Raw genomic sequence first — 56321 nt, 5'->3', positions numbered from 1 at the left:
CAGCGCAATCAGCGGGCAAAAAAAAACGGCAACGAAGTCACCTTCGTTGCCGTTTTTTAACATCGTCAGGAGCGGCTCGACCGCCGCCGCTCCTTTTCTCCGAAGCGAACGCGTTTCGCTTAATGCACGACGCGTTCGAACACCAGCCTGCCTTCTTCCAGTTCGACCGGAATCACGTCCTTCGGACCGAACTTGCCGGCCAGAATCAGCTTGGCGACCGGGTTCTCGATCTCCTGCTGGATCGCGCGCTTCAACGGCCGCGCGCCGAACAGCGGATCGTAGCCGACCTTGCCGACATGCTCAAGCGCCGAATCCGACACCACCAGTTGCATATCGAGCTTGGCCAGCCGCTCGTGCAGACGCTGCAACTGGATCCGCGCGATCGACTGGATATTCGAGCGGTCGAGCGCATGGAACACGACGACGTCGTCGATCCGGTTCAGGAACTCGGGCCTGAAGTGCAGCTTCACTTCTTCCCAGACCGCGTCCTTCACCGCGTCCTGCGGCTCGCCGACCATCGACTGGATCACTTGCGAACCGAGGTTCGACGTCATCACGATCACCGTGTTCTTGAAGTCCACGGTGCGGCCCTGTCCGTCGGTCATGCGGCCGTCGTCGAGCACTTGCAGCAGCACGTTGAACACGTCCGGGTGCGCCTTCTCGATTTCGTCGAGCAGGATCACGCTATACGGCTTGCGGCGCACGGCTTCGGTCAGATAACCGCCTTCTTCGTAGCCCACGTATCCCGGCGGCGCACCAATCAGACGCGCGACGCTGTGCTTCTCCATGAACTCGCTCATGTCGATACGGATCAGATGATCTTCCGAATCGAACAGGAACGACGCCAGGGCCTTGCACAACTCGGTCTTGCCCACCCCGGTCGGGCCGAGGAACAGGAACGAACCATACGGCCGGTTCGGATCCGACAGACCCGCACGCGAACGGCGGATCGCATCGGCGACCGCGCTGATCGCCTCGTCCTGACCGACCACGCGCGCATGCAGTTTCTCTTCGATCTGCAGCAGCTTTTCGCGCTCGCCCTGCATCATGCGCGACACCGGAATGCCGGTGGAACGCGACACGACTTCAGCGATTTCCTCCGCCCCGACCTGCGTGCGCAAGAGGCGCGGACGGGTCGGATTGTTCTGCTCGCTCGCCTCGGCCTTGGTCACTTCCTTCAACTGCGCTTCGAGCCCCGGCAGCTTGCCGTACTGCAACTCGGCAACCTTCTCAAGCTTGCCTTCGCGTTGCAGGCGCGTGATTTCCGCACGCGTCTTTTCGATCTCTTCCTTCAGTTGCGCGCTGCCCTGCACCGCAGCTTTTTCCGCAGTCCAGATTTCTTCGAGGTCCGAATATTCGCGATTCAGCCGCTCGATTTCTTCCTCGATCAGTTGCAGACGCTTTTGCGACGCTTCGTCTTTTTCCTTCTTGACGGCTTCGCGCTCGATCTTCAACTGGATCAAACGACGGTCGAGCCGATCCATCTCTTCCGGCTTCGAGTCGATTTCCATCTTGATCTTCGAAGCGGCTTCGTCGATCAGGTCGATCGCCTTGTCCGGCAGGAAACGATCCGTGATGTAGCGATGCGACAGTTCCGCCGCGGCCACGATGGCGGGGTCGGTGATATCGACGCCATGATGCAGCTCATACTTTTCCTGCAGACCGCGCAGGATCGCGATGGTCGCTTCGACCGACGGTTCGTCGACCAGTACCTTCTGGAAGCGGCGTTCGAGCGCGGCATCCTTTTCGATGTACTTGCGATATTCGTCCAGCGTGGTCGCGCCGACGCAATGCAGTTCGCCGCGCGAGAGCGCCGGCTTGAGCATGTTGCCCGCGTCCATCGCGCCTTCGGCCTTGCCCGCGCCGACCATGGTGTGAATTTCGTCGATGAAGACGATGGTCTGCCCTTCGTCTTTGGCGATGTCGCTCAGCACGGCTTTCAGGCGTTCTTCGAACTCGCCGCGATACTTGGCGCCGGCCAGCAAGGCCGCCATATCGAGCGACAGCACGCGCTTGCCCTTGAGCGTTTCCGGCACTTCGCCGTTGACGATACGCTGCGCCAGACCTTCGACGATCGCGGTCTTGCCCACGCCCGGTTCGCCGATCAGCACCGGGTTGTTCTTGGTGCGGCGTTGCAGGATCTGGATCGAACGACGGATCTCGTCGTCACGGCCAATCACCGGATCGAGCTTGCCGGCCCGCGCGCGCTCGGTGAGATCGATGGTGTATTTCTTCAGCGCTTCACGCTGGCTTTCGGCGTCCTGGCTATGCACCTGCGAGCCGCCGCGCACCGCGACGATCGCACTTTCCAGCGACTTGCGCGACAAGCCGTGCTGACGCGCGAGACGCCCGGCCTCGCCTTTGTCGTCCGCGACCGCGAGCAGGAACATCTCGCTCGCGATGAACGTGTCGTTGAGCTTCTGGGCTTCCTTGTCGGCTTGATTCAGCAGACCGGTCAACTCGCGGCCGATCTGCACGTTGCCGTCCGTGCCCTGCACTTGCGGCAGACGCGTCATGGCGTCGCCGAGCGCCGTTTGCAGCGCCTGCACGTGCACGCCGGCACGCGAGAGCAGCGAGCGCGCCGAACCATCCTGCTGGGCGACGAGAGCCGACAGGACGTGAACCGGTTCGATGTATTGATTGTCGTGGCCGACGGCCAGACTCTGGGCATCCGCCAGGGCTTCCTGGAATTTAGTGGTGAGCTTGTCGATTCTCATCAAGAGACCTCCAATTTTCGATTACCACCAAAATGAGGCGTTTTATCCAGGTTTCAAGCGTTTTTTTGCCCCAAGCGACAACTATTTAACATTTGACGCGCGAGAAATGCCTGGCGCATTCATGCCGCCGACGCCGCGTCGCCGTTGGCCGGCGAGACCGGCGTGATCGGAATCACGTTGCTCAAGCCGAGCAGCGCGGCCAGCGGGCCGTGCGGCTGCGCCATCTCGCCAATGGTATGGCGATCGAGCTCGGCGAGGAAGGCATTGCGCGCCGCCTCGAGCGCGCCGCGCAAACGGCATTGCGCCGTAATGACGCAGCCTCGGCTCTCGCCGCGCTGGTCCGGAAAGCAACCGACCAGCGCAAAGTCGCTCTCCGTCGCGCGCACGATTTCGCCGACCGTCAGCGCATTGGTCTGCTCCGCGAGCCGCAGGCCGCCGTTGCGGCCGCGCACGGTCTCGACCCAGCCGAGTTCGCCGAGCTGCTGCACGACCTTCATCAAATGGTTCTTGGAAATGCCGTACGCGTCGGAAATGTCCTGGATGGTCGACAACCCTTCGCCACGAACGGCGAGGTACAGCAGGACACGTAGTGAGTAATCCGTATAGTCGGTCAGTCTCATGGGTGCAGGTAGTGCAATGAGCGCAAGCCGCGATCCGGGGGATAACCGCGTCGATGCAAGGGTTGCCGTGGGCCGTCGCTTCGCCCTAAGATGCAGGCGCCACGCATATTTTCCAGTTCTGCGCAGACAGGCGGAGTGCGTGAATCGGCATTAATGGTAACGTTTCCTGCCTGGGGCATTCTTACGAAAAGCGGGGTATTCGCATCCTACTTCCGCACGTTCGGGCTCCATTTGAGGCTATTTCCGACGCTGTGTGGCGCCATGTGGCGATATGCAGTGAATCGCTGCATTTTTTGGAATCTGCATGAACCCGTCTTTCCCTGCGGCGCTCGAGGTCGAGCGCGCCGCCGAGCCCACCGAGGCGAATATCCGCGATCTCGTCTACGGCTTCTACGACCGCGTGCGAGCCGACACGCTGCTCGGCCCGGTATTCGACGCGAAGCTGGCGGGCCGCTGGGACGACCATCTGCCCAAGATGTGCACCTTCTGGGGCAGCCTCGTGCTGGGCGCGAAGCAATACCGCGGCAACGTGCAGCAGGCGCATCAGCCGCTCGAGGGAGTCGAGCCGCAGCACTTCAGCCGCTGGCTGTATCTGTTTCTGGATACGGTCGAATCGCGTTATCAGCCCGCTGCGGCGGTGCGCTTCATGGAACCGGCGCTGCGTATCGCGCAGAGTCTGCAACTGAGCCGTTTCGGCTGGGACTACAAGATTCCGGAGGAACAACAGGCGTTGCTGGACCGCATCGCGCCAAAACGGCATCCGCGCGATGGCGAGGATGGCCACGCGGCGCGGCCGCCCGGCGAGCCGTTTCCGACACGAATCGTCGGCCGGACGCGGGACGAGTGAGCCAGCCCGGTTCAGGTTGATAGGCTGCTTTGAAACGGTACGGCGGCACGGAATAACCGTGGCGAGCGTCGTCCCAGACTTAGGAGCGCTTCAGATCGGCGTGAGATGCGCCGGGACGCTTTCTGACTCGCCAGCTCCCATGCTCAAACCCGCGCCCTATTCCGCCGTTCGATTGTCCGATTCGATGCCCCAGCGCGCGAGCGCCGCGTCGTCAGTGACACGGGCGTCGACCCAGCGCTCGCCGGCTTCGGTCTTCTCCTTTTTCCAGAACGGTGCTTGGGTCTTCAGATAATCCATCACGAATTCGCACGATGCGAAGGCTTCCCCCCGATGCATCGCCGTGGTCGCCACCAGCACGATCTGGTCGAGCGGAGACAGCTTGCCGACCCGATGCACGATCGACACCTCGATGCCCGGCCAGCGCTCGCGCGCGCTCACGACGATCGCTTCCAGCGACTTCTCCGTCATGCCGGGATAGTGTTCGAGCTCCATCGTTTCGACGGTGTTGCCGTCGTTCAGATCGCGCACGGTGCCGACGAAGCAGGCCACCGCGCCGATCTTCGGATTGCGCGCGCGCAATGCGGCGACCTCGGCGGTGAGGTCGAAGTCTTCCGTCTGGACGCGAACGGGCATCTAAGGCTCCTATGCGGTTTAGTGGCGTTGTGGCGTTGTGGCGTTTTTTGGTTCAGCCGCCGGTGACAGGCGGAAAAAACGCAACTTCGCAGCCTTCGGTAACGCGCGTCCCGGCGCCGGTCATCACGTGGTTGCAGGCCATGCGCAGCGCGCGGCCTTCCGCCAGCGTGTCGGCCCAGATGCCGCCGCGCACGCGCAGCCACGCGCGCACATCGCCGACGGTCGCGATGCCGTCGGGCAGATCGACGGTTTCGTCGGCCAGGTCGAGCGCTTCACGCACGCTCGCAAAATATCGGAGTTGAATCTTCATCGGGATGCCGCCGGCGGTGGCCGGCCTCGCTCAGTTCAGCAATTCGGAAAAAGGGATGAAGCGCACGGTCTCGCCGGCGCTGATCGCATGATTCGCCGGATTGTCGATCAGGCCGTCGCCCCACACTGTCGACGTCAGCACGGCCGAACTCTGGTTCGGAAACAGATCGAGGCCGCCGGCCGGGTTGATGCGCGCGCGCAGGAATTCGTTGCGGCGGTCGGCCTTGCTCTGCGTGAAATCCGCCCGCAGCGACAGCGCGCGCGGCGCGACCGTCTGCACGCCGGCCAGGCTCAGAATGAACGGCCGCACGAACAGCAGGAAGGTGGCGAAGCTGGACACGGGATTGCCCGGCAGACCGATAAAGAAGGTTTCAGCCGAAACCGAGGACTCCGACGCAGCCTCGCCACGCTGCGCCGCACGGCGCACCGCGCCGAACGCGAGCGGCTTGCCCGGCTTCATCGCGATCTGCCACATCGCGAGCCGCCCTTCCGCTTCCACCGCCGGCTTCACGTGATCCTCCTCGCCCACCGACACGCCGCCGCAGGTCAGGATCAGGTCGTGCGCCTCGGCGGCTTCGCGCAGTGTCGCGCGCGTTGCGTCGAGCTTGTCCGCGACGATGCCGTAGTCCGTGACTTCGCAGCCGAGCTTTTCCAGCAGGCCGCGCAATGTGAAACGGTTCGAGTTGTAGATCGCGCCCGGCTTCAGCGGCTCGCCAGGCATGGTCAGTTCGTCGCCCGTGAAGAACACGGCAACCTTGACGCGCCGCCGCACCGCAAGTTCGGCGCAGCCGACGGAGGCCGCGAGTCCCAGCGCCTGCGGCGTGAGCCGCGTGCCCGCCGGAAGAATCACCGAGCCGCTGCGGATATCCGCGCCCTGCGCCGTGATCCATTCGCCCGGTTGCGGACTGTGCAGGACGGTGACGTCCGCGCCGGAGGCTTCGGTCTGCTCCTGCATCACGATCGCGTCGGCGCCGGGCGGCACCGTGGCGCCGGTGAAGATGCGCGCGGCCGTGCCGGGCTTCAGCGGCTCCGGTGCGTGACCGGCGGGGATCCGCTGCGAGACCGGCAAACGGCTGTTGCCCTGCGCCGTCAGATCCGCCGTGCGGATCGCGTAGCCGTCCATCGAACTGGTGTTCATGGGCGGGACGTCGAGCGGCGACGTGACGTCGGCCGCGAGCACGCGGTTCAGCGCTTCCAGCGTGGGGATCGACTCGGTGCCGGCAATCGGGCTCGCTGCGCTGAGGAGAGTCGCCAGGGCTTCGGCGGTGGCGAGCATCGGCGCGCGGGGCGTGGGTGTGGACATCTCTGATCTCAGGGCCGCTGACTAAAAGAATATTGTAGCGGTCGAAGCCGATAGCCTGGGCAACCCGGCGTTATGGGAGGATTTTTTGGAGTTTGAGTGCTTGCCACGAGGGTTCGCGGCAAGCGTCGTTTAGCGTCGAGCGCGTGCCGCGTGCCGGACAGTCCGCATGAGCCGTGGACAACACACTCACGCTTCCTGTCGAACGCGACGCCGACTTAATGAGCGCCCGCGTTCGCCGCCACGAAGTCCTTCACGCGCTGCACGTCCGCCGGCAGCACTTCGAAACGCTGCGGCAACGACTCGAGGCCCGAGAACGCCGCCGGCCGCTCCGGCTCGCGCAACAGCGCCTCACGGATCGTCTCGCCGAACTTGATGGGTTGCGCCGTCTCCAGCACGATCATCGGAATGCCCGGCTGCAGATGTTCGCGCGCCACCTTCAGGCCGTCGGCCGTGTGCGTGTCGATCATCGTGTCGTAACGCTCGAACACATCGCGGATCGTGTCCACGCGGCTGTCATGGCTGCTGCTGCCGGACACGAAACCGAACTCCCGCACGCGCGCGAAATCGCCGCTTGCCGCAAGGTCGAAGCCACCCTTCTCTTCGACATCGCGGAACAGTTGCAGCACGCGCGCCGGATCGCGGCCGAGCAGATCGAACACGAAACGCTCGAAGTTCGACGCCTTCGAAATATCCATGCTCGGGCTGCTGGTGTGATACGTCTCGGCCGCCTTGCGCACGCGGTAAATGCCGGTGCGGAAGAACTCGTCGAGCACGTCGTTTTCGTTCGTCGCGACGACGAGTTTCTCGATCGGCAGGCCCATCATGCGCGCGATGTGACCCGCGCACACGTTGCCGAAGTTGCCCGACGGCACCGTGAACGACACGCGCTCGTCGTTCGACTTCGTGGCCGCGAAGTAGCCCTTGAAGTAGTACACGACCTGCGCCACGACGCGCGCCCAGTTGATCGAGTTGACCGTGCCGATCTTGTACTTCGCCTTGAACGCGTGATCGTTCGAGACGGCCTTGACGATGTCCTGCGCGTCGTCGAACACGCCTTCCACGGCGATGTTGAAGATGTTCGGGTCTTGCAGGCTGTACATCTGCGCGGTCTGGAACGCGCTCATTTTCTTGTGCGGCGACAGCATAAACACGCTGATGCCCTTCTTGCCGCGCATTGCGTATTCCGCGGCGCTGCCGGTGTCGCCCGAAGTCGCGCCGAGAATGTTCAGCGTTTCGCCGTTTTTGGCGAGTGCGTATTCGAACAGGTTGCCGATCAGCTGCATCGCCATGTCCTTGAACGCGAGCGTCGGACCGTTCGACAGTGCCAGCAGCGACAGCGGCGCGCCGTTTTCGACGCCGAGCGTCTTCAACGGCGTGATCTGCGCGGCGCTTTCGTCGTCGCGCACGTTGCAGTACGTGGCCGCTGTGTAGGTCTTGCGCGTGAGCGCGCGCAGGTCTTCGGCGGGAATGTCGTCGCTGAATTTCGACAAGATCTCGAAGGCGAGGTCCGCATACGGCAGCGTGCGCCAGCGCGTCAGTTCGTCGGCCGTGACGCGCGGATAGTCGGCGGGCAGGTAAAGGCCGCCGTCTTTCGCGAGACCGCCCAGCAGGATGTCGGAAAAGGTGTGGCGCTCGCCGGCTCCGGCGCCGCGCGTGGAGAGGTAGTTCATAGTTCGGCCTAGTTCAGCGCTTCCATGCGCAGCTTCGTGACTTGCGAGACAACGGTCTTCAACGCCTCGATCGTTTTGATCGCGGCGTTGACGTTCTTCTCAACCGTTTCGTGCGTAATCAGGATGATGTCGGTTTCGCCCTTGCCGTTCGCGTCGACCTGCTCCGATTCCTTCTGCAGCAGCGCGTCGATCGAAATGCCGGTGTCGGCCAGAATGCGCGTGATGTCGGCCAGCACGCCCGTCACGTCCGCCACTCGCAAACGCAGGTAGTAGCCGCTCGTGACTTCGTCGATCGGCAGGATCGGGGTGCTCGACAGGCTGTCCGGCTGGAACGCCAGATGCGGCACGCGATGCTCCGGATCCGCCGTGTGCAGACGCGTCACGTCGACCAGATCGGCCACTACGGCGGAAGCCGTCGGCTCAGCGCCCGCGCCCTTGCCGTAGTAAAGCGTGGTGCCGACCGCGTCGCCGTGCACGACGACCGCGTTCATCGCGCCTTCCACGTTCGCCAGCAGGCGCTTTTCCGGAATCAGCGTGGGATGCACGCGCAATTCGATGCCTTTATCCGTGCGGCGAGTGATGCCGAGCAGCTTGATACGGTAACCGAGTTCCTCGGCGTATTTGATGTCGATCGCCGCCAGCTTGCTGATGCCTTCGACGTAAGCCTTGTCGAACTGCACCGGCACGCCGAACGCGATCGCGCTCATGATGGTCGCCTTGTGCGCGGCGTCCACGCCTTCGATGTCGAAGGTGGGGTCGGCTTCGGCGTAACCCAGTTCTTGTGCGGCTTTCAGCGCGGTCGCGAAATCGAGCCCACGGTCGCGCATTTCCGAAAGGATGTAGTTGGTGGTGCCGTTGATGATGCCCGCGATGTACTGGATGCGATTGGCCGTCAGCCCTTCGCGCAGCGCCTTGATGATCGGAATGCCACCCGCCACCGCCGCCTCGAACGACACCATCACGCCGTTGGCGCGCGCCGCTTCGAAAATCTCCGTGCCGTGCACCGCGAGCAGCGCCTTGTTGGCCGTGACCACGTGCTTGCGGTTCTTGATCGCGCGCAGAACGAGCTCGCGCGCCACACCCGTGCCGCCGATCATTTCGGCCACGATATCGATCGACGGGTCGTCGACCACCGCGTTGAAGTCATCGGTCAGCGCCACGGTGCTGGCTTCGCTGCCGAGCGCCGCGGTCGCCTTGGCGGGATTGCGCACGGCAATGCGCGCAATCTCAATGCCGCGGCCCGCGCGGCGTTTGATTTCTTCCTGATTGCGGCGCAGTACCGTGAAGGTGCCGCTGCCTACCGTGCCGAAGCCCAGCAGTCCAACTTTGATCGGTTCCATGCAGCGTGTGTTTTCGAGTAGATGATTAAAAGGGAAACGGGTGGCGCCCGGCGGACGGCGCGACGCGGTGGGAGCCGCGTCGTACGCTCTATTGTGCGCTAGGCAGAGTGACGCTTGCGGTAACCGTCGAGGAAGCGCGCAATGCGGTTGATCGAATCCGCGAGATCGTCCACGTTCGGCAGGAACACGACGCGGAAGTGATCCGGCGTCGGCCAGTTGAAGCCGGTGCCCTGCACGAGCAGCACACGCTCTTCCAGCAGAAGGTCGAGGATGAACTGCTGGTCGTTCTGGATCGGATAAATCTTCGGGTCCAGACGCGGGAACATGTACAGCGCCGCCTCGGGCTTCACGCAGCTCACGCCGGGGATCGCCGTCAACATGTCATACGCGAGTTCGCGCTGTTTGTACAGGCGCCCGCTCGGCACGATCAGGTCGTTGATGCTCTGATAGCCGCCGAGCGCGGTCTGGATCGCGTACTGGCCGGGCACGTTCGGGCACAGGCGCATGGACGCCAGAATGCCGAGCCCTTCGAAGTAGTCTTTGGCGTGACGGCGATTCTCGCCGGCGGTCAGGCCGGAGATGAACATCCAGCCGGCGCGGTAGCCGCACGAACGGTAGCTTTTCGACAAGCTGTTGAAGGTGACCGTGAGCACGTCTTCGGAGAGCGCCGCCATCGACGTGTGCTTCTTGCCGTCGTAGACGATCTTGTCGTAGACCTCGTCGGCGAAGATCACGAGGCCGTGCTGGCGCGCAATTTCGATCAGGCCGAGCAGCAGTTCGTCCGAATACAGCGCGCCGGTCGGGTTGTTCGGGTTGATGACCACGAGCGCGCGCGTGTTCGGCGTGATTTTCGCGCGAATGTCGTCGAGGTCGGGCATCCAGCTATTCGACTCGTCGCAGATATAGTGCACCGGCGTGCCGCCCGACAGACTCACGCCGGCGGTCCACAGCGGGTAATCGGGCGCGGGCAACAGCACTTCGTCGCCGTCGTTGAGCAGACCTTGCAGCGCCATCACGATCAGCTCGGAGGCGCCGTTGCCGATATAGATGTCGTCCAGTTCGACGCCGTGCACGCCCTTTTGCTGCGTGTAATGCATGATCGCCTTGCGCGCGGCGAACACACCTTTGGAATCGGAGTAACCCGACGAACCCGGCAGGTTCAGGATCATGTCCTGAATGATTTCGTCCGGCGCGTCGAAGCCGAACGGCGCGAGATTGCCGATGTTCAGCTTGATGATGCGATGGCCCTCTTCTTCGAGCCGCTTCGCGTGTTCGAGGACGGGCCCGCGAATGTCGTAGCAGACATTCAACAACTTGTTGGATTTGAGAATCGGTTTCACGGCGGGCACTTCATCCTGGTTGATGGCGGGGGCGAACAGGCGTGCGTTCCTCAGGCGCACCGGCGCTCAATGGCACCGGAGCGGCGGCGAGAAGAACCACACAGACAATTGCAGACGAAAGCGGCCGAAAGCGGGCAAAACCAGGCGGGTAGCCGGTGGGCCGCACCCGTGGACTCCGCGCGGCTTGTGGCGGCACATGAACGAGGGGCGCCGCAAGGCGGCTAAAAAGTTATAATTTAGCGGATTTTGGCCGACTTCCGCAATGCACCAACCGCAACGGCAAGCCTTTTCGGCCGCTTCTGTCCCGCTAGTACGCCATGCGCGTGTCCCACTCGCGTCGAATCGCCTGCCCCCGCTGCATCGGTCAGGCCGGCCACACGCATGATGTCTCACGACGACTTCGGAAAACCAATTTGAAACTACATCAGGATTCGAGCGGCGCCCTCAATACCGTGACCGGCTACGGCGCCGACTATGTCGAAATCAATCTGGTGCGCCACTCGGGCAGCATTCTCGTGCTGCCGGACGCGCCGGTCATTGCTTGGCCCGTCTCCTCTTTCGAGCAGCTGAGCGCAGAGCACTTCGCCATGCTGGTCGACTCCGCGCCCGAAGTGGTCGTGTTCGGAAGCGGCGAACGGCTGCGCTTTCCGCACCCGCGCCTGACCGCCGCGCTCACCGCGAAGCGCATCGGCGTGGAGACGATGGACTTCAAAGCCGCCTGCCGCACCTACAACATTCTGATGGCCGAGGGCCGCAAGGTCGCGGCCGCGCTGCTGATCGAGGCCTAGAGCCAAGGCGGCGCCGGCCTCGCGCGCGTGGTTTGCGATGCGAGTGCGAGGCCGCTGCGCGTTCGTATCGGAAGCATCCGCGCCGCCGGGCCGAACCGCGCGCCCTGGCCGAGTCACGGCCGATCACGTACACTGCGCGCCATTGATTGCTGGAACGGCAGCCTTGGCACGCCCGCCCGAGCCGAGAAGGATCTGTCGACGGAAGGTGCCGCAGCGCCACCGTCGAAGCTGACGGCGCGTGGCAAGGCAACCAGAACGCGGCGCGGACAGTCTCATACTCGCGCGCCCCGGGAAGTGGCCGTCTGGCAAAGCGCCGGCCGCCCCGTTAGCAGCCGCGCCCGACCGGCCGCCATTTCCGAACAACACCGCTTCGCCGCCTGCGCGGCGTCGCCACAAAGGTTGAAATCCATGAACGATACGCCGACGAGGCTACCGCTCAACCGCACTACGATTCTGCTGCTGGTGCTGGCCCTTGCCGTGATCTGGTTCGTGCCGCTCGGCTGGCGCCATCTGCTGCCTAGCGACGAAGGCCGCTACGCCGAAATGGCGCGCGAAATGTTCGTCACCGGCGACTGGATCACGCCGCGCTACAACGGCTACAAGTATTTCGAGAAACCGCCGCTGCAAACCTGGGCGAACGCGCTCACGTTCGCGTGGTTCGGCGTCGGCGAATGGCAGGCGCGGCTCTATACGGCGCTGACGGGCTTTGCGGGCGTGCTGCTGGTCGGCTTTACCGGCGCGCGCGTGTTCAACGCGGCGACTGGCGTGTTCGCGGCGATCGTGCTGGCCACGTCGCCGTACTGGAACCTGATGGGCCACTTCAACACGCTCGACATGGGCCTGTCGTTCTGGATGGAGCTGACGCTATGCGCGCTGCTGCTCGCGCAGCGCCCCAACCTGCCGACCGGCAGCGTGCGCGGCTGGATGTGGGTGTGCTGGGGTTCGATGGCGCTGGCCGTGCTGTCCAAAGGCCTTGTCGGCGTGATCCTGCCGGGCGCGGTGCTCGTGCTGTACACGGTGATCGCGCGCGACTGGGCCGTATGGAAGCGCCTGCATCTGATCGGCGGCCTGATCGTGTTCTTCGCGATCGTCACGCCGTGGTTCGTGCTGGTGCAGCAGCGCAATCCGGAATTCCTGAACTTCTTCTTCATCGTTCAGCAGTTCAAGCGCTATCTGACGCCTGAGCAGAACCGTCCGGGGCCGTTCTACTACTTCGTGCCGGTGCTGATCGTGGGCTTTTTGCCGTGGCTTTCGGTGACGCTGCAAAGCGTGCGCCACGCGTGGCGTCTGCCGCGCCAGCCGAATGGCTTCGCACCGGTCACGCTGATGCTGACGTGGACCGTCTTCATCTTCCTGTTCTTCAGCGCGTCGCACTCCAAGCTGCTCTCCTACACACTGCCGATCGCGCCGCCGATCGCGCTCCTGATCGGCATGTATCTGCCGCTCGTTACGCGTGAGCAGTTGCGCCGCCACCTCGCCGGCTATGCACTTTTTCTCGTAGTCGCCGCATTCGCCGCGTTGTTCATGGCGCGCTTTGGCAGCGCCCGCAATCCGGCCGAGCTGTACGCCGAGTACCGCACGTGGGTGCTGGCGGCGCTGGCCGTCGCCTTCGTGATGACGCTGGCCGCGTTGTGGCTGAACCGCCGCGGCCGGGCCGGCAGCCTCGGCGCCGTCGCCACCTTCGGCGCGGCGTGGCTGCTGCTCGGCACCATCGCCGGCACGGGTCACGACGTGTTCGGGCGCCTGAGCTCCGGCGCGCCGCTCGCGCCGGCCATCAAGACCGAGATCGCGAAGCTGCCGGCGGATACGCCCTTCTACTCGGTCGGCGTACTCGACCACACCATGCCGTTCTATGTCGACCACACCATGATCATGGTCGAGCACCCTGACGAACTCGCGTTCGGCGTGTCCGTCGAGCCGCAGAAATGGATTCCTTCCATCGATGCCTGGGTCGAGCGCTGGAAGGCCGACCGCTATGCGCTTGCCCTGATCCCGCCGGGCACCTACGACCGTCTCCTCAAGGAAGGCCTGCCGATGCGGGTGATCGCCCGCGACTCGCGCCGCGTGGTGGTGGAAAAGCCGCCGGCCACGCCCACGGCGGCCGGCGCGACCGACGCCGAAGCGCCTGCGTCGACGCCAGTAGAAAAAGCACAACAATGACCCCATATCAGGATCTAACCGTTCGATGAACCCGATTTCCCTCTTTTGCATTCTTGCAGGCGTCACGTTGAACGCCGGTGCGCAGTTGCTGCTCAAAGCCGGTACGAATGCCGTTGGACACTTCGAATTCACCCGTGCGAACATCCTGCCCATCGCCTTTCGCCTGGCAACCCAGCCGCCGATCATCGGCGGCCTGGCCTGTTATGTGATCAGCGTGGCAGTGTGGGTCATCGGGTTGTCGCGGGTGGACGTGTCGATCGCCTATCCGATGCTCTCGCTCGGCTACATCGTCAATGCGTTCGCGGCGTGGTACCTGTTCGGCGAAGTGCTGTCGGTACAGAAGCTGATCGGCATCGGCATCATCCTGGTCGGCGTCGTGGTGCTGGCGCGCAGCTAGGCGCTGCGGTCCGGGCAAGGTATGCAGGACACAATTTATTACTGTTCATCGCCGGCGCCGGCTGGGAAGATCCAGACGGCAAAAGATTCCGTAAGCGGACAGCCCGGCCGTCTAAGGAATCCGTAAGGTTGACCACGGTATGCTGCGCGGTTGCGCCCTTTTTTGCCGCGGCCCCGGGTTTTGCGCGTAGTGTGTGGTGTCCTGCGCGCCCTGCGGGTTGCGCCTCTTTCAATCGAGCGAAGCATTCATGACCCAGTCAACAGTCCCGTTTTTGCCCTTTGTCAAACCCGAGATCGATGAGGAAACGATTCAGGGCGTCGCCGACGTGCTGCGCTCCGGCTGGATCACCACCGGTCCCCAGAACCAGAAGTTCGAAGCGGCGCTTTCCGAGTTCTGCGGCGGACGTCCGGTGCGCACGTTCAATTCCGGCACGGCAACGCTGGAAATCGGCCTGCGTATCGCCGGCGTGGGCGAAGGCGACGAGGTCATCACCACACCGGCCTCGTGGGTGTCGACCAGCAACGTGATCTATGAAGTCGGCGCGACGCCGGTGTTCGCCGACATCGACCCGGTCACGCGCAACATCGACCTCGACCTGCTGGAAAAAGCCATCACACCGCGCACCAAGGCGCTGATTCCGGTGTACCTGTCGGGCCTGCCGGTCGACATGGACCGTCTTTACGCAATCGCCCGCGCGCACAAACTGCGCGTGATCGAAGACGCCGCGCAAGCGTTCGGCTCGACATGGAACGGCGAGCGCATCGGCAAGCTGGGCGACATGGTTTCGTTCAGCTTTCATGCGAACAAGAACCTCACCTCGATCGAGGGTGGCGCGCTGGTGCTGAACAACGAGGAAGAAGCGATCCTCGCCCAGAAGTACCGGCTGCAAGGCATCACGCGCACCGGCTTCGACGGCATGGACTGCGACGTGCTGGGCGGCAAGTACAACCTGACGGACGTCGCCGCGCGCGTCGGCCTCGGCCAGCTGCCGCATCTGGAGCGCTTCCTCGCGCAGCGCAGGAAGCTCGTGCGCGCGTATTTCGCGGGTCTGGAAGGCGGCGCGGCGCTCAAACTGGGAGTCGGCCTGCCGTTTGCTGACTATAAAAACAGCAACTGGCACATGTTCCAGATCACGCTGCCGCTCGACAGACTGTCGATCGACCGCGCCGGTTTCATGGGTCAATTGAAGGAACGTGGCATCGGTTCGGGCGTGCACTACCCGGCGATCCACCTGTTCTCGCTGTATCGCGCGCGCGGCTTCAAGGAAGGCATGTTCCCGCATGCGGAGAAGTTCGGCGCGACCAACGTCACGCTACCGCTCTTTACGTTGATGAACGAAGGCGACGTGGAGCGCGTGTGCCGCGCGGTCAATGAAATTTGCGAACAATACGGAAAATAAGCGGAAATGATTTATTCGGAACATCGCGCTGCAGCGTCGGATACGCCGGAAGTGTCGGTCATCATCCCGGTGTACAACGAGGAAGCCGGCCTGGCCGCGCTGTTCGCGCGCCTGTATCCGGCGCTCGACGCGCTCGGCGCCGGTTATGAAGTGATCTTCATCAACGACGGCAGCCGCGACAAATCCGCCGCCCTGCTCGCCGAACAGTTCCGCGCGCGTCCCGACACGACTCGCGTGATCCTGCTGAACGGCAACTACGGCCAGCACATGGCGATTCTGGCGGGCTTCGAGCAATCGCGCGGCGAGATCGTCATCACGCTCGACGCCGACCTGCAGAATCCGCCGGAAGAAATCGGCAAGCTGGTCAACAAGATGCGCGAAGGCTACGACTACGTCGGCACGATTCGCCTGCAGCGCCAGGACAGCCTGTGGCGCCGCAAGGCCTCGCGCGTGATGAACCGGCTGCGCGAGCGCATCACCCGCATCAAGATGACCGACCAGGGCTGCATGCTGCGCGCGTACAGCCGGCACATTGTCGACACGATCAATCGCTGCGGCGAAATCAACACGTTCATTCCGGCGCTCGCGTACACCTTCGCGCAGAATCCCGTCGAAATCGAGGTCGCGCACGAAGAGCGTTTTGCCGGCGAATCCAAGTACTCGCTGTATTCGCTGATCCGCCTGAACTTCGACCTCGTGACCGGCTTTTCGGTCGTGCCGCTGCAATGGCTGTCGTTCATCGGCGTGATCCTGTCGCTCGGCTCCGCGGCGCTGTTCGTGCTGCTGCTGATTCGGCGCTTCATTATCGGCGCGGAAGTGCAAGGTGTGTTCACGCTGTTCGCCATCACCTTCTTCCTGCTCGGCGTGATCATCTTCGCGCTCGGCCTGCTCGGCGAATATATCGGCCGGATCTATCAGCAGGTGCGCGCGCGTCCGCGCTATCTCGTGCAGACCATTCTCGAACAGCGCGACGGCACGACCGTGACCGAAGCGCCGCGCCAGACCGTCGTGCAGGCGGTGCAGGCCGCGCCGCTCCTCGATCAGGGCCCGACTCCATGAAGCCACGCGCCGTCGTATTCGCCTATCACAACGTCGGCGTGCGCTGTCTGCAAGTGCTGCTCGCGCGCGGCGTGGACGTGGCGCTCGTCGTCACGCACGAAGACAGCCCGAGCGAAAACATCTGGTTCGACAGCGTCGCCTCGGTCGCGGCCGAGCACGGCATTCCGGTCGTCACGCCGAACGATCCGAAGAGTGCCGAGCTGCGCGCCGCGGTAAGCGCCGCGCGCCCGGACTTCATCTTCTCGTTCTACTACCGCCACATGCTGCCGGTGGACGTGCTGGCGCTCGCCGCACGGGGCGCTTACAACATGCACGGCTCGCTGCTGCCGAAATACCGCGGCCGCGTGCCGACCAACTGGGCGGTGATTCACGGCGAAACGGAAACCGGCGCGACGCTGCACGAAATGGCCGCCAAGCCGGACGCGGGCGCGATCCTCGCGCAAACGCCGGTGCCGATCCTGCCCGACGACACCGCCGCGCAAGTGTTCGACAAGGTCACAGTGGCCGCCGAACAAACGCTGTGGCGCGTGCTGCCGTCCCTGCTGGCGGGCGAGGCGCCGCGTCTGCCGAACGACCTCGCGCACGGCAGCTACTACGGCGGCCGCAAGCCGGAAGACGGCCGCATCGACTGGACGCAAACGGCGCAGCAGGTCTACAACCTGATCCGCGCGGTCGCGCCGCCCTACCCGGGCGCTTTCACGGACCTCGGCGGGCGGCGTTTCGTCGTCGCGCGCGCGCGCCTCGCCGCGCCCGGCGCGCTTCGTTCGGATTTGCCCCCGGGCCTGCACGTAAGCGATAATGCCGTTTTCGCGATATGCGGCGACGGCCGCGCGATCGCCATCCACGAATTGCGGCACCAGCACGACGGCAGCGAGGCTGTCGTCACTCCGGCCGAATTTGCCCAGCTCATCCAAACTCCCCGTCATCAATGAAAAAAGTCCTGATTCTGGGTGTGAACGGCTTCATTGGCCATCACCTGTCCAAGCGCATTCTCGAAACGACCGATTGGGAAGTGTTCGGGATGGACATGCAGACCGAACGTCTGGGCGACCTCATCAATCATGAACGGATGCACTTCTTCGAAGGCGACATCACGATCAACAAGGAGTGGGTCGAATATCACGTCAAGAAGTGCGACGTGATCCTGCCGCTGGTCGCGATCGCCACGCCCGCCACGTACGTGAAGCAGCCGTTGCGCGTGTTCGAACTGGATTTCGAGGCGAACCTGCCGATCGTGCGTTCGGCCGTCAAATACGGCAAGCATCTCGTGTTTCCGTCCACGTCCGAGGTCTACGGCATGTGCACGGACGAGCAGTTCGATCCGGAAGAATCGCAACTGTCGTACGGCCCGATCAACAAGCCACGCTGGATCTACGCCTGCTCCAAGCAGTTGATGGACCGCGTGATCTGGGGTTACGGCATGGAAGGCCTGAACTTCACGCTGTTCCGTCCGTTCAACTGGATCGGCCCGGGCCTCGATTCGATCTACACGCCGAAGGAAGGCAGCTCGCGCGTGGTCACGCAGTTCCTCGGCCATATCGTGCGCGGCGAGAACATCAGCCTGGTGGACGGCGGCGCGCAAAAGCGTGCGTTCACGGATATCGACGACGGCATCGGCGCACTGATGAAGATCATCGAGAATAAAGACGGTGTCGCCACGGGCAAGATCTACAACATCGGCAACCCGACCAACAATTTCTCGGTGCGTGAACTCGCGCACAAGATGCTGACGCTCGCCGCCGAATTCCCGGAATACGCGGACACGGCCAAGCAGGTGCAACTGGTCGAGACCTCGTCGGGCGCGTACTACGGCGCGGGCTACCAGGACGTGCAGAACCGCGTGCCGAAGATCGACAACACCATGCAGGAACTCGACTGGGCGCCGAAGTCGACCTTCGACGAAGCGCTGCGCAAGATTTTCGAAGCGTATCGCGGCCACGTCGGCGAAGCGCGCGCGCTCGTCGAACAGCAATAAGGGCTGATCCTTGGCTCGCATCGTCCTGAAGATCGACGTCGACACGCTGCGCGGCACCCGCGAAGGCGTGCCGAACCTCGCGCGCATTTTCGACCGCTTCAAGGCGCGCGCCACTTTCCTCTTCAGCCTCGGGCCCGACCACACCGGTTGGGCAATGCGCCGCGTATTGCGACCAGGCTTTCTGAAGAAGGTGTCGCGCACTTCGGTGGTCGAGCACTACGGCGTCAAGCAGTTGATGTACGGCGTGCTGCTGCCCGGCCCGGACATCGGCGCCAAGGCGTCGGCGGAGATGCGCGCGATCCACGAAGCCGGCTTCGAATGCGGCATTCATACGTGGGACCACGTGTATTGGCAGGACAACGTGCGCTCGAAAGACCGCGCATGGACTACGGCGCAAATGCAGCAAAGCCACGACCGTTTCGTCGAGGTGTTCTGCGCGCCGCCGGTCACGCACGGTGCGGCAGGCTGGCAAATGAACGGCCATGCGTTCGAACAGATCGACGCCTGGGGCATGCGCTACGCGTCCGACGGACGCGGCCACTCGCCGTATCTGCCGGTGGTCGGCGGCCGCACGCTCTCGCACGTGCAGATGCCCACCACGCTGCCCACGCTCGACGAAGTGCTCGGTGTGGACGGTGTCGAAACACACAACGTCGCGGCGTGGATGTTGAAGCACACGGAAAACAATCCGCACGACCAGGTGTTCACGCTGCACGCGGAACTCGAAGGGCAAAAGCTCGCGCCGATCTTCGAGCAGCTTCTGGAGGGCTGGCGCGCGCAGGGCCATACCTTTGCGACGATGGGTGATTACTACGCGACGCTAGACCGCAGTACGCTGCCATCGTACCCTGTTACATGGGGCGAAATTCCAGGGCGCTCCGGCGAGTTGATTGTCCAGCCCTGACTGGCCGATCCGCAGCCGGCCCTGACAGACCTGCCGCCGCGCGAGAGCATGCCGCGCGCCGGCCGCCCCTCCCCCAAAGTCTCGATGCCAGGCCGACGCCGCCGCAGTCATCCGGCGCAGGCCATCACAACCGGAGAACCTCGTGCCCATTGCAGTCGACCAACCCATCCCCGACTTCACCGCCCCCGCTACCGGCGGCGAGATCACGCTGTCCAAGCTGCGGGGCAAGAAGGTGGTGCTGTATTTTTATCCGAAGGACAACACGCCGGGCTGCACGACCGAAGGTCTGCAGTTCCGCGATCTGTATCCGAAGTTCAAGAAGGCCGGCGCGGAAATCCTCGGCGTGTCGCGCGACAGCCTGCGCTCGCATGACAACTTCAAGGCAAAGCTCGAATTGCCCTTCCCGCTGATCTCGGACCCTGAAGAATCGCTGTGCGCGCTCTTCAACGTCATCAAAATGAAGAAAATGTATGGCAAAGAGGTACGGGGAATTGAACGCTCCACGTTCCTCATCGACGCTGAAGGCGTGCTGCGCCAGGAGTGGCGCGGCGTGAAAGTGCCGGGCCACGTCGACGATATTCTGGAGGCTGTACAAGCGCTTTGAGGCGCGCTATATTGGGTTGCAATGAGTGCCTGTACACACCCAATTTTTGCCGCTGCGCCAGACTTGACGGCCGCTTCCCGTTTCCTGGGTTCCGTCGGAGTCGCGAGGTGCAACGCGAGCACTGTAGGCGAGCCGCTTGCCCCGTACGCCGGGGCGGCGGCTTTTTTAATTGCGCGCAGCCGTTCTTTCACTCGGCCACGCGCATCCGTTAAGGAGCCGATCGAAGACCAGGCGAACCGGCATCTCTAGACCGAATGCGCGCCTCCGGGCGCAATCTGCGTGCGCACTCACTGGCACCGGCAGAATGCGACAGGCGGCGCACGATATGTGACCCGATTAATTCGAGGGAAACCATGCCTTTGCCTACCCCCCCCAGCAAGCTCGGCAATCTCCTGCCGCCTGACGAATACAAGGCCAAAGCCGCCAGCCCGGCGCGCTCGGTCGCGAAGAAACAGGCGGTCGTTGGGGAATCCGCAGAGTCGGCCGACTACGGCCGCGCGAACGTCGCCACGCCGATGGCACACGCCGCCAATGCCGCGACCACTTTGCGGCCGGTGCCGGCATCGTCGGCGGCCGCTGTTGCGTCCGCATCCGCTGAACAGGCTGCTCCGGCGCGTGGTCGCAAAACGAAGCAGACCGCCGCACTGCTGCAACCGGTTCCCGCGAGTCGTCCGCAAGCCGAGCCGGCCGCGCAGCCGGTCGTGGCCCGCGCGCCGAGCGCGAAGCAGGCTGAAGCGAGCACGCCCACGGCTGCCGCGCCGGCTACGCGCGGCACCACCAAGAAACGCGGTGCGGGCACCGAGCCGGTTGAAATGCAGAAGCTCTTCGTGCTCGACACGAACGTGCTGATGCATGATCCGAGCTGCCTGTTCCGTTTCGAGGAACACGACGTCTATCTGCCGATGATGACGTTGGAGGAACTCGACAACCACAAGAAAGGCATGTCGGAAGTCGCGCGCAACGCTCGCCAGGTGAGCCGCACGCTCGACGCGCTGGTGGCGAACGCCGGCAACATATCCGACGGGATTTCGCTCGCGCGGCTGGGCAGCCGCGAGGCGTCCGGGCGTCTGTACTTCCAGACCAAGCTCAACGCCATCGAGCCGGTGGAAGGTTTGCCGGAAGGCAAGGCCGACAACCAGATCCTCGGCGTGGTGCGCGCGCTGCAGCGCGACCGGATGGATCGCCAGGTCGTGCTGGTGTCGAAAGACATCAACATGCGCATCAAGGCGCATGCGCTCGGCCTGCCCGCTGAAGACTACTTCAACGACCAGGTGCTCGAAGACAGCGATCTGCTGTATTCCGGCATCCGCGCGCTGCCGCAGGATTTCTGGACCAAGCACGCGAAGGGCATGGAGAGCTGGCAGGACACCAAGACCGGTACGACGTACTACCGTGTCACGGGTCCGCTGTGCGCGTCGATGCTGGTCAACGAGTTTGTCTATCTGGAGCCGCAGAACGGCGAGCCGGCGTTTCACGCGCTGGTGCGCGAACTGAACGGCAAGACGGCGCTGCTGCAAACCTTGCGCGACTACGGCCACCACAAGAACAACGTGTGGGGCATCACGGCGCGCAATCGCGAGCAGAACTTCGCGCTGAACCTGTTGATGAATCCGGAGATCGACTTCGTCACGCTGTTGGGTCAGGCCGGCACCGGCAAGACGCTGGTCGCGCTCGCCGCCGGTCTCGCGCAGGTGCTGGACGACAAGCGCTACAACGAGATCATCGTGACGCGCGCGACAGTGCCGGTCGGCGAAGACATCGGCTTCCTGCCGGGTACGGAAGAGGAAAAAATGCAGCCGTGGATGGGTGCATTCGACGACAACCTCGAAGTCCTGCAGAAAACCGACGACGCAGCCGGTGAGTGGGGCCGTGCCGCGACTCAGGAGCTGATCCGTTCGCGCCTGAAGGTCAAGAGCATGAACTTCATGCGTGGCCGCACGTTCGTGGACAAGTATCTGATCATCGATGAGGCGCAAAACCTGACGCCGAAGCAGATGAAGACGCTGGTCACGCGCGCGGGTCCGGGCACGAAGATCATTTGTCTCGGCAACATCGCGCAGATCGATACGCCTTATCTGACGGAAGGCAGTTCGGGTTTGACGTACGTGGTCGATCGCTTCAAGGGCTGGGCGCACAGCGGGCATGTGACACTGGCGCGCGGCGAGCGTTCGCGCCTTGCGGATTACGCGTCGGAAATTCTTTAAGTTTCAATTAGTTAGATTCAACCAGAAGCCGCGTCCGGAGTAATCCGGACGCGGCTTTTTTCTTGACTGTACGTTCTCGCCGGGCAACACTTAGCGCACGAACTTCAAGTAATTTGTCAAGATTCTTGCCGGAGCGAGGTTCCAAGGGCTACCATCCCGACATCGTTCGCCGTTAAACGGGCGTTTACCGCTCTCCTCGTCTTCATGCGCCGACTCGCCTTTTCGCTGCTGACCGTTCTGCTGCTCGCCGCCTGTGCCGGCGCGCCGCAGAAGACGTCGTCGCGCGCGGGCAGCTCGGTCGTGGTGGCGAACGGCGCTTATCATGCTCCGCCGCCAGGTTTTCCGAACTTCGTCGATCACAGCATCGGCCGCGAGGAAATCTCGATTCAGGCGATGAGTCTCGTCGGCATTCCATACCGTTGGGGCGGAAATACACCGGATAGCGGCTTCGATTGCAGCGGATTGGTTCGCTATGTGGTATCGCGCGCGGCATCCGTCAATCTGCCGCGCACGACGGCGGATATGAGCGGGCGCGGCGAATCGATCGAACCGGACGAGATTGCGCCGGGCGATCTGATTTTCTTCAATACGACGGGACGCGCGCATTCGCACGTTGGCATTTACGTAGGCAAGCTGCGCTTCGTCAACGCACCGTCGACCGGCGGCACGGTGCGGCTCGACTATCTGACCAATCCGTATTGGGCCAAGCGCTTCGACGGGATCCGCCGCGTGGCCGCGCCGGCAGCGACACCAGCGCCGTTCGATACGCCGAGTTATCAGGCAGCGGCGCCGCAGCCTGAGCGCGTGGCGCAGACGGCGCCAGCGTATGCGGCGGCTGCGGGTGCGCCGGCGTATGCAGGTAAGGCGGCGACCGTGGCTCCGACGTCGGCGAAGACTGCCACACAGCCGTCGTCGGTTTATGCCGCTGGCGCGCTGCAACCCCAATCGCAGTCGCAGCAGACAGCCCGCGCCGCGGCAACGCCGCGCGTGCCGTCGATCACCGAAGCGCAATCGACAACGACCGCAGCCGCGCCGCAAGCCGATCCGTTCGAACCGCCACCGCCGGGACTGAGCGCGGCGCAAATGCAGGCGCGTGCGGCAGGCGCGGTGTCGCCGACGCCGGTTCCGGCCGCTCAAGCCAGCGCCTATGACGGTATCGCCGGCGTACCCGCTCAACAACAGGCGGCCGCTTCACGCACGGCGCCGCAAATGGCGAACTCCCGTGCGCCCGATCCAATCGACGCCGCCGCCGACGCGTTCGAGCCGCCGCCGCCCGCGTCCGTCGCCGCGCGCCAAGCTCGCCAGGCGCAGCAAGCCGACGACAACGGCAGCGTGCAGATTATGCGGGCTTCGACGGGCGCGCGCGGCATGCCCGCGCCCACGCAAACCAACGACGACCCGATCGCCCGCTTCGCCAACGGCAATTTCTGACGCCGTGATGTGGGCCTGGCGCAAATAGGCGTGGATCAAACCGCTTCCGTGTCGATACGACGCGATGTAGGCTGCGGCAAGCCAGCGTGCGCGGCCCTCACAGCAGCGCGCTCAGCCGTTCAGCGTCACGCGGCGCCCGACAACTCGCACTTAGCGCTTGGAGCCATGCCCAAATCCCGCCGCCTAGCTTAGATATTTCGTTATACAACCGGCCGTCCACGCACGAACAGCAAGGGACGCTCAGTCGTTCACGATCCTCCCCCTCACCGCGACCCCGCACACGACACCGCCCCCGCTGATCTGCTATCGTCATCGATATTCTTCCGACAGCAGGTGATGACGATGGATCTCGGGCTCAAAGACAAGGTGGTATTGATCACGGGCGGCAGCAAGGGAATCGGGTTCGCGTGCGCCCGCGCGTTCGCGCTCGAGGGCGCCAAAGTCGCGATCGTCTCGCGCGATCCCGCCAACCTCGCGCGCGCTTACGAGCAGTTGAAGCAGGAAGGCCTGCACGTGCACCGGACCCGCGCCGACCTGCACGAACCGCACAGCGCCGCCGATATCGTCGAGGAAGTCAGCACCGCAGTCGGCCCGATCGACATACTGATCAACAGCGCCGGCGCCGCGCGCCGCTATGATCCGGAAACGCTCGACGCCGACGCGTTCCGCGCCACCATGGAAGCGAAGTACTTCCCCTACATCTATCCCCAGCAGGAAGTGCTGCGCCGCATGGCCGAACGCGCCAAGTCCGGCAACGGCGGTGAGCCCGGCACGATCGTCAACATTATCGGCATGGGCGGCAAGATCGCGAGCGATATCCATATTGCCGGCGGCGCCGCGAACGCCGCGCTGATGCTCGCCACCGTCGGCCTCGCCCACTATTACGCGCGTTACGGCATCCGCATCAACGCGATCAATCCCGGCGCGACGCTGACCGAGCGTGTCGAGGAAGCCGTCAAGCTGGAAGCGACGCAGCAAGGCGTCGAGAGCGCGGAAGCGCTCGCGCGCGGGCAGGCCAAAGTGCCGCTCGGCCGCTATGCCAAACCGGAGGAAATTGCCGACGTCGCGCTATTTCTGGCGAGCCGCCGCGCGAGCTATGTGACGGGCGCAATCGTCCCGATGGACGGTGCCAGCGCGCCGCTCATCTAGACGGCGCGCTACGGATACGGATCCGGACAGTTTGATAGCGCGGCGGCCAGCGCCGCCGCGCGGTTTTACAGGAAACGGTGGCCGAGCCACCAGGCGGCGCCGGAGAGCGCCGCGGAAGCCGGGATCGTCAGAATCCACGCCCACACGATATTGCCGGCCACGCCCCAACGCACCGCGCTCAGCTTCTGCGTCGCGCCGACCCCGACGATCGCGCCGGTAATCGTATGCGTGGTGGACACGGGAATGCCGAGCCACGATGCAGTGAACAGCGTGATCGCGCCGCCCGACTCCGCGCAAAAACCGCCCACGGGCTTGAGCTTGGTGATCTTCTGCCCCATCGTGCGGACAATGCGCCAGCCGCCGAACAACGTGCCGATACCCATGGAAAGATAGCAGCCGCCGATCACCCACAGCGGCGGCGCATCCGCGAACGACGACGCATAGCCCGTCGCGATCAGCAGCATCCAGATAATGCCGATGGTTTTCTGCGCGTCGTTGCCGCCGTGCCCGAGGCTGTACAAACCCGCCGACACCAGTTGCAGGCGCCGGAAACGCCGGTCGACCTTGCTCGGCGGCGTGCGGAAGTAGATCCACGACACCGCCAGCATGAAGAACGAGCCGAGCACGAAGCCGAGCAGCGGCGAAATGAAGATGAAGGCCACCGTCTTCATCAGGCCGTCGAAATTGAGCGAGCCCCAGCCCGACTTGGCGAGCGCCGCGCCCACCAGGCCGCCGATCAGCGCATGCGAGGAACTCGATGGAATGCCGTAATGCCAGGTGATGATGTTCCAGCCGATCGCGCCGGCCAGCGCGCCGAAAATCACATAATGGTCGACGATGTTCGGGTCGATCGTGCCCTTGCCGACGGTTGCGGCCACTTTCAGGTGGAACACGAAATACGCGATGACGTTGAAGGCCGCCGCGAAAGCCACGGCCTGCTGCGGCTTCAGCACGCCGGTCGAGACGACCGTGGCGATCGAATTCGCCGCGTCGTGAAAGCCGTTCATGAAGTCGAAAATCAGCGCGACGGCCACCAGGCCGACGACGACCCAGATTGCGAGTTGTATCGATTGCATTATGCGTTTTCCAGCACGATGCCTTCGATGATGTTCGCTACATCCTCACACTTGTCCGTGATCGTTTCGAGCAATTCGTAAATCGCTTTGAGTTTGATCAGGGTCTTGACGTTGTCTTCTTCGCGGAACAGCTTCGACATGGCCGAGCGCAGCACGCGGTCGGCTTCCGATTCCAGACGGTCGATGTCCTCGCAGGCCTTCAGTATCTGGCTGGCCTGCTTCATGTCGGACAACAGGCTGACGGCGAACTGCACGCGCTCGGAGGTGGCCGTGCAGATGTGCGCCAACTGGCTCGCCTCGGAGGTCACGGCTTGAACGTCGTACAGCGAAATGGCGGTGGCGACGTCTTCCATCAGGTCGAGGATGTCGTCCATCGTGGTGATCAGCTTGTGGATCTCGTCACGGTCGAGCGGCGTGATGAACGTCTTGTGCAGCAGGTCGATGGTTTCGTGCGTGAGCTTGTCAGCGGCCTTCTCGGCTTTCTGCACGTTTTGCTTATGAGTCTCGGCGTCCTGCAGGTTGTCGATCAGCAGCTCGAGTTCGCGGCTTGCCGAGACGATGCACGTTGCGTGCGCATTGAAAATTTCAAAGAACTTGCCCTCGGTGGGCATGAATCGACCGAACATTGGGATCCCGAAAATTGGTCACATTATGGCTGACATAAAACCGCCACATTGTACCGTTGCGAGACCCCGGCCGCACTTGTGAAAGCGCCGTTACAACGACGCTCCAGTTATAGCTTCACTTCTGCGCGAACTGCGTTTCTAGTCGCTGTAGAAATTCTGCGCGCCCGCAAAATTGTCGAACTTCGTGAATTGACCATGGAACGTGAGCCGAACAGGGCCGATCGGACCATTCCGCTGTTTGCCGATGATAATTTCGGCCGTGCCCTTGTCCGGGCTGTCGGGGTTATACACTTCGTCGCGGTAAATGAACAGGATCACGTCGGCATCCTGTTCGATAGCGCCGGATTCGCGCAAGTCGGACATGATTGGCCGCTTGTTCGGGCGCTGTTCAAGGCCACGGTTCAGCTGCGACAAAGCGATCACCGGTACGTCGAGTTCCTTGGCGAGACTCTTCAGCGAGCGCGAGATTTCCGAGATTTCGGTCGCGCGGTTTTCACCTGACGACGACCCACTCATGAGCTGCAAATAGTCGATGATAATCAGCCCCAGCTTGCCGCACTGGCGCGACAATCGGCGCGCGCGCGAGCGCAATTCCATCGGGTTCAGACCGCCCGTTTCGTCGATGAAAATCTGCGCTTCGCTCATTTTCTGCACGGCGTGCGTGAGCTTCGGCCAATCCTCGTCGGTGAGGCGCCCGGTTCGCATACGGTGTTGATCCAGCCGTCCGACCGAGCCGAGCATACGCATGGTGAGCTGCGAACCCGGCATTTCCATCGAGAACACCGCGACCGGCAAGCCGTACTCGACCGCCACATATTCGCCGATGTTCATCGAAAATGCCGTCTTACCCATCGACGGACGACCCGCGACGATGATCAGTTCACCGCCATGCATGCCCGAAGTCATGCGATCCAGATCGACGAAGCCGGTCGGCGTGCCGGTCACGTCGCTCGGATTGGCGGTGTGATAAAGCGTGTCGATCCGCTCGACAACTTGCGTGAGCAGCGGTCCAATTTCGAGGAAACCCTGCGTGCCGCGCGCGCCGTCCTCGGCGATCGAAAAAACCTTCGATTCGGCCTCATCCAGCAACTGCCGGACTTCCTTGCCCTGCGGATTGAAGGCGTCGGCTGAGATTTCATCGGCGACCGAGACTAGCCGGCGCAACACCGCGCGATCGCGCACGATTTCCGCGTAGCGGCGGATGTTGGCCGCGCTCGGCGTGTTCTGCGCGAGCGCGTTCAGATAAGCCAGACCGCCGACTTCTTCCGCCTTGCCCGAGGTGCCGAGCGCCTCGTAGACGGTGATCACGTCGGCCGGACGCGTGGCCGCGATCAACTTGCCGATGTGCTCGAAGATGATGCGGTGGTCGTAGCGGTAAAAATCGCTCTGCGACAGGAAATCGGCGATGCGGTCCCACGCGGCATTGTCGAGCAGCAGGCCGCCCAGCACCGATTGCTCGGCCTCGATCGAATGCGGCGGGACTTTCAGCGACTCGAGTTGGGGATCTTTGGACGGTGCGTTCATGGAGAGGAATTATCGGGTAATCGAGCGGCCGCGGCGAGCGGGAAAAACAAAAAAACAGGCACAAAAAAGGCAGGGGCCGGTTACCCGGCCCCTGCCCTTCGCCAGCAACGTCCTGGCAAATACTACCTGATGCTTAGACGTGTTCGCCGATCACAGCCACCGTCACATCGACCAAGACGTCGGTGTGCAGCGAGATCTGAACTGCGTGCTCGCCAACCAGCTTCAGCGGGCCTTCCGGCAGACGCACTTGCGCCTTTTCCACTGCGAAGCCTTGCTTGACCAGGGCTTCAGCGATGTCCGCGTTCGTCACCGAACCGAACAGACGGCCGTCGACGCCAGCCTTCTGATTGATCTGAACCGTCGAGCCACCCAGCTTTTCGCCTTGAGCGGTAGCTGCAGCCAGCTTTTCAGCGGCGACTTTTTCCAGTTCCGCGCGGCGCACTTCGAATTCAGCCAAGGCTTCCTTCGTTGCACGGCGAGCTTGCTTGTTCGGGATCAGGAAGTTACGTGCGTAACCGTCCTTGACCTTCACGATATCGCCCAGGTTGCCCAGATTGACGACTTTTTCCAGAAGAATAATTTGCATTCGGAGACTCCTTATCGCGTCGTCGGGTTAGGCCTTGTGCTGGTCGGTGTACGGCACCAGCGCGAGGAAACGTGCGCGCTTGATTGCCGTATCCAGCTGGCGTTGATAGTGCGACTTCGTACCCGTGAGACGCGCCGGCGTGATCTTGCCGTTTTCGCCGATGAAGTCCTTCAGCGTTTCGAGGTCTTTGTAGTCGATGTGATCGACGCCAGCGGCCGTGAAACGGCAGAACTTCTTGCGCTTGAAGAGCGGATTTTGTTGCTGACGACGCTTGTCGAATTTCTTACCAGTCGGGCGGGGCATGTTCAGTCCTTTCCAATGTCCTGCAATGCTGTGATGTGAAATACCAGAGTTCTCGCGTTGCGGTGCTTTTTTGCCAGAAAGCCTGTGAAGAGCGTTTCCACGCCCATCTGACAGCTTTCCAGCTTACCGCTCGCCTCGCCTGCGGCTACTGCCTGCATGGTCAGTTCGACTTGCCGGGTAATGCCGGCTTCGACGACTTCCGTGCGGTGGTGCAACGTGCAGCCTGCAATCGGAACGCCGGCGGGGGTATATCGCACCGGTTCGCGTTCAACGACGCTGGCCGTCAGTTGCAGCCGATTCATGTAGCCTTCGACGAGAACGACGCTTTGATCTGGTAGCTTAAATAGTGTGTCTTAAGCCTGCGCTTCGGACGGTTGCGTAGCAGCCGACTTCTTGGCTTCTTCGCGCTGCACTTCCTTCATCATCGGCGACGGGCCGGTTTCGGCCTTCTTCATCTTGACGATCAGGTGACGCAGAACAGCGTCGTTGAACTTGAATGCGTGTTCCAGCTCGTCGAGCGTGGTTTGGTCGCATTCGATATTCATGCAGACGTAGTGAGCCTTCGCGAGTTTCTCGATCATGTAGGCCAGTTGGCGACGGCCCCAGTCTTCGATACGGTGGATCTGGCCACCGTGCGAGGTGATCGTGGACTTGTAACGCTCGATCATGGCGGGCACTTGCTCGCTCTGATCCGGGTGCACGATAAATACGATTTCGTAATGACGCATATTCACTCCTTGTGCTGACTTATGGATTAAAGCCACCCGGGCGTCGAACCGGTGTGGCAAGTGAGAAGCCCAAGAGTGTAACCCGATTAGGGCCGGGTTGCAAGATATCCCGTTATTGCGAGGCGCGAATCGGGTGTGTTTTCAAAGGTTTAGGCAGTGCGGCCGCGGCGTGGGCACCGCCTCTCGCACCCGGCGGCCTGAAACGCGCACCGAAACCTGTGGGAGCGGCCGCACCCGCAAACCCCGGCGGCCTGCGGCCCGCAGAGCCGCCCCGCGCGCCGGTCGTAGTCTACGAACCAGTTTCCGTGCGCTCGCTGCCGCTTTGCAGGCGCGCCGTCAGTGCCACTTCAAGCCCCTTCAGTGCATCCGGCGCGGCGTCCGAGATTGCCCACCAGGTCATGCCTTCCGCGTTCCAGTGCGCAATCGAGTAGCCTTCGCGGCCGAGCGTCGCCGGCGCCGTGCCGCTGGAGGCGGTCTGCGGAAAGACGTACACGTCGATCACATGCTTCTGGTAGCGGTACACCAGCACGGCCACCCGCTGATGCGCGAGGTAATCGAGGCGGCCGCCCTCCAGCGCGAAGCCGTTCGCCGCGAGATCCTCGACCGGCGGCGAATAGTCGAGCCGACCGTTGAACCACGGCTTGACCGTATGCCGGTCCGTCGAAATCACGTCGATGTCACGTCCCGAGACCTGCGCGCGCACGTGACTTTCTATCAGCTCGTCGGTAAATGGCCCGAAGTCCGCCGGCCGACGCAGGTTCAGCGCCACGCCAGCCGCCGCCGCACACAGAGCGAGCACCAGCACCGTCAGCCAGCCGCGCCCGAACACGCCGCCTGAGCCCACCGCGCCACCGCCGACGCCGCCCGTGCCAGCGCCCGTCGGCCAGCCCAAGCCACCCTGCGGCGCACGCATACCGGCCAGCAAACGATCGAGCCAGCCGCGCCGCGCCTGCTCGCGCGGCGGCGCCTTGACGTTGGCAACCGGCGCCTCGGCCGCCGCAACCGGCTCGTCGACGGACGGCAATCCGGCGACGATCCGCTCGCGCAGCGACTGCGGCGCACGATGGTAAGGCAGCGCGCGCACCGCGCCACTCAAGGCCCGCAGGTTCTCGCTTTCGCGCCGGCAGGCGTCGCAGCTCTCGATGTGCTGCTGGACGCGCCGGGCGTCCGGCGCGGGCAATTCGTGATCGGCGTTCGCATCGAGGAGCGGCCGCGCTTCGTTACAGTCCATCTGGCGTCTCCTGAGCGTTGCCGGCGGCACTGCCGCCGGGTGTGTTGAGCGGCCGGCCATTGGCGGACGCCCGCAATGGGGTCACGCTCGCCGTAGCCGATCTGCCCGGGCCGGCCGCCGCGCACGCGGACGACCGGTGCGAAGCGCTTCCGCCCTCCTGTTTCTCCATGAGCAACGCGGCAAGCTTGCGACGCCCCCGCGCGAGCCGGGACATCACCGTGCCGATCGGCACGTCGGCCACCGCGGCGATCTCCTTGTAACCCATTTCCTCCAGCTCCCGCAGCATCAGCACTTCCCGATATTCGACCGGCAACTGCGTAAGCGCCTCGTGCACGCGCTTCGTGTCCTCGTCGCGGATCAGGAGCGCCTGCGGATCGGCGCCGCCGACGCTCCAGCCTTCGAATGAGGCGTCGTCCATGGTGTCGTCGAACTCCACCGTCTCGTGCGACGACGAACGTCGTCGCCATTCCGTGTACCAGGTGCGTCGCACGATCGCCAGCAGCCAGGGCCGCGCCGAGTCGCCGCGAAACGTGTCGAAGAAGCGGAATGCGCGCATGAACGCTTCCTGCACGACGTCGTCGGCATCGCTCGCGTTACCGCACAACCAGCGCGCAAGGTTGTACGCGGCATCGAGGTGCGGCAGCGCCATCTGCTGAAAGCGCCGGCTCCTCGCTGCTTCGGACTCGCCGTGCGCGCGGACAGGTTCTGAATCGGTCTGGACCACCTCGGCCCTCCAGGGCATTGCGGCTATGCGATGTAGCTCGTCGGGACACTCTCTGCAACGAATAACCGGCCATTTGCCGAGTTTATTCCCGACGCCGCCCGGAATCCGCAAAAAATCCGGCCGAACCGCCGGCGCGCCCGGATGCGGCAGCGGCTAGTAAGCCGGGCGGTTCCAGTAATCCTCGCTGGCGTAGACCTCTTTCAGATAATCGATGAAGTACCGCACCTTCGCCGGCACATACCGCTGCTGCGGGTAGACGGCGAGAATGTCGTAGTCGGGCAGCGCGAACTCGTCGAGCACGGTTTCCAGCTCGCCGCGCGCCAGCTGCTGCTGGATCTCCCACGTGGAGCGCCAGCCGAGGCCGAGACCTTCCGACACCCAGCGGTGCAGCAATTCACCGTCGTTGCAGTCGAGCGTACCGCCCACCCGCACCGTCGCCAGCTTGCCGTTGCGGCGGAAATACCAGCCGCGGTTCTGTCCGCCCTGCAGATTGAACGCGAGACAGTTGTGCTGCGGCAGATCTTCGAGCGTTTTCGGTCTGCCGTGCTGGCGAAAATACTCCGGCGTGCCGCACACCACGCGCCGGTTCGACGCCAGCTTGACCGCGACGAAGTTCGGATCGACCGCGCCGCCGATCCGGATCGACAGGTCGTAACCCTCGCGTACCAGATCCACTACCCGGTCAGTCAGATTGAACGACACCTGTAATTCCGGCTTGTCGGCGAGAAACACCGGCGCGAGCGGCGCGACGTGCTTGCGCCCGAACGCCGCCGGCGCCGACACGATCAGATGGCCGTTCACGGCGCGCCGCCCGGCGCTAAGCTCGTTTTCCGCCTGATCCCATTCGGTGAGGAGACCCCGGCAGCGCTCGAGAAACGCGGCGCCGTCTTCGCTGACCACCAGCCGCCGCGTCGAGCGGTACATGAGTTTGACGCCGAGACGCTTTTCCAGCGCGTCGATGCGGCGACCCAGAATCACCGGCGACACGCCCTCCTCCAGCGCGGCCGCCGCCAGGCTGCCGGCATCCGCGACACGCACGAAGGTTTCGATCTGTTTGAAGCGATCCATTTTTGTCTCCCTGCTGCTAGTCCCGATGCCAGTCCCGATGCCAGTCCCCGGGCCATTCCATACTTTTTGTTTCGAAATAAGCGACCCGGACTGATCTTATCAAACCTTTCCGTCAGGCCTAAAGTGCACTCAACACTTTTAATTCGCCCATTCCCAAGACATTCAGGAGACATTCATGGCCAAGATGAGAGCCGTCGACGCAGCGGTGCTGGTGCTCGAAAAAGAGGGCATCGACACCGCATTCGGCGTTCCGGGCGCAGCGATCAACCCGTTCTACTCGGCCATGCGCAAGGCAGGCAACATCAGCCACGTGCTGGCCCGCCACGTCGAAGGCGCGTCGCATATGGCCGAAGGCTACACGCGCGCCCAACCGGGCAACATCGGCGTGTGTATCGGCACGTCGGGCCCCGCCGGCACCGACATGATCACCGGTTTGTACTCGGCTCAGGCCGACTCCATTCCTATTCTTGCCATCACGGGCCAGGCGCCGCGCGCGCGTCTGTACAAGGAAGATTTCCAGGCCGTCGATATCGAATCGATCGCCAAGCCGGTCACCAAGTGGGCCGTCACCGTGCGTGAACCGGCGCTGGTGCCGCGCGTGTTCCAGCAGGCTTTTCACCTGATGCGCTCGGGCCGTCCGGGTCCGGTGCTGGTCGACCTGCCGATCGACGTGCAACTCGCCGAAATCGAATTCGACATCGACACGTACGAACCGCTGCCGGTCTACAAGCCGAAAGCGACGCGCAAGCAGATCGAAGCTGCGCTCACCTTGCTGAACAACTCGGACAAGCCGCTGATCGTCTCGGGTGGCGGCGTGCTGAACGCGGCCGCGGAAGATCTGCTGGTCACGTTCGCTGAAACCATCGGCGTGCCGGTGATCCCGACGCTGATGTCGTGGGGCGCGATTCCCGACGACCATCCGCTGATGGCCGGCATGGTCGGCCTGCAAACCTCGCACCGCTACGGCAACGCGACGATGCTCGCCTCCGACTTCGTGCTCGGCATCGGCAACCGCTGGGCGAACCGTCATACGGGCAGCGTCGAGGTGTACACGAAGGGCCGCAAGTTCGTGCACGTCGACATCGAACCGACGCAGATCGGCCGCGTGTTCGGCCCGGATCTGGGCATCGTGTCGGACGCAAAGGCCGCGCTCGAACTGTTCGTCGAAGTGGCCAAGGAATGGAAGGCCGCGGGCAAGCTGAAGGACCGTAGTGCGTGGGTCGCCGACTGCCAGGAACGCAAGCGCACGATGCATCGCAAGACGCACTTCGACAACGTGCCGATGAAGCCGCAGCGCGTCTACGAAGAGATGAACCAGGTGTTCGGCCGCGACACGTGCTACGTGAGCACGATCGGTCTCTCGCAGATCGCCGGCGCGCAGTTCCTGCACGTCTACAAGGCGCGCAACTGGATCAACTGCGGCCAGGCGGGTCCGCTCGGCTGGACGATTCCGGCAGCGCTCGGCGTGCGCGCGGCTGACCCGCAGCGTCCGATCGTCGCGCTCTCGGGCGACTACGATTTCCAGTTCATGATCGAAGAACTGGCCGCCGGCGCGCAATTCAAGCTGCCGTATGTGCATGTGGTGGTGAACAACTCGTACCTCGGCCTGATCCGCCAGGCACAGCGCGCGTTCGATATGGACTTCTGCGTACAGCTCGGCTTCGAGAACATCAACGCGCCGGAGATGAACGGCTACGGCGTGGATCACGTCGCGGTCGCCGAAGGTCTGGGTTGCAAGGCGATCCGCGTATTCAAGCCGGAAGAACTGAAGCCCGCGCTGCTGAAGGCGCAATCGATGCTCTCCGAGTTCAACGTGCCGGTGATCGTCGAAGTGATTCTCGAACGTGTGACCAACATCTCGATGGGCACCGAAATCGACGCAATCAACGAGTTCGAAGAACTGGCCACGAAGCGCGAAGACGCGCCGACCGCGATCAGCATGCTCGACTGAGTGGCCTGACGCAGCGAAACGATGAGCATCACGTGGGCGCGGTTCAGCAACACCGAACCGCCTCACGAAGTCATTCCACTGACCGACCAGAGAGACAGACGCACCATGCCGAAATTTGCAGCGAATCTCACCATGCTGTTCAACGAAGTCCCGTTCCTCGACCGCTTTGCGGCCGCTGCGGACGCGGGCTTTCACGCCGTCGAATTTCTGTTTCCGTATCCATTTCAAATCGCTGAATTGAGCGAGCGTCTGCAGCAGAACCGCTTGAAGCTGGTGCTGCACAACCTGCCCGCGGGCAACTGGGAAGCCGGCGAACGCGGCATTGCGTGCCTGCCGCATCGCGTGAGCGAATTCCAGGAAGGCGTCGGCCGCGCGATCGAATACGCGAAAGCATTGAAGGTGCCGCAACTGAACTGCCTCGTCGGCATTCCGACGGCCGGCGTGGATGCGGACAAGGCGCGCTCGACCATCGTCGACAACCTGCGCTTCGCCGCGGACGAACTGAAGAAGGCCGGCATCAAGCTGCTGGTCGAGCCGTGCAATTCCTATGACATTCCGGGTTTCGCATTGAACCGTTCGGCCGAAGGCCTCGACGTGATCCGCGCAGTCGGTTCGGACAATCTGTTCCTGCAGTACGACATCTATCACATGCAACGGATGGAAGGTGAACTCGCGGCGACCATCAAAAAGAACCTGCCGCAGATCGCGCACGTCCAGCTCGCCGACAACCCGGGCCGCAACGAACCGGGCACCGGCGAAATCAACTACCCGTTCCTGTTCGATCTGCTCGACTCGCTCGGCTATGACGGCTACGTCGGCTGCGAATACAAACCTCGCACGACAACCACCGCCGGCCTCGGCTGGGTGCAGAGCGTGGCCGGGCAAACCCGCGGCGCGGCGCACGCCGCCGCCTGAGCGTCGCATCGCCTGATTGCCGGGCGGGATCAGGCGCTCGACGCCCTGAAGGAAGTCCCACGAGGGACCCCAAACAACACTGGAGATTTAGACACATGGCAAAGATCGGTTTTATCGGCCTCGGCATCATGGGCGCGCACATGGCGCGCAACCTCATCAAGGGCGGCCACTCGCTGTTCGTGAATGGCGCGTACCCGGTGCCGGAAGATCTGAGCAAAACGACGAGCGTCGTCGCCAATTCGACCGCGGTCGCGCAGGCCGCCGATATCGTCATCATCATGGTGCCGGACACGCCTGATGTCGCCAACGTGCTGTTCGCCGACGACGGCGTCGCCGCCGGCCTTTCGCAAGGCAAGCTCGTGATCGACATGAGCTCGATCTCGCCGCTCGACACGCAAGCGTTCGCGAAGAAGATCAATGCGCTCGGCGTCGACTACCTGGATGCGCCGGTTTCAGGCGGCGAAGTCGGCGCGCGTGAAGCGTCGCTGACGATCATGGTGGGCGGCCCGGAAAAGGCGTTCGCCACGGCCAGGCCGCTGTTCGAACTGATGGGCAAGAACATCTCGCTGATCGGCGACAACGGCGCGGGCCAGACCTGCAAGGTCGCGAACCAGATCATCGTCGCGCTGAATATCGAAGCCGTGGCCGAAGCGCTGCTGTTCGCGTCGCGCTCGGGCGCCGATCCGGAACGTGTGCGCAAGGCGCTGATGGGCGGCTTCGCTTCGTCGCGGATTCTCGAAGTGCACGGCGAGCGCATGACCAAGCGCAAGTTCGATCCGGGCTTCCGCATCGAATTGCACCAGAAGGATCTGAACCTCGCACTCGACGGCGCGCGCAAGCTCGGCATCGCCCTGCCGCATACGGCAAGTGCGCAGCAACTGTTCAGCGTGTGCGCGGCGAACGGCGGCAAGGCATGGGATCACTCGGCAATGGTGCGCGCACTCGAAATCATGGCGAATTTCGAAGTCGCGCAAACGCCGGGCAGCGAAGCCAAGGCGGCATAAGGAAGCAATACGGATTGCGATGATCGTTGCATGATCAACGTCATGGCAGTCGCAAGTGGGGCGCCCGGTTCGTCGTGCGGCATGCACGGCGGAACGGGCAAATCGTGCCGCTCTGGGCTGAGAGCGGCAAGTGGGGTCCGCAGCGGCACCCGGCGGCGCCGGGGAAGCCTTGGTCGGTCAGACGTCGTCGTCGGGTGTCCGGCTGTCGGATTTCAATGTCTAGCGATGTTTATGCTTTTTCGGCCAAACTCTCGCAGCGGGTGCGTCACGCACGCCGCTCACCGGCATGTCTCTTTGCCGCTCCCCTCGTACGCATGCCCGCAAGTCTGCTTGCATTTGCTTGCAACTCCGTCCCCTTTGCTCGACCTTTTTTGACACATCGGTCCGCGCTTTTCTCCTACACTCGTTGAGTCTGGTTGCGGGCGTGTCGGCGTTCAAGTGCGGCTTGCCGGTCATGGCAACGCGTGCCCGCTGTTTCATTCGCCCGATTCCCAGCCAGTGTTCAACCCGTGAGCGGAATGTGCTTGCGCCAGTAACCCCTCTGCAAAGGATTCAGAATGAGCATCTTTGGTGACATCGTACATAAGCTCTTTGGCAAAGCGAAACCGGACCAGCCCGCGCCCGCTGTCGAGCCGACACCGGATCCGGCCGCGGCGCAAGCTGCTGCATCGTCGGCCACCCCGGCGCCCGCGCCGCTGGCCGACGTCGACGTCGCTGTCGTCATGGACCAGTTCGTGAGCGAGAGCGGTCAAACGTTGAACTGGCGCACGTCGATCGTGGACACGCTGAAGGCGCTCGGCGTCGACAGCAGCCTCGATCATCGCAAGGAACTCGCCAGGGAACTGAAGTACACCGGCGACACGAACGATTCGGCAAGCATGAACATCTGGCTGCACAAACAGGTGATGGTAGCGCTGGCAGCAAACGGCGGGAAGTTGCCGCCGGATCTGGCGAACTAACAGCGTGCAGGCGTCGCCTTTTCGGCGCTAGCGAGAAACCGCAAGTTGAAACGACAACGCGGCGCTCCGGTCGATGACCTGGGCGCCGCGTTGTCATTTGAGCGTCATGCGCTGAATTGCTCAGCGCTGCATCGCTCAGTACGTATCGAAAGTCTTCTGCAAAGCCACCGGCCCCGTGGCGCCCGCGGCCAATGCCACCATCAGCAGCACGCGCGCCTTGTACGGATTCAGCGAACCCGCGCTGACGAAACCGAGTGCGTCGTCGGCGGCCGCGCCGTTGCGCATCACGTGGCCCGATCCCACGCGCGACGCACGCACCACCGCGACGCCTTGCGAGGCGGCATCAGCGAGCGCCTGCTGCACCGAGGCGTGAATCGAGCCATTGCCCGTGCCCGCCACGACGATGCCGCGCACACCGGCGGCAACCAACGCATCCACGGCTATGCGCGACACGCCCGCATAGCTCACGACGATTTCCACATGCGGCCACGTCGCGCCGATCACGAACTCGGTTGCGAGCGTATGCGGACGCACAACGCCGCGCTGAAACTCGACACGGCCGTCCTGCACCCAGCCGAGCGCGCCGATTTCGGGCGAGTGAAACGCATCGACCGCATAGGTGCTCGTCTTGACCACGTCACGCGCGCTATGGATCTTGTTGTTGAAGGCCACCAGCACGCCCTGCCCGCGCGAACTCGCCTGTGCGGCGACCGTCACGGCGTTCAGCAGATTCAGCGGGCCATCGGCGGACAGCGCCGAGGCCGGGCGCATGGCCGCCGTCAGCACGACCGGCTTGTCCGACTTGACGGTGAGATGTAGCAGGTAGGCGGTTTCTTCGAGCGTGTCGGTGCCGTGCGTGACCACCACGCCGTCGATCTCATCGTCGGCGAGCAGCGTGTTGATGCGTTGCGCGAGCGTGGTCCACAGCGGCATCGCCATGTCCTTGCTGTCGACGCTGGCAATCTGCTCGCTCTCCATGCGCGCCACCGTCGACAAGGCCGGCACCACGGCCAGCAATTGCTCGACGCCGATCACACCGGCCTGATAACCCGAGGTGTTGGTGGCGCTCGCGGCCGCGCCGGCAATCGTGCCGCCGGTCGCCAGCACGACGATGCGCGGCAGCAGTGGCGTGGTGCCTTCGTTTGAAGGTATAGCGGAAGAAGAAGTCGAAGTATTCATGGCGGCGATTGTAAGCGATGCGCCGCGCGCCGCCATGCGTGAAAAAACGGATGTCCGTTCGTTTCGGGGTTGCATGAGGCCGGCGCTTTGGCGCCACACGTTTGCGCGGCGTCTGCACCGGGGCCAGCCGCAGCCCGCATGAAGTTCGCACTAACCGGCCGCCGCGATGGTGCGGCAGCGTTCGGCGTTGCGCCGGACCGCGACGATCCGGCGCATCTATCAAACCGCCTCGCGCAACTGCGCGGCGATATCCGCTTCGTTCAATTGCGGCGCGAACATCTCGATCAACCGGTACGCGTACGCGCGCAGGAACGCGCCCTTGCGCAAACCGACCCGCGTCGTGCTCGCTTCGAACAGATGCTGTGTGTCGAGCGCGACCAGTTCCGTATCGCGCTTCGGATCGTAGGCCATCGCCGCGACCACGCCGATGCCCATGCCGAGCTCGACGTAGGTCTTGATCACGTCGGCGTCGATCGCGGTCAGGACGACGTCGGGCAACGCGCCCGCCTTCGCGAACGCCTGGTCGATATGCGAGCGGCCCGTGAAGTCCTGATCGTAAGTGACGATCGGGAATTCGGCGATTTCGTCGAGCGTCAGATTCGGACGGCCCACCAGCGGATGATCCTTCGGCACGACCACGACGTGATGCCATGAATAGCACGGGAACGTGACGATATCCGGGAAACGGTCGAGCGCTTCGGTGGAGATGCCGATGTCCGCTTCGCCGTTGATGATCATCTGCGCGATCTGTTGCGGGCTGCCCTGACGCAGCGCCAGATGCACTTTCGGGAACACCTCGGTGAATTGACGGATCACCTTGGGCAACGCGTAGCGCGCCTGCGTGTGGGTGGTCGCCACGACCAGGTGCCCGCTGTCCTGGTCGGCGTACTGGCGCGCGACGCGGCGCAGATTCTCGGCGTCGAGCAGCATCCGCTCGATCAGTTGATGTACGGCCTTGCCCGGCTCGGTGAGGCCCGTGAGGCGCTTGCCGCGTCGAATGAAAATGTCGACGCCGAGTTCGTCCTCCAGATCCTTGATCTGTTTCGATACGCCCGACTGCGACGTGTACAGCACGTTCGCCACCTCGGTCAGATTCATGTTCTGACGCACGGCTTCGCGCACAAAGCGCAATTGCTGGAAATTCATCTTGATGTCTCCGGTTCGGCCAGAGTTGAGTTATTTGAGTTCGTTTGAAACGCCGGGTCGTGTTGCTGTCGCTGCGCGCCTGACTGCGCTGCGCTCACTGCGCTGGAAACACACGCAAGGCGCGCGGCACCGCGGTCACGCCGTCGCCGATCGAGAGCTGCAGATCCCGCCACGCTTCGCGATCGAGTTCGGCCTCGAGCAGGTTGCCCTCGCGGCCCGCGAGTTCGACCCGCACCGAGCCACCCAGTGTCACCACGCGCCGCACGTCGACGACGATGCCTTCGCGATGCCCCGACGCCTGCGGGTACAACTGCAGATCGTGCGGACGCACATAGGCAAACGCGGGGCCGCTGAAATCGGCCTTGATGGAAACCGGCAGCGCCGCGCCGTCCACCACGAAACCGCTTGCATCGACGTTGCCATGCAGACGGTTCGCCGCGCCGAGAAACTCGTAGACGAACGAGGTTTGCGGATGGTCGTACACGTCCTGCGGACTGCCCACCTGCTCCACATGCCCGCGATTCAGCACGACGATACGGTCGGCCACTTCGAGTGCTTCTTCCTGATCGTGCGTGACGAAGATCGTCGAAATATGCAGATCGTCGTGCAGACGACGCAGCCAGCTGCGCAGTTCCTTGCGCACCTTCGCATCCAGTGCGCCGAACGGTTCGTCGAGCAGCAGCACTTTCGGTTCGACGGCCAACGCGCGCGCGAGCGCGATACGTTGTCGCTGGCCACCCGACAGTTCCGACGGATAGCGTTGCGCGAGCCAGTCGAGCTGCACGAGCTTGAGCAGTTCATGCACCTTCTCGCGGATCACCGCTTCCGAGGGACGCTCCTTGCGCGGCTTCACGCGCAAGCCGAAGGCCACGTTCTCGAACACCGTCATATGGCGGAACAGCGCGTAATGCTGGAACACGAAGCCCACTTCCCGCTCGCGCGCGCCGACCGTCGCCACGTCCTGGCCTTGCAGCACGACCTGGCCGCCGTCGGCGTATTCGAGTCCCGCAATCACGCGCAGCAAGGTCGTCTTGCCACAACCCGACGGCCCGAGCAGCGCAACCAGTTCGCCCGGCGGAAAGTCGAGCGAGACATTATCGAGCGCGACGAAATCGCCGAAGCGCTTCTGCAGGTTACGAACGGTGATACCCATTACAGCTCTCCTTGCTTGAGCGGGTGTTGCTGCGGTGCATGCGTTGCTTGCGTTGTGTGTGACGTGCTTGTTGCGGGTGTTGCGGGTGTTGCGCTTGTTGCATTGGCCGCAGGCGTAACGGGACCTGCGTATGCGGGCACATCGCGCGCGGCCGACAGTTCCGCCGACATATGGCGCTCGGCGAGCAGCTTCAGGCCGAGCGTCACGAGTGCGAGCAGAGCCAGCACCGACGCCACGGCGAACGCCGCCGAGAAGTTGTATTCGTTGTAGAGGATTTCGACGTGCAGCGGCATCGTGTCGGTCTGGCCGCGAATATGGCCCGACACCACCGACACCGCGCCGAACTCGCCCATCGCCCGCGCGTTACACAGAATCACGCCGTACAGCAGGCCCCATTTGACGTTGGGCAGCGTGACGCGGCGGAAGATCTGCCAGCCCGACGCGCCGAGCACGTGCGCGGCTTCTTCTTCGTCGTTGCCTTGCGCCTGCATCAACGGAATCAGTTCGCGCGCGACGAACGGGAACGTGACGAAGATCGTTGCCATCACGATGCCCGGCACCGCGAAAATGATCTGCACGTTGTGGTCCTGCAGCCACGGGCCGAACCAGCCCTGCGCGCCGAACATCAACACATAGATCAAGCCCGAGATCACCGGCGACACCGAGAACGGCAGATCGATCAGCGTGGTCAGCAGCGCCTTGCCGCGGAACTCGAACTTGGCGATACACCACGAAGCCACGAGGCCGAACACGAGGTTCAGCGGCACCGCGATCGCGGCGGTGATCACCGTGAGCTTGATCGCCGAGAGCGCGTCCGGATCGGCGAGCGATTCCAGATAGAAGCCGAGCCCCTTGTTCAACGCCTGATAGAACACGGCGGCGAGCGGCACGACGAGAAACAGCGCGAGAAACAGCAGCGCGACGGCAGTCAGAATCCAGCGCACGACAGGCGGTTCGGTGACCGGATCGGGCCGGCGTGCGACGTTCAGCGGCGCGCGCGGCGCCACGGCCACGGTTGCGGCAGTACCTGCATTCTTCACGGAATCGCGGCTCATTGCGCACCTCCGCCGACACCGATCGCCGCGACACTCGCGGCAGCAGGCGCCGGGCCCGCGCCCCCACGACTCGTGCGGCGCTGCAGATACCACTGCAAGGTATTGATAAAGAGCAGCATCAGGAACGACACGACCAGCATCACGACCGCGATCGCAGTCGCACCCGCATAATCGTATTGCTCGAGCTTGGTGATAATGAGGAGCGACGTGATTTCCGATTTCATCGGCACGTTGCCGGCGATGAAAATCACCGAGCCGTATTCGCCGAGGGCGCGCGCGAATGCCAGCGCGAAGCCCGTCAGCAGAGCCGGAAACACCGCCGGCAACACCACGCGGCGAAACGTCAGCCAGCGCGATGCGCCGAGGCACGCCGCCGCTTCTTCCTGTTCGCGTTCGAACTCTTCGAGCACCGGCTGCACCGTGCGCACCACGAACGGCAAACCGATGAAGGTCAGCGCGACCAGCACGCCCGCCGGCGTGAACGCGATCTTCAGGCCGAGCGGTTCGAGGAACTGCCCAATCCAGCCGTTGCCCGCGTACACGGCGGCGAGCGAAATACCCGCGACCGAGGTGGGCAGCGCGAACGGCAGATCGACCACGGCATCGACAATGCGCTTGAACGGAAACGTGTAGCGCACCAGCACCCACGCCACCAGAAAGCCGAACACCGCATTGATCAGCGCGCCGCCGAGCGCGGAAAAGAAGGTGAGCCGATACGACGCGAGCACGCGCGGCGAGCTCACCGCGCGCACGAACTGGCTCCAGTCGAGCGTGGCGGTCTTAAGAAAGGTCGCCGCAAGCGGAATCAGCACCACGAGGCTCAGATAAGCCACCGTGATGCCGAGTGTCAGGCCAAAGCCGGGCAACGCGCTCGGTTTTCGGAAGGTCAACGTCGTCATGCTCGTTACTCGTTCAGGTTGATGCTCGTATTGCCGGCCGCCGGGCCCTGGCGGCCAAAAGCGCGCCCCATGGGGCGCGCTCGGGAGTGACGCGTCGCCGCGTCGTGCTGCCTATGTCTATGCCTTTGCCTATGCCTTTGCCTGCCGGCAGCGGGCCTGTTACTGCGGCTGATAGATCGAATCGAACACGCCGCCGTCGGCAAAGTGCGTCTTCTGCGCGTTGGTCCAGCCGCCGAACGAATTGTCCACCGTGTACAGCTTCAGCTTCGGAAACTTGGCGGTCAGCTCGGCCGGCACCTTGTTCGAACGCGGACGGTAGAAGTTTTTCGCCGCGATCTCCTGGCCTTGCTCGCTATACAGGAAGTTCAGGTAAGCCTCCGCGACCTTGCGCGTGCCATGCTTGTCGACGACCTTGTCCACCACCGCGACCGGCGGCTCCGCCAGAATGCTGACCGACGGCACCACGATCTCGAACTTCTCCGGACCGAATTCCTTGAGCGACAGGAAGGCTTCGTTTTCCCATGCGATCAGCACGTCGCCAATACCGCGTTGCACGAAGCTGGTGGTCGCGCCGCGCGCGCCCGAATCCAGCACGCCGGCATTCTTGTACAGCTTGCCGACGAATTCTTTCGCCTTCTGATCATTGCCGCCCGGTTGATGCTCGGCGTACGCCCACGCCGCGAGGTAGTTCCAGCGCGCGCCGCCCGACGTCTTCGGGTTCGGCGTCACGATCGACACACCCGGCTTGATCAGATCGTCCCAGTCCTTGATGTGCTTCGGGTTGCCCTTGCGCACCAGAAACACGATCGTCGACGTGTACGGCGAGGCGTTATCCGGCAAGCGCTTCTGCCAGCCCTTGTCCAGCAAACCCTTGTTCGCCAGTGCGTCGATGTCGTAGGCGAGCGCCAGCGTCACCACGTCGGCCTGCAGACCGTCGAGCACCGAGCGCGCCTGGGCGCCCGAGCCGCCGTGCGACTGCTTGAAGGTGATCGTCTCGCCCGTCTTCGCCTTCCACTCCTTGCCGAACGCCTGGTTGACGTCCTGATACAGCTCACGCGTCGGGTCGTAGGAGACGTTCAGCAGCGTCGTATCGGCGGCGTGCGCCTGCGCCATCACACCGAGCGCGCCCGCCGCGCCCAATGCGAGCGCCGCGATCAGTTTCTTCGTCCTGCCTGCCAGCCCCGTACCTTGGTGATTCATGTCAACTTTCTCCGCGTTGTCCGCTGAAACAGCGTGTGGTGTCATTTCTTGCGTCGCGGTCACGTGCACATGAACGTCAACGGGAGGCCCAGTCTATCGAAGGGCTTTCATCATTAAAAATAATGTTTCTTCATTCTTTAATACTCAAAAGTGGTAATGACAGCTGGATAAGGCGTTGCGGCGCGAAAACGGGTGTTGAAACATCGCTTGACGACGCTGGAACGCCACCCTTCGCCCCGAACTTAAAGTAAAGCTTGAATTGCGCCGAATACTGTATAAAAATACAGTCACCTGTTCATACATACAGTGGCGCCATGACCAAACTCACCGCACGACAGCAGCAGGTTTTCGATCTGATCCGCAGGGCTATCGAACGCACCGGCTTTCCGCCCACCCGCGCGGAGATCGCCGCCGAGCTGGGTTTCAGCTCGGCCAATTCGGCAGAAGAACATCTGCGCGCACTCGCCCGCAAGGGCGTGATCGAACTCGCGGCCGGCGCGTCGCGCGGCATTCGCCTGCTGGCCGGTCCGGAAGACTCGCCGCACCAGTTCACGCTGCCGCACGCCAGCATCATGCAACTGTCGCTGCCGCTGATCGGGCGCGTTGCCGCCGGCAGCCCGATCCTCGCGCAGGAACATATCTCGCAGCACTACGCGTGCGACCCGGCGCTGTTCTCGAGCAAGCCCGATTACCTGCTGAAGGTGCGCGGGCTGTCCATGCGCGACGCGGGCATCTTCGACGGCGATCTGCTGGCGGTGCAAAAGCGCAGCGAAGCGAAAGACGGCCAGATCATCATTGCCCGGCTGGGCGACGACGTCACGGTCAAGCGCCTGAAGCGCCGGCCAAACGGGCTCGAACTGATCGCCGAGAACCCCGATTACGAAAACATCTTCGTGGAAACCGGCAGTGCGGAGTTCGCGCTGGAGGGTATCGCCGTGGGGCTGATCCGCCCCGGCGAGTTCTAACCCCGTTCTAACCCTTTTGCACGTTCGACAGAATAAAAAGCCGCGTCAATGTCGCATCGACACTGCATCAACGCCGCATCAACGTTGCATCGTCTGGAGAGTCTCATGGAACGTCTTGCCCGCCTGCTGCCCTTTCGCCAGTTCGGTCGTCTGCGTCACCTTCGCAAGCTGGTGCCCTGCTCATTGATCGAGGCGGCCACGCGCAGCACACCGTCGCTGTTCGACTCGCCCGAGGCGGCGTCGAGCTTGCCTTCGTCGTTGCCGGCGTTTGCCCGCGTGTCTTTGAATTCCGGCCTGAATACGGCCGAACCGGCGCGTCGCGCGCCGGTGCGGGTCTATCACGGGCCGTCGCGTCTCATCATGGTCGGCACGATGGACGCGGTATGCCGCATGATCGACCGCTGCATCGCCGACGAAGCCAACGTCCACGGCGCGGTGTTCGAGTCGTGATGACCCTGTCTTGAGCGGGCGGCGAGAGATTGCATTGCGTGGGATCGTTTTCGCGTGGCCGTGGTCCACGTTAGATCACACCTGATGGAGAGTCCCACTCGATGGCAGTTCCGAAACATACCCGACGCGGCAGCAGAGGCGGCGCCACAAAGCCGCTGATCGTCACGCTAATCGTGATCGTGGTGATCGCCGCACTGGGGTTTGCTTACGCGTCGCCGTACATCGCGCTGAACAATCTCAAACGCGCGGCCGATGCGCGCGACGCGCAAACGGTCAATCAGTACGTCGACTTCCCCGCGTTGCGTGAGAGCCTGAAGCAACAGGTCGCCGGCCTGCTGACACGCCGGCTTGGCGCGCACAGCAACGGCAATCCGTTGGCCGCCATTGGCGCGATGATCGGCGTCGCATTGATTGGCCCGCTCGTGGATGCCTATGCCACACCGGACGGTGTCGCGGCCTTGCTGAACGGTATGCCGCCGCGCGGCGATCCGGGTGAGCGGCCGCCCGCGCCGCCGGCCGCGAACAATCCGTCCGACGCCGCCGCGACCGCACCGGCACCGGCAGCGCCTCCTGCCGGCAACGCGGTGAATGGGAATGCCAACGCCACGCCCCCGCAACCGCCGCAGACCAGCGCGGGCTATCGAGGGCTCAACGAGTTTGTCGTCACGTACCAGCATGGCGCCGGCGACGCGCGTTACTCGGCGATCTTTCGGCGCGAAGGGATATTCACGTGGAAGCTGGCCGCGGTCAATCTGAACGAGTGATCGCGGCACGTCGGCTTTGTCTTGGCGCGGATCCCGTGATCGCGCCAATTATTTGGCGAGTCGCGGCGAGTCGCGGCGAGTCGTTCAGCGACTTCGTTATGACGTCGAGGCCACCGGGTAGTGAGGCCGGAGTACCCGGCCGCCAGCCGACCGCCCACAATGGCCGACATGCGCATCAAGCCGCCGCTTGCTGCTGCTCCCGTGCCGAAGAACACGCCACCAGAATGCTGCACGAGACACGGTCGAGCAGCGGCGTATTGCCCGCGCCCATCCACCATCGCGACAAACCCGTGCGGCAACGGTGGCCGACCACGACCAGGTCGACATGCAGTTCATTGGCGAGGGTGGCGATCTCATCGATCGGATGGCCGAATGCAAAATGCCCTTGTGCGGTGACGCCTCGCTCGGTGAGCCAGTCAACGCCTTCCTGCAGAATGTCGCGTGCGGTCTTTTCGAAACTGCCACAGGCCACGTCGGTCAGCAGGCCCGCGCTTTGCGCAATACTCGAGCGCATGTCGACGACGGACAGCAAATGGGTTTCCGCTTTCAAATCCAACGCCAGGTCGGCGCCGCAACGGAGTGCTTTGCGGCCTTCGCGCGAGCCGTCGTAGCACAGCAGGATTTTCTGGTAGCTCGCCATGATTTTTCTCCCTTCGCGCGGGACGCGCGATTCTCAATTAATCATGGTGCGCCGCAATTCAGGTTGCAAGGGATGGAAAACGCTAACTGTGCGCTGACCGCCCTCTAACCGCGCCCTAAACGGGTGCGCGAGCCGCTCGGAGGGTCTCCGCGCGCTGATGCCGCAGTGCAAGAAACCGGCTTCAGATTGTCGGGGCGAACCAACAGCGTCGCGCCGATGCCCTAGAATAGGCCGCCTTCCCCGGCCGCTCACGTCATTCACGCCCTTCCTTGGAGACTCGTTCGATCCATGCCCGAAGCCGCCATCGAATTTCATCAGGTTAAAAAAAGCTACGGCGAGAAAACGGTCGTCGATGGACTGTCGTTTCACGTCAACGCCGGCGAATGCTTCGGCCTGCTCGGCCCGAACGGAGCGGGCAAGACCACCACGTTGCGTATGCTGCTCGGCATCGCCGCGCCGGATGCGGGCACGATCCGTCTGTGCGGCGAGCCGATCCCCGGCCGCGCGCGCGTGGCACGGGCGCGCGTCGGCGTGGTGCCGCAGTTCGACAATCTCGATCCCGACTTCACGGTGCGTGAGAACCTGCTGGTGTTCGGCCGCTACTTCGGTTTGAGCGCCGCGCAATGCCGTGCGATGGTGCCGTCGCTGCTCGAATTCGCGCGGCTCGAAAGCAAGGCGGACGCGCGCGTGAGCGAGTTGTCCGGCGGCATGAAGCGGCGCCTTACGCTGGCGCGCGCGCTCGTCAACGATCCCGATGTGCTGATCATGGACGAACCGACCACCGGCCTCGATCCGCAGGCGCGGCATCTGATCTGGGAGCGGCTGCGCTCGCTGCTCGCGCGCGGCAAGACCATTCTGCTGACCACGCACTTCATGGAAGAAGCCGAACGCCTCTGCCACCGGCTGTGCGTGATCGAGGAAGGACGCAAGATCGCCGAAGGCGCGCCGAGCGCGTTGATCGCTTCCGAGATCGGTTGCGATGTGATCGAGATTTTCGGACCCGATCCGGTCGCGTTGCGCGATGAACTGGCGCCGCTCGTGGAGCGCACCGAGATCAGCGGCGAGACGCTGTTCTGCTATGTCAACGACGCGCAGCCGGTGCATGCGCGGCTCAAGCAGCGCGCGGATCTGCGCTATCTGCATCGACCGGCGAATCTGGAAGATGTGTTCCTGCGGCTCACGGGCCGCGAGATGCAGGATTGAAGCGCATCGGTCGAGACCGGCATCGCACACCACGCCCTGCAACTACAACGACGCCCTGACAGAAACCACGCACGAGACACGCACGAGACACGCAATGGACGCACGCACCTACGAAACCACCGGCGACACGCCATCCAATCAGGAAGCCTTCGCCGCCTTCCCCGCGAACGCCAGCAACTGGATCGCGGTGTGGCGCCGCAACTATCTGGTGTGGAAGAAACTCGCGATCGCCTCGATGTTCGGCAACCTGGCCGATCCGATGATCTATCTGTTCGGCCTCGGCTTCGGGCTGGGGCTGATGGTCGGCCATGTCGACGGCGTGTCGTATATCGCGTTTCTCGCGGCGGGCACGGTGGCCTCGAGCGTGATGATGTCGGCGAGTTTCGAGTCCATGTATTCGGGCTTCTCGCGCATGCATGTGCAGCGCACCTGGGAAGCGATCATGCATACGCCGCTGACGCTCGGCGACATCGTGCTCGGCGAGGTAATCTGGGCAGCCAGCAAATCGGTGCTCTCGGGCGCGGCGATCATGCTGGTGGCAGGCGCACTGGGCTACGCGAATTTCCCGTCGATGCTGCTGGCCTTGCCGGTCATCGTGCTGACCGGGCTCGCGTTCGCGAGCATCGCGATGGTCGTGACGGCGCTCGCGCCTTCGTACGACTTCTTCATGTTTTACCAGACGCTGGTGTTGACGCCGATGCTGCTGCTATCCGGCGTGTTCTTTCCGGTCTCGCAACTGCCTGCCGTTGCGCGGGGCGCGACCCAGATATTGCCGTTGGCGCATGCGGTCGACCTGATGCGGCCGGCCATGCTGGGTCGGCCCGTCGATAATGCGCTGTTGCATATCGCTGTGCTGGCCGCGTATGCGCTCGGCGGGTTTATCGTGTCGGCGATTCTGTTTCGCCGCCGGATGATGAAGTAGTGTTCCGGCCGTCAACCATAACGGACGCCAGGCGCTGATCGCCGCGCCCGACGAAACACCAGCGCCTGCCGCGAGCCGGGCCCGCTCAGTCCTCGTCATCCGTCCACGGAATGTCCACGTCGGAGATAAACGCCACCGTGGCGAACGGGCCGCCGTCCTGGCGCCCGATCTTGCCGTCGGCGCGCTGCCACTCGACCCGGAACACCGTGCCGGGATCGTCGGCGATCAGACGGACCGTGCGTACTTCATCCGGATCGGCCTCTTCGACGGGGCCATCGAGCGAGATCTGCAACTCCTGCGGCCACAGGCCATCGGCCGGATCGTAGATCTTGTCGCCGTCGGGAATCAGGGTGAAGGCTTCCACGCCGATGGTGGCCGACGCGTCCACGATCATCTTGCCCAACGCGCGCAGCAATGCCGTGGCCCGCGCCGAATTCGCCTGACGGATGGCCAGATCCCCGCGCGTCAGCGCCTGCTCAAGTTTTGGGTTTGTTTTTTGTTGCGCCATTCGATGTCCTGGGTCCTATCGCTCTGTTGTGGACGGCGCGCGAATTCGAGCGCGCGCCGCTCTCCATTTTTCGGGCTGAATCCTACCATCGCCATGCACCGCAGCATTGCCGGTCATGCACTGCGGCGCTTTCAGCCCACCCCGTCCACCACAGTTTAGGTCGTGATTCGCGATCCGGCTGCAACATTTGCCTTTCAATCGGTCGCGAATCGATCGCTATCGCACGCATGCCGCCGGCCTGGTTGGTCGTGCGCGGGCCGTCGTGATCGCAGTCTCGCCGGCTTGATGCCGCGTGGATTCTCCAACCGCTGCGGCCGTCAGCCCTTGGCTCTGCCGCGCTTTCGCGCGGCCTTCGAGGCCGTCGCATCCGCCGGCTTCGCACCCGCGATTTCCGCGATCAGATGATCCCGGAACGCCCTCACCGACTGCGGCAGTTCACGCCCCGCCATGGTCTGCACCTGGATGCTGCGCTGGCGCATCTGCGGATGCGTCAGCGGCATCACGACGAAACCATCGCCGGCGTAACGGTCACGCACGGACAGCAGACCCGTGAACATGATCGCGCCGGACTTCTGCGCGTAGCGATACATGGCGCCGCTGTTGTTGCAGGTCAGCTCGGGTTCGAGCAGGACGCCTTCGAGCGCGCAGGTAATGTCGATCAACTGACGAATCGTCGTGCCGGGCTCGGGCAGCACGAGCGGATAGCGCTGCAAGTCGGCGAGCGACACCTTCGCGCGCGCGGCCAGCGGATGATCGGCGCGCAGCAGCGCCAGCACCGGTGCGCGCTCCGTGTGCTCGACTTTCACGCCCTTTTCCGGCGCGAGGCTGAAGGTCAACGCGAGGTCGGCGTCACCGTCGCGCACCTGGCGGGTCGCCTCGCCCGGCGACATGACCGAGAGCGTGAAGTCGATGCCCGGATACTGAACCCGGAAGCTCGCCATCGCGGTGGGCAGGAAGTCGGCGGCAAAACCTTCGGAACTTGTCACCTTGATCATGCTGCCATGCAAGGTCTCGAGGCCGCCGATCTCCTTCATCACATGCTCCGCCTCCAGCAGGCTGCGCTGCGCGTAGGCCAGCAGGCGCTCGCCCGCTTCGGAGAGCGCCATGCCGCGCGGACGCCGCTCGAATAGCGCGACGCCGAGATCGCTTTCGAGCCGCGCCACCTGCCGGCTGATCGCCGAGACGGCGACATGCAGCCGCGCGGACGCGTCGCTGAGCGAACCGGTGCGCGCGACTTCGACGAAATAGCGCAGCGCGATGCCATGCAGCGAAAGTGCCATGTGTGATGTCCCATTCAACGTCAGCGCAGGCGCGCCGATATCCGCAAGCGCCTTCTGTACGCGCGGCGAGCTTTGCCTTTTCGGCAACGCAAGCTTCGAAAGACGATCATTGTGACAAAAAAAACGGCCTCCTAGAATCGGTTCGAAGATGCAGGCCGCGTCGAGCGTCGTCAGACAAACGACCACGCGCCGCCCGCCCCCACATTCGCCCGCATTGGAGACACGCATGAGCCGCACTCAGGCCATCGAGCACGCCACCCACCATTTCGAATCCGGCGCCTTTCTGGAAACGCTCAACCGGCGCGTCGGTTTTCGCACCGAAAGTCAGGAGGACGATCGCGCCGCCACGCTGCTGTCGTATCTGACCGACGAGATCACGCCGGAAGCCAAAAGCCTCGGTTTCAGCACGCGCATCATCACCAATCCGGTAGACGGCTTCGGGCCTTTCCTGATCGCGCAGCGCCACGAGGGCGACCATCTGCCCACCGTGCTGATCTACGGCCACGGCGACGTGGTGCGCGGCTACGACAGCCAGTGGCGCGCGCCGCTGACGCCGTGGGCCGTGACCGTCGAAGGCGAACGCTGGTTCGGCCGCGGCACCGCCGACAACAAAGGCCAGCACAGCATCAACCTCGCCGCGTTAGCGAGCGTGCTGGCCGCCCGCGACGGCAAGCTCGGCTTCAACGCGAAGCTGCTGATCGAGATGGGCGAGGAAACCGGCTCGCCCGGACTCGACGCGATCTGCCGCGCGCACCGTGAAGAACTGGCCGCCGACGTGCTGATCGCCTCCGACGGTCCACGTCTCGCCGCGCGCCGCCCCACCGTGTTCCTCGGCTCGCGCGGTTCGGTGAATTTCAGGCTGTCGTTGAATCTGCGCGACGGCGCGCATCATTCGGGCAACTGGGGTGGCCTGCTGCGCAATCCGGCGACGGTACTGGCGAATGCGTTGGCGAGCCTCGTCGACGCGCGCGGTGTGATCGCCGTCGACGGTTTGCGCCCGCCGCCGATTCCCGAGGCGGTGCGCCGTGCGCTCGCCGATATCACGGTAGGCGGCGGCCCGGGCGATCCGGACGTCGACGAAAACTGGGGCGAGCCAGGCCTTACCGCACCCGAGCGTGTGTTCGGCTGGAACAGCTTCGAAATACTCGCGTTCAAGGCCGGCAACCCGGAGAACCCGGTCAATGCGATTCCGTCGTCGGCATTCGCGCATTGCCAGCTGCGCTTCGTGGTCGGCACCGATTGGGACAACCTCGAACGGCATCTGCGCAAGCATCTGGATGCGCACGGCTTCTCGCAAGTGCAAATCGACCTTGAGCGCGGCGCCCCCGCCACGCGTCTGAACCCGGACGATGCGTGGGTCACGTGGGCGATTGCCTCGCTCGAACAGACCACCGGCAAGAAGACCGCCGTGCTGCCGAATCTGGGCGGCACACTGCCCAACGAAGTGTTCGCCGACACGCTCGGCCTGCCGACCATCTGGGTGCCGCACTCGTACCCGGCCTGTTCGCAGCACGCGCCGAACGAGCACCTGCTTGGGCCGGTCGTGCGCGAAGGTCTGCAGATCATGGCGGGCCTCTTCTGGGATCTCGGCGAAAACTCGCCGCGCGCGACAAACAACCCCGCCATTTAAGCGACGCCCGCACGAATCGAGCGCATCACGCCGTTATCGCATCCGTCACGAGGCACGTCCACGATGAGCACGTCCACACTGCAAGCCAGCGCCGCGCGGCCATCCGCCGCGAAGGTCCATCGCATCATTCTCGCGGCGTCGATTGGCAACGCGCTCGAATGGTTCGACCTCGTCGTCTACGGATTCTTCGCGGTAACCATCGCGAAGCTGTTCTTTCCGGCGCGCACCGAAGCCATTTCGCTGATGCTCACGCTCGGCACCTTCGGCATCTCGTACATGATCCGGCCGCTCGGCGGACTCGTGCTCGGTTCGCTCGCGGACCGCGCCGGACGCAAGGCGTCGCTTCTTCTCTCGATCGCGTTGATGATGATCGGCACCCTGACGATCGCCGTGATGCCGCCGTATGCGGCGATCGGCCTGTGGGCGCCGGCGGGCATCATGCTGTCGCGTCTCGTGCAAGGTTTTTCGGCGGGCGGAGAGTTCGGTGCGTCCACCGCGTTTCTGGTCGAACATGCGCCCGAGCGCCGTGGCTTCATGGGTAGCTGGCAGTTCGCGAGCCAAGGCATGGCGACGCTGCTCGCTTCCGGTTTCGGCGCGCTGCTGACGAGCCAGCTCACGAGCGCGCAACTCGAATCATGGGGATGGCGCGTGCCGTTTCTGTTCGGCCTCGCGATCGGTCCGGTGGGTTTCTATATCCGCCGTTACGTGGATGAGGGCGCCGAATTCAGTGCCGAGCCCAAAGCCAGCACGCCCTTGCGCGATCTGTTCGGCACGCAGAAGGTCCGCATGCTGCTGGCGGTCGGCTCGCTGATCATTTCGACGGCGGCCAACTACATGATCCTGTACATGCCGACCTACGCGATCAAGCAACTGCACTTGCCTGCCTCGACCGGCTTCGCGGCGACGCTCGCCACCGGCGTGGTGCTCACGGTGCTGACGCCGTTCGCGGGTCATCTGTCCGACAGCCTCGGACGCATCCGCATCATGGCGACGGCCGCCGCGCTGATGCTGGTGACGGTATATCCGGCTTTTGTGTATATGAACGCGCATCCCTCGTTCGTGACGATGCTGCTCGCGCTGATCTGGATCGGCGTATTGAAGGCGACGTATTTCGGTGCGCTGCCCGCATTGATGTCGGAGATTTTCCCGACGCAGACGCGCGCGACCGGTTTGGCGGTGAGCTACAACATCGGCGTGACGGTGTTCGGCGGTTTTGCGCCGTTCGTGATCACGTGGCTGATCGATGCAAGCGGTAATAAGCTCGCGCCTGGCTTCTATCTGATGTTCTGTGCGGTGGCGAGTTTGCTCGCGCTTTATGCAGTACGCGGGAAGTTGAAAATCCGCTGACCGACGCGCTAATGCCGCCTCGCCCACAGCGCCATGGCAAAGGTGCTCGCCATCACTGAATACGCGGGAAGCGGAATACCAGCCAAGCACGTCTGCCTACACGGCAGCGTCGCCGAAGCGACGCGCGAATCCCTTGCGAGCGCCCCGGCCATGCAGCCGGGGCAAATCAAACGTTCGCATGATGCGAGCCGCACTCGGAGCTCGCATTCACCGGCCGCGCATCAGGGCGCCGGATTCGGCTGCAGTTCGTGCAGCGCATCGATTTCCGCGAGCACTTCCGGCGAAAGTTTCACCTCGACGCTGGCGATGTTTTCCTTCAACTGATCGAGCGAAGTCGCGCCGATCAGATTGCTGGTCACGAACGGCCGGCTATTGACGAACGCGAGCGCGAATTGCGCGGGCGACAAACCGTAACGCTTCGCCAACTCCACGTAACGCGTGATCGCCTGCACCGCTTGCGGTTTGCTATAGCGTTGAAAACGCTCGAACAGCGTAATGCGCGCGCCGGCCGGACGCGCGCCGCCTTCATACTTGCCCGTCAGCCAGCCGAAGGCCAGCGGCGAATAAGCCAGCAAGCCGATGTTGTCGCGATGCGCGTATTCGGACAGCCCCGCTTCGTACGTGCGATTCACGAGGCTGTACGGATTCTGAATGCTGACGATGCGCGGCAAGCCGAGCTTTTCGGCCGCGCGTAGAAACTGCGCGACGCCCCACGGCGTTTCGTTCGACACGCCGATGTGACGCACCTTCCCCGCCTTGACGAATTCAGCGAGCACCGACAGCGTTTCTTCGATGGGCACCGTATAGGCGTCGTCGACCCACGGATACGCCGGGCGGCCGAACGTCATCGTGCTGCGATCCGGCCAGTGCAACTGATACAGATCGACGTAGTCCGTTTGCAGACGCTTCAGGCTATCGTCGAGCGCTTCGGTCAGATTCTTGCGGTCGAACTGGTTGCCTTTGCCACGAATATGGGTCGGGTTGTGCGGTTGACGCGCCGGGCCGGCGATCTTGGTGGCAAGCACGATTTTCTCGCGCGCGCTGCGATGCTGCGCGAGCCACGTGCCGATATAGCGCTCCGTCGAACCTTGCGTTTCGGCACGCGGCGGCACCGGGTACATTTCAGCGGTGTCGATCAGATTGATGCCGTGATCGAGTGCGTAATCGAGCTGCGCGTGCGCTTCCTGTTCCGTGTTCTGCTCGCCCCACGTCATGGTGCCGAGACCGATCAGGCTAACCTGCACGTCGGAGTCGCCGAGTCTGCGGTATTCCATCGAACTTGTCCTGTTGATTGGTTGACGAAAAGCGCTGACGTTACCATGTCCGCCCGAGCTCTGCCTGGCGCGCTAAAATGCCGCTCCAGCGCGCGTCACCCATTTTTTCGCGCACAATCTTTCGCTGCGGCTTCCCTGCGCCGACCTGCCTGCCATGAATCCCGAACACCTCGAACTGCTGGTCACGCGCGTCATGCCTTACGGGAAATATAAAGGTCGCGTGATTGCGGACCTGCCCGGTCATTACCTAAACTGGTTTGCTAGCCAGGGCTTTCCGCCCGGCGAAATCGGCCGGCTGCTGGCGTTAATGCACGAGATCGATCACAACGGTTTGAAGTCGCTGCTCGAGCCTTTGCGCAAGCGTTGATCGCCTCGCGGTGAAAGCGGTGGGAAGCGCCCTGAAGCGTGGATGAAAGTCGCCCTGTCGGCCTCGTGCAAGCAATGCCGGCCTGCACAAATTTATACAGTCTTTTGCTTGTACCTTGGCCGCCGAATGGACTTTAATCCACGTAGGTCTTCGCGCGAACTCCATGCTTCCGCCGTCGTCCGCATGTCATTTTGCCTGTCCGTCCATGTCTGAATTCAGCTTGTCCGCACTGCTCGAATTTATCGGCCACGACCTCTCGCCTGTGAGGGCGGTGATCATCTTCTTCCTGATCGGCTATCTCGTCGTCGGACTGCCTTTGCATTTCCGCCAGGGGCCCGCCTCGCGCGACATCTGGGGCACCGCTGCCGGCGTGACCATGGCAGCGATTTATGCGGCGTTCATTATCGGCGTGTACCCGGCGCTGCATCATTCGGCTGGGTGGTTGCGGTAACGCGAAGCGGCTTCGAAGCGCGCCGTGCCTGAGCGCGTGCATACGATGACGCTCATCGCTCAAACCGGCGACACCTTCGGCAGATGCCAGCCATGGGTCACGGCGAGCATTCGCAAGACGAAGCACGCCGCGCCGCCCGCCAGCGCCGCCGGGCCCGGCGGCAAACCGGCACGGCGCGCCACCACCACGATGAACGCCCCCGCGAACGCGGCCGTTGCATAGATGTCGGCGTGCAGGACGACCGGCACGCGCGCCAGCAGCACGTCGCGTATCACGCCGCCGCCCACGCCGGTGAGTGTGCCCATCAACATGGCGATAAACGGCCGGATCCCGAACAGCAGCGC

At 63.5% G+C, this 56321-nt stretch carries 55 protein-coding genes (1 of these 55 running past the window's edge); 26 read left to right on the top strand and 29 right to left on the bottom strand.

All coding sequences use genetic code 11. The features are described 5' to 3' along the window. Window positions 1-119: 119 nt before the first annotated feature. The gene (clpB, locus tag B0G80_RS02320) at window positions 120-2717 is read right to left on the bottom strand and encodes an ATP-dependent chaperone ClpB (protein ID WP_116116832.1); all 2598 of its coding nucleotides are present in this window, start codon (window positions 2715-2717) and stop codon (window positions 120-122) included. 119 nt (window positions 2718-2836) lie between these two features. Next, complete coding sequence (locus B0G80_RS02315) at window positions 2837-3337, bottom strand: Rrf2 family transcriptional regulator (protein WP_106283558.1); 501 nt, start codon at window positions 3335-3337, stop codon at window positions 2837-2839. A 304-nt stretch (window positions 3338-3641) separates the two neighbouring features. On the opposite strand from B0G80_RS02315, the gene B0G80_RS02310 reads away from it, so the two are divergent. Continuing rightward, the gene (locus B0G80_RS02310) at window positions 3642-4184 is read left to right on the top strand and encodes a group III truncated hemoglobin (RefSeq protein WP_116116831.1); all 543 of its coding nucleotides are present in this window, start codon (window positions 3642-3644) and stop codon (window positions 4182-4184) included. Between the two features lie 156 nt (window positions 4185-4340). Here the strand turns inward: B0G80_RS02310 and B0G80_RS02305 are convergent, their stop codons facing one another. From B0G80_RS02305 to B0G80_RS02280, 6 genes are all read right to left on the bottom strand, one after another. Next, a complete protein-coding gene (locus B0G80_RS02305; protein ID WP_106283560.1) occupies window positions 4341-4817 on the bottom strand; it encodes a molybdenum cofactor biosynthesis protein MoaE in 477 nt (158 codons plus the stop codon). 52 nt (window positions 4818-4869) lie between these two features. Next, window positions 4870-5127 carry a molybdopterin converting factor subunit 1 gene (moaD, locus tag B0G80_RS02300; protein WP_012432823.1) on the bottom strand — a complete coding sequence of 86 codons (258 nt, stop codon included), beginning with the start codon at window positions 5125-5127 and terminating at the stop codon, window positions 4870-4872. Window positions 5128-5157: 30 nt separating this feature from the next. Then, window positions 5158-6402, bottom strand: coding sequence for a gephyrin-like molybdotransferase Glp (gene glp, locus B0G80_RS02295; protein ID WP_116119479.1), 1245 nt, complete (start codon window positions 6400-6402; stop codon window positions 5158-5160). A gap of 242 nt (window positions 6403-6644) precedes the next feature. After that, the gene (thrC, locus tag B0G80_RS02290) at window positions 6645-8099 is read right to left on the bottom strand and encodes a threonine synthase (RefSeq protein ID WP_116116830.1); all 1455 of its coding nucleotides are present in this window, start codon (window positions 8097-8099) and stop codon (window positions 6645-6647) included. Window positions 8100-8107: 8 nt separating this feature from the next. Further along, window positions 8108-9439, bottom strand: coding sequence for a homoserine dehydrogenase (locus B0G80_RS02285; RefSeq protein WP_106283563.1), 1332 nt, complete (start codon window positions 9437-9439; stop codon window positions 8108-8110). 98 nt (window positions 9440-9537) lie between these two features. Next, a complete protein-coding gene (locus B0G80_RS02280; protein ID WP_116119478.1) occupies window positions 9538-10788 on the bottom strand; it encodes a pyridoxal phosphate-dependent aminotransferase in 1251 nt (416 codons plus the stop codon). 404 nt (window positions 10789-11192) lie between these two features. Between B0G80_RS02280 and B0G80_RS02275 the strand changes: the two genes are divergently transcribed. The 12 genes from B0G80_RS02275 to B0G80_RS02215 all read left to right on the top strand — a co-directional run bounded on the left by B0G80_RS02275 (window position 11193) and on the right by B0G80_RS02215 (window position 24849). Further along, window positions 11193-11567: an Mth938-like domain-containing protein gene (locus B0G80_RS02275; protein WP_116116829.1), complete on the top strand. Its 375-nt coding sequence runs from the start codon at window positions 11193-11195 to the stop codon at window positions 11565-11567. Between the two features lie 408 nt (window positions 11568-11975). Next, complete coding sequence (locus B0G80_RS02270) at window positions 11976-13727, top strand: glycosyltransferase family 39 protein (RefSeq protein ID WP_116116828.1); 1752 nt, start codon at window positions 11976-11978, stop codon at window positions 13725-13727. A 25-nt stretch (window positions 13728-13752) separates the two neighbouring features. Beyond that, window positions 13753-14124, top strand: coding sequence for a multidrug efflux SMR transporter (locus B0G80_RS02265; protein WP_106283566.1), 372 nt, complete (start codon window positions 13753-13755; stop codon window positions 14122-14124). A 247-nt stretch (window positions 14125-14371) separates the two neighbouring features. Continuing rightward, window positions 14372-15523 carry a DegT/DnrJ/EryC1/StrS aminotransferase family protein gene (locus B0G80_RS02260; RefSeq protein ID WP_116116827.1) on the top strand — a complete coding sequence of 384 codons (1152 nt, stop codon included), beginning with the start codon at window positions 14372-14374 and terminating at the stop codon, window positions 15521-15523. Window positions 15524-15529: 6 nt separating this feature from the next. Continuing rightward, on the top strand, window positions 15530-16582 hold the full coding sequence (locus tag B0G80_RS02255; RefSeq protein ID WP_116116826.1) for a glycosyltransferase: 1053 nt from the start codon (window positions 15530-15532) through the stop codon (window positions 16580-16582). Continuing rightward, entirely contained in the window at window positions 16579-17514 is a 936-nt protein-coding gene (locus tag B0G80_RS02250; RefSeq protein ID WP_116116825.1) for a formyltransferase, read from the top strand. Before B0G80_RS02255 ends, B0G80_RS02250 begins: the two co-directional genes overlap by 4 nt. Next, complete coding sequence (locus B0G80_RS02245) at window positions 17511-18557, top strand: bifunctional UDP-4-keto-pentose/UDP-xylose synthase (RefSeq protein ID WP_012432812.1); 1047 nt, start codon at window positions 17511-17513, stop codon at window positions 18555-18557. The genes B0G80_RS02250 and B0G80_RS02245 overlap by 4 nt, the downstream gene beginning before the upstream one ends. Before the next feature lie 10 nt (window positions 18558-18567). Further along, window positions 18568-19461, top strand: coding sequence for a polysaccharide deacetylase family protein (locus tag B0G80_RS02240; protein WP_116116824.1), 894 nt, complete (start codon window positions 18568-18570; stop codon window positions 19459-19461). A 142-nt stretch (window positions 19462-19603) separates the two neighbouring features. Next, window positions 19604-20065 carry a peroxiredoxin gene (locus B0G80_RS02235; protein ID WP_116116823.1) on the top strand — a complete coding sequence of 154 codons (462 nt, stop codon included), beginning with the start codon at window positions 19604-19606 and terminating at the stop codon, window positions 20063-20065. 353 nt (window positions 20066-20418) lie between these two features. Further along, on the top strand, window positions 20419-22269 hold the full coding sequence (locus B0G80_RS02225; protein WP_116116822.1) for a PhoH family protein: 1851 nt from the start codon (window positions 20419-20421) through the stop codon (window positions 22267-22269). Between the two features lie 204 nt (window positions 22270-22473). Then, a complete protein-coding gene (locus B0G80_RS02220; protein ID WP_116116821.1) occupies window positions 22474-23700 on the top strand; it encodes a C40 family peptidase in 1227 nt (408 codons plus the stop codon). 342 nt (window positions 23701-24042) lie between these two features. Next, complete coding sequence (locus B0G80_RS02215; RefSeq protein WP_116119477.1) at window positions 24043-24849, top strand: SDR family oxidoreductase; 807 nt, start codon at window positions 24043-24045, stop codon at window positions 24847-24849. 65 nt (window positions 24850-24914) lie between these two features. Here B0G80_RS02215 and B0G80_RS02210 read toward each other — a convergent pair whose 3' ends face one another. From B0G80_RS02210 to B0G80_RS02165, 10 genes are all read right to left on the bottom strand, one after another. Then, window positions 24915-25925, bottom strand: a complete 1011-nt coding sequence (locus tag B0G80_RS02210) for an inorganic phosphate transporter (RefSeq protein WP_116116820.1) — start codon at window positions 25923-25925, stop codon at window positions 24915-24917. Beyond that, the gene (locus B0G80_RS02205) at window positions 25925-26551 is read right to left on the bottom strand and encodes a DUF47 domain-containing protein (RefSeq protein WP_012432805.1); all 627 of its coding nucleotides are present in this window, start codon (window positions 26549-26551) and stop codon (window positions 25925-25927) included. Before B0G80_RS02205 ends, B0G80_RS02210 begins: the two co-directional genes overlap by 1 nt. Window positions 26552-26689: 138 nt before the next feature. After that, window positions 26690-28075, bottom strand: coding sequence for a replicative DNA helicase (locus B0G80_RS02200; protein ID WP_074763850.1), 1386 nt, complete (start codon window positions 28073-28075; stop codon window positions 26690-26692). Window positions 28076-28208: 133 nt separating this feature from the next. Next, on the bottom strand, window positions 28209-28661 hold the full coding sequence (gene rplI / locus B0G80_RS02195) for a 50S ribosomal protein L9 (protein ID WP_106283575.1): 453 nt from the start codon (window positions 28659-28661) through the stop codon (window positions 28209-28211). Window positions 28662-28688: 27 nt separating this feature from the next. Then, on the bottom strand, window positions 28689-28964 hold the full coding sequence (gene rpsR / locus B0G80_RS02190; RefSeq protein WP_007182109.1) for a 30S ribosomal protein S18: 276 nt from the start codon (window positions 28962-28964) through the stop codon (window positions 28689-28691). A 2-nt stretch (window positions 28965-28966) separates the two neighbouring features. After that, on the bottom strand, window positions 28967-29266 hold the full coding sequence (gene priB, locus B0G80_RS02185; RefSeq protein WP_035550556.1) for a primosomal replication protein N: 300 nt from the start codon (window positions 29264-29266) through the stop codon (window positions 28967-28969). 51 nt (window positions 29267-29317) lie between these two features. Continuing rightward, window positions 29318-29692, bottom strand: a complete 375-nt coding sequence (gene rpsF / locus B0G80_RS02180; protein ID WP_006048823.1) for a 30S ribosomal protein S6 — start codon at window positions 29690-29692, stop codon at window positions 29318-29320. Window positions 29693-29981: 289 nt separating this feature from the next. Continuing rightward, window positions 29982-30923 carry an anti-sigma factor gene (locus B0G80_RS02175; protein WP_116116819.1) on the bottom strand — a complete coding sequence of 314 codons (942 nt, stop codon included), beginning with the start codon at window positions 30921-30923 and terminating at the stop codon, window positions 29982-29984. Beyond that, window positions 30913-31647 carry an RNA polymerase sigma factor gene (locus B0G80_RS02170; protein WP_116116818.1) on the bottom strand — a complete coding sequence of 245 codons (735 nt, stop codon included), beginning with the start codon at window positions 31645-31647 and terminating at the stop codon, window positions 30913-30915. Before B0G80_RS02170 ends, B0G80_RS02175 begins: the two co-directional genes overlap by 11 nt. A 153-nt stretch (window positions 31648-31800) precedes the next feature. Next, window positions 31801-32715, bottom strand: coding sequence for a LysR family transcriptional regulator (locus B0G80_RS02165; RefSeq protein ID WP_012432799.1), 915 nt, complete (start codon window positions 32713-32715; stop codon window positions 31801-31803). Between the two features lie 175 nt (window positions 32716-32890). Between B0G80_RS02165 and gcl the strand changes: the two genes are divergently transcribed. The 4 genes from gcl to B0G80_RS02145 all read left to right on the top strand — a co-directional run bounded on the left by gcl (window position 32891) and on the right by B0G80_RS02145 (window position 37544). Continuing rightward, window positions 32891-34666: a glyoxylate carboligase gene (gcl, locus tag B0G80_RS02160; protein WP_116116817.1), complete on the top strand. Its 1776-nt coding sequence runs from the start codon at window positions 32891-32893 to the stop codon at window positions 34664-34666. A 105-nt stretch (window positions 34667-34771) separates the two neighbouring features. Next, entirely contained in the window at window positions 34772-35581 is an 810-nt protein-coding gene (gene hyi, locus B0G80_RS02155) for a hydroxypyruvate isomerase (protein ID WP_116119476.1), read from the top strand. Window positions 35582-35676: 95 nt separating this feature from the next. Beyond that, a complete protein-coding gene (locus B0G80_RS02150) occupies window positions 35677-36585 on the top strand; it encodes a 2-hydroxy-3-oxopropionate reductase (RefSeq protein ID WP_116116816.1) in 909 nt (302 codons plus the stop codon). 557 nt (window positions 36586-37142) lie between these two features. Then, entirely contained in the window at window positions 37143-37544 is a 402-nt protein-coding gene (locus B0G80_RS02145) for a DUF3597 domain-containing protein (protein WP_116116815.1), read from the top strand. A gap of 135 nt (window positions 37545-37679) precedes the next feature. On the opposite strand, the gene B0G80_RS02140 is transcribed toward B0G80_RS02145, so the two are convergent. From B0G80_RS02140 to B0G80_RS02115, 6 genes are all read right to left on the bottom strand, one after another. Then, window positions 37680-38723: an asparaginase gene (locus B0G80_RS02140; protein WP_116119475.1), complete on the bottom strand. Its 1044-nt coding sequence runs from the start codon at window positions 38721-38723 to the stop codon at window positions 37680-37682. A gap of 219 nt (window positions 38724-38942) precedes the next feature. Continuing rightward, on the bottom strand, window positions 38943-39869 hold the full coding sequence (locus B0G80_RS02135) for a CysB family HTH-type transcriptional regulator (RefSeq protein ID WP_106283582.1): 927 nt from the start codon (window positions 39867-39869) through the stop codon (window positions 38943-38945). A gap of 94 nt (window positions 39870-39963) precedes the next feature. Then, the gene (locus B0G80_RS02130; RefSeq protein ID WP_012432793.1) at window positions 39964-41022 is read right to left on the bottom strand and encodes a sulfate/molybdate ABC transporter ATP-binding protein; all 1059 of its coding nucleotides are present in this window, start codon (window positions 41020-41022) and stop codon (window positions 39964-39966) included. Further along, complete coding sequence (gene cysW / locus B0G80_RS02125; protein ID WP_116116814.1) at window positions 41022-42077, bottom strand: sulfate ABC transporter permease subunit CysW; 1056 nt, start codon at window positions 42075-42077, stop codon at window positions 41022-41024. Before cysW ends, B0G80_RS02130 begins: the two co-directional genes overlap by 1 nt. After that, complete coding sequence (gene cysT, locus B0G80_RS02120; RefSeq protein ID WP_106283584.1) at window positions 42074-42976, bottom strand: sulfate ABC transporter permease subunit CysT; 903 nt, start codon at window positions 42974-42976, stop codon at window positions 42074-42076. Before cysT ends, cysW begins: the two co-directional genes overlap by 4 nt. 159 nt (window positions 42977-43135) lie before the next feature. Continuing rightward, window positions 43136-44176 (bottom strand): sulfate ABC transporter substrate-binding protein, encoded by a 1041-nt coding sequence (locus tag B0G80_RS02115; protein WP_116116813.1) that lies wholly within the window; start codon window positions 44174-44176, stop codon window positions 43136-43138. A gap of 314 nt (window positions 44177-44490) precedes the next feature. On the opposite strand from B0G80_RS02115, the gene lexA reads away from it, so the two are divergent. From lexA to B0G80_RS02100, 3 genes are all read left to right on the top strand, one after another. Beyond that, window positions 44491-45141, top strand: coding sequence for a transcriptional repressor LexA (lexA, locus tag B0G80_RS02110; RefSeq protein ID WP_012432789.1), 651 nt, complete (start codon window positions 44491-44493; stop codon window positions 45139-45141). A gap of 105 nt (window positions 45142-45246) precedes the next feature. Further along, complete coding sequence (locus tag B0G80_RS02105) at window positions 45247-45591, top strand: hypothetical protein (RefSeq protein ID WP_106283586.1); 345 nt, start codon at window positions 45247-45249, stop codon at window positions 45589-45591. A 101-nt stretch (window positions 45592-45692) separates the two neighbouring features. Further along, window positions 45693-46355, top strand: coding sequence for a DUF2939 domain-containing protein (locus B0G80_RS02100; RefSeq protein ID WP_116116812.1), 663 nt, complete (start codon window positions 45693-45695; stop codon window positions 46353-46355). Window positions 46356-46530: 175 nt separating this feature from the next. On the opposite strand, the gene B0G80_RS02095 is transcribed toward B0G80_RS02100, so the two are convergent. Further along, a complete protein-coding gene (locus tag B0G80_RS02095; protein WP_116116811.1) occupies window positions 46531-46995 on the bottom strand; it encodes a universal stress protein in 465 nt (154 codons plus the stop codon). 288 nt (window positions 46996-47283) lie between these two features. On the opposite strand from B0G80_RS02095, the gene nodI reads away from it, so the two are divergent. Continuing rightward, window positions 47284-48198, top strand: coding sequence for a nodulation factor ABC transporter ATP-binding protein NodI (gene nodI / locus B0G80_RS02090; RefSeq protein WP_012432785.1), 915 nt, complete (start codon window positions 47284-47286; stop codon window positions 48196-48198). 94 nt (window positions 48199-48292) lie between these two features. Beyond that, a complete protein-coding gene (locus tag B0G80_RS02085; RefSeq protein ID WP_106283590.1) occupies window positions 48293-49120 on the top strand; it encodes an ABC transporter permease in 828 nt (275 codons plus the stop codon). Between the two features lie 85 nt (window positions 49121-49205). Here the strand turns inward: B0G80_RS02085 and B0G80_RS02080 are convergent, their stop codons facing one another. After that, complete coding sequence (locus tag B0G80_RS02080; protein ID WP_106283591.1) at window positions 49206-49628, bottom strand: hypothetical protein; 423 nt, start codon at window positions 49626-49628, stop codon at window positions 49206-49208. Window positions 49629-49945: 317 nt separating this feature from the next. Then, a complete protein-coding gene (locus B0G80_RS02075) occupies window positions 49946-50908 on the bottom strand; it encodes a LysR family transcriptional regulator (RefSeq protein WP_106283592.1) in 963 nt (320 codons plus the stop codon). Between the two features lie 226 nt (window positions 50909-51134). Here B0G80_RS02075 and B0G80_RS02070 point away from each other — a divergent pair, with 226 nt between their 5' ends. Continuing rightward, complete coding sequence (locus tag B0G80_RS02070; protein ID WP_116116810.1) at window positions 51135-52538, top strand: M20 family metallopeptidase; 1404 nt, start codon at window positions 51135-51137, stop codon at window positions 52536-52538. A 63-nt stretch (window positions 52539-52601) separates the two neighbouring features. Then, window positions 52602-53885, top strand: a complete 1284-nt coding sequence (locus B0G80_RS02065; RefSeq protein WP_116116809.1) for an MFS transporter — start codon at window positions 52602-52604, stop codon at window positions 53883-53885. 221 nt (window positions 53886-54106) lie between these two features. Here B0G80_RS02065 and B0G80_RS02060 read toward each other — a convergent pair whose 3' ends face one another. Beyond that, on the bottom strand, window positions 54107-55159 hold the full coding sequence (locus B0G80_RS02060) for an NADP(H)-dependent aldo-keto reductase (protein ID WP_116116808.1): 1053 nt from the start codon (window positions 55157-55159) through the stop codon (window positions 54107-54109). Window positions 55160-55313: 154 nt separating this feature from the next. Between B0G80_RS02060 and B0G80_RS02055 the strand changes: the two genes are divergently transcribed. Together B0G80_RS02055 and B0G80_RS02050 are read left to right on the top strand one after the other, a co-directional pair. Further along, window positions 55314-55526 carry a DUF3820 family protein gene (locus B0G80_RS02055; RefSeq protein ID WP_106283596.1) on the top strand — a complete coding sequence of 71 codons (213 nt, stop codon included), beginning with the start codon at window positions 55314-55316 and terminating at the stop codon, window positions 55524-55526. A gap of 205 nt (window positions 55527-55731) precedes the next feature. Continuing rightward, window positions 55732-55977: a hypothetical protein gene (locus tag B0G80_RS02050; RefSeq protein ID WP_106283597.1), complete on the top strand. Its 246-nt coding sequence runs from the start codon at window positions 55732-55734 to the stop codon at window positions 55975-55977. 59 nt (window positions 55978-56036) lie between these two features. Here B0G80_RS02050 and B0G80_RS02045 read toward each other — a convergent pair whose 3' ends face one another. Continuing rightward, window positions 56037-56321, bottom strand: partial view of a trimeric intracellular cation channel family protein gene (locus B0G80_RS02045; protein ID WP_181919893.1) — the final stretch only. Its footprint extends 366 nt past the window's final position; the window shows 285 of its 651 coding nt (coding positions 367-651); its start codon lies beyond the right edge, outside the window; the stop codon is at window positions 56037-56039.

It is taken from the genome of Paraburkholderia sp. BL6669N2, from assembly GCF_003387275.1.
In the GTDB taxonomy this organism is placed as follows: Bacteria; Pseudomonadota; Gammaproteobacteria; order Burkholderiales; family Burkholderiaceae; genus Paraburkholderia.
The sequence above is the reverse complement of the archived record's forward strand: the minus strand, read 5'-3'. Positions and strand labels throughout refer to the sequence as shown.

Excerpts from the sequence above, each read along its gene's own strand:
- B0G80_RS02095 (WP_116116811.1), bottom strand. The coding sequence starts at position 46,995 with ATGGCGAGCTACCAGAAAATCCTGCTGTGCTACGACGGCTCGCGCGAA.
- B0G80_RS02250 (WP_116116825.1), top strand. The coding sequence starts at position 16,579 with ATGAAGCCACGCGCCGTCGTATTCGCCTATCACAACGTCGGCGTGCGC.
- B0G80_RS02245 (WP_012432812.1), top strand. The coding sequence starts at position 17,511 with ATGAAAAAAGTCCTGATTCTGGGTGTGAACGGCTTCATTGGCCATCAC.
- cysT (WP_106283584.1), bottom strand. The coding sequence starts at position 42,976 with ATGACGACGTTGACCTTCCGAAAACCGAGCGCGTTGCCCGGCTTTGGC.
- B0G80_RS02260 (WP_116116827.1), top strand. The coding sequence starts at position 14,372 with ATGACCCAGTCAACAGTCCCGTTTTTGCCCTTTGTCAAACCCGAGATC.
- B0G80_RS02165 (WP_012432799.1), bottom strand. The coding sequence starts at position 32,715 with ATGGATCGCTTCAAACAGATCGAAACCTTCGTGCGTGTCGCGGATGCC.
- B0G80_RS02070 (WP_116116810.1), top strand. The coding sequence starts at position 51,135 with ATGAGCCGCACTCAGGCCATCGAGCACGCCACCCACCATTTCGAATCC.
- moaD (WP_012432823.1), bottom strand. The coding sequence starts at position 5,127 with ATGAAGATTCAACTCCGATATTTTGCGAGCGTGCGTGAAGCGCTCGAC.
- B0G80_RS02205 (WP_012432805.1), bottom strand. The coding sequence starts at position 26,551 with ATGTTCGGTCGATTCATGCCCACCGAGGGCAAGTTCTTTGAAATTTTC.
- B0G80_RS02220 (WP_116116821.1), top strand. The coding sequence starts at position 22,474 with ATGCGCCGACTCGCCTTTTCGCTGCTGACCGTTCTGCTGCTCGCCGCC.
- B0G80_RS02270 (WP_116116828.1), top strand. The coding sequence starts at position 11,976 with ATGAACGATACGCCGACGAGGCTACCGCTCAACCGCACTACGATTCTG.
- rpsF (WP_006048823.1), bottom strand. The coding sequence starts at position 29,692 with ATGCGTCATTACGAAATCGTATTTATCGTGCACCCGGATCAGAGCGAG.
- B0G80_RS02105 (WP_106283586.1), top strand. The coding sequence starts at position 45,247 with ATGGAACGTCTTGCCCGCCTGCTGCCCTTTCGCCAGTTCGGTCGTCTG.
- B0G80_RS02310 (WP_116116831.1), top strand. The coding sequence starts at position 3,642 with ATGAACCCGTCTTTCCCTGCGGCGCTCGAGGTCGAGCGCGCCGCCGAG.
- nodI (WP_012432785.1), top strand. The coding sequence starts at position 47,284 with ATGCCCGAAGCCGCCATCGAATTTCATCAGGTTAAAAAAAGCTACGGC.
- B0G80_RS02225 (WP_116116822.1), top strand. The coding sequence starts at position 20,419 with ATGCCTTTGCCTACCCCCCCCAGCAAGCTCGGCAATCTCCTGCCGCCT.
- B0G80_RS02100 (WP_116116812.1), top strand. The coding sequence starts at position 45,693 with ATGGCAGTTCCGAAACATACCCGACGCGGCAGCAGAGGCGGCGCCACA.
- B0G80_RS02255 (WP_116116826.1), top strand. The coding sequence starts at position 15,530 with ATGATTTATTCGGAACATCGCGCTGCAGCGTCGGATACGCCGGAAGTG.
- hyi (WP_116119476.1), top strand. The coding sequence starts at position 34,772 with ATGCCGAAATTTGCAGCGAATCTCACCATGCTGTTCAACGAAGTCCCG.
- B0G80_RS02315 (WP_106283558.1), bottom strand. The coding sequence starts at position 3,337 with ATGAGACTGACCGACTATACGGATTACTCACTACGTGTCCTGCTGTAC.
- clpB (WP_116116832.1), bottom strand. The coding sequence starts at position 2,717 with ATGAGAATCGACAAGCTCACCACTAAATTCCAGGAAGCCCTGGCGGAT.
- thrC (WP_116116830.1), bottom strand. The coding sequence starts at position 8,099 with ATGAACTACCTCTCCACGCGCGGCGCCGGAGCCGGCGAGCGCCACACC.
- B0G80_RS02175 (WP_116116819.1), bottom strand. The coding sequence starts at position 30,923 with ATGGACTGTAACGAAGCGCGGCCGCTCCTCGATGCGAACGCCGATCAC.
- B0G80_RS02115 (WP_116116813.1), bottom strand. The coding sequence starts at position 44,176 with ATGAATCACCAAGGTACGGGGCTGGCAGGCAGGACGAAGAAACTGATC.
- B0G80_RS02210 (WP_116116820.1), bottom strand. The coding sequence starts at position 25,925 with ATGCAATCGATACAACTCGCAATCTGGGTCGTCGTCGGCCTGGTGGCC.
- B0G80_RS02085 (WP_106283590.1), top strand. The coding sequence starts at position 48,293 with ATGGACGCACGCACCTACGAAACCACCGGCGACACGCCATCCAATCAG.
- B0G80_RS02065 (WP_116116809.1), top strand. The coding sequence starts at position 52,602 with ATGAGCACGTCCACACTGCAAGCCAGCGCCGCGCGGCCATCCGCCGCG.
- priB (WP_035550556.1), bottom strand. The coding sequence starts at position 29,266 with ATGAATCGGCTGCAACTGACGGCCAGCGTCGTTGAACGCGAACCGGTG.
- B0G80_RS02060 (WP_116116808.1), bottom strand. The coding sequence starts at position 55,159 with ATGGAATACCGCAGACTCGGCGACTCCGACGTGCAGGTTAGCCTGATC.
- B0G80_RS02080 (WP_106283591.1), bottom strand. The coding sequence starts at position 49,628 with ATGGCGCAACAAAAAACAAACCCAAAACTTGAGCAGGCGCTGACGCGC.
- B0G80_RS02130 (WP_012432793.1), bottom strand. The coding sequence starts at position 41,022 with ATGGGTATCACCGTTCGTAACCTGCAGAAGCGCTTCGGCGATTTCGTC.
- B0G80_RS02055 (WP_106283596.1), top strand. The coding sequence starts at position 55,314 with ATGAATCCCGAACACCTCGAACTGCTGGTCACGCGCGTCATGCCTTAC.
- B0G80_RS02305 (WP_106283560.1), bottom strand. The coding sequence starts at position 4,817 with ATGCCCGTTCGCGTCCAGACGGAAGACTTCGACCTCACCGCCGAGGTC.
- B0G80_RS02150 (WP_116116816.1), top strand. The coding sequence starts at position 35,677 with ATGGCAAAGATCGGTTTTATCGGCCTCGGCATCATGGGCGCGCACATG.
- B0G80_RS02140 (WP_116119475.1), bottom strand. The coding sequence starts at position 38,723 with ATGAATACTTCGACTTCTTCTTCCGCTATACCTTCAAACGAAGGCACC.
- B0G80_RS02265 (WP_106283566.1), top strand. The coding sequence starts at position 13,753 with ATGAACCCGATTTCCCTCTTTTGCATTCTTGCAGGCGTCACGTTGAAC.
- B0G80_RS02135 (WP_106283582.1), bottom strand. The coding sequence starts at position 39,869 with ATGAATTTCCAGCAATTGCGCTTTGTGCGCGAAGCCGTGCGTCAGAAC.
- glp (WP_116119479.1), bottom strand. The coding sequence starts at position 6,402 with ATGCTCGCCACCGCCGAAGCCCTGGCGACTCTCCTCAGCGCAGCGAGC.
- B0G80_RS02145 (WP_116116815.1), top strand. The coding sequence starts at position 37,143 with ATGAGCATCTTTGGTGACATCGTACATAAGCTCTTTGGCAAAGCGAAA.
- gcl (WP_116116817.1), top strand. The coding sequence starts at position 32,891 with ATGGCCAAGATGAGAGCCGTCGACGCAGCGGTGCTGGTGCTCGAAAAA.
- B0G80_RS02200 (WP_074763850.1), bottom strand. The coding sequence starts at position 28,075 with ATGAACGCACCGTCCAAAGATCCCCAACTCGAGTCGCTGAAAGTCCCG.
- B0G80_RS02215 (WP_116119477.1), top strand. The coding sequence starts at position 24,043 with ATGGATCTCGGGCTCAAAGACAAGGTGGTATTGATCACGGGCGGCAGC.
- B0G80_RS02075 (WP_106283592.1), bottom strand. The coding sequence starts at position 50,908 with ATGGCACTTTCGCTGCATGGCATCGCGCTGCGCTATTTCGTCGAAGTC.
- rplI (WP_106283575.1), bottom strand. The coding sequence starts at position 28,661 with ATGCAAATTATTCTTCTGGAAAAAGTCGTCAATCTGGGCAACCTGGGC.
- B0G80_RS02050 (WP_106283597.1), top strand. The coding sequence starts at position 55,732 with ATGTCTGAATTCAGCTTGTCCGCACTGCTCGAATTTATCGGCCACGAC.
- cysW (WP_116116814.1), bottom strand. The coding sequence starts at position 42,077 with ATGAGCCGCGATTCCGTGAAGAATGCAGGTACTGCCGCAACCGTGGCC.
- rpsR (WP_007182109.1), bottom strand. The coding sequence starts at position 28,964 with ATGCCCCGCCCGACTGGTAAGAAATTCGACAAGCGTCGTCAGCAACAA.
- B0G80_RS02285 (WP_106283563.1), bottom strand. The coding sequence starts at position 9,439 with ATGGAACCGATCAAAGTTGGACTGCTGGGCTTCGGCACGGTAGGCAGC.
- lexA (WP_012432789.1), top strand. The coding sequence starts at position 44,491 with ATGACCAAACTCACCGCACGACAGCAGCAGGTTTTCGATCTGATCCGC.